The organism is Pseudomonas sp. S3_A03 (genome assembly GCF_054668275.1).
In genome coordinates this window covers 576,714-634,384 of the sequence record NZ_CP162753.1, presented here as the reverse complement: position 1 = coordinate 634,384, position 57,671 = coordinate 576,714, and the positions used below count along the sequence as shown (strand labels likewise).

The 57,671-nt window shown below is 63.8% G+C and carries 42 protein-coding genes and 8 pseudogenes (2 of these 50 cut by a window edge); 12 read left to right on the top strand and 38 right to left on the bottom strand.

The window, feature by feature from the left end:
• From AB4O25_RS02910 to AB4O25_RS02895, 4 genes and pseudogenes are all read right to left on the bottom strand, one after another.
• Positions 1-1,326: pseudogene (locus tag AB4O25_RS02910) on the bottom strand (MATE family efflux transporter); it reaches 30 nt to the left of the window's first position.
• Between the two features lie 193 nt (positions 1,327-1,519).
• Positions 1,520-2,325: pseudogene (gene nadE, locus AB4O25_RS02905) on the bottom strand (ammonia-dependent NAD(+) synthetase).
• Between the two features lies 1 nt (position 2,326).
• Positions 2,327-3,544 (bottom strand): nicotinate phosphoribosyltransferase, encoded by a 1,218-nt coding sequence (gene pncB / locus AB4O25_RS02900; protein WP_017530276.1) that lies wholly within the window; start codon positions 3,542-3,544, stop codon positions 2,327-2,329.
• 11 nt (positions 3,545-3,555) lie between these two features.
• A complete protein-coding gene (locus tag AB4O25_RS02895; protein ID WP_017530275.1) occupies positions 3,556-4,203 on the bottom strand; it encodes a nicotinamidase in 648 nt (215 codons plus the stop codon).
• Positions 4,204-4,349: 146 nt separating this feature from the next.
• Between AB4O25_RS02895 and AB4O25_RS02890 the strand changes: the two genes are divergently transcribed.
• A complete protein-coding gene (locus tag AB4O25_RS02890) occupies positions 4,350-5,042 on the top strand; it encodes an NUDIX hydrolase (protein WP_017530274.1) in 693 nt (230 codons plus the stop codon).
• Between the two features lie 32 nt (positions 5,043-5,074).
• Here the strand turns inward: AB4O25_RS02890 and AB4O25_RS02885 are convergent.
• Positions 5,075-5,847: pseudogene (locus AB4O25_RS02885) on the bottom strand (L-iditol 2-dehydrogenase).
• Between the two features lie 69 nt (positions 5,848-5,916).
• Positions 5,917-7,192 (bottom strand): annotated as a pseudogene (locus tag AB4O25_RS02880) (ABC transporter substrate-binding protein).
• A gap of 208 nt (positions 7,193-7,400) precedes the next feature.
• Between AB4O25_RS02880 and AB4O25_RS02875 the strand changes: the two are divergent.
• The 3 genes from AB4O25_RS02875 (at position 7,401) to AB4O25_RS02865 (ending at position 10,482) form a co-directional block, all read left to right on the top strand.
• Complete coding sequence (locus AB4O25_RS02875; protein ID WP_460150445.1) at positions 7,401-8,339, top strand: helix-turn-helix domain-containing protein; 939 nt, start codon at positions 7,401-7,403, stop codon at positions 8,337-8,339.
• 155 nt (positions 8,340-8,494) lie between these two features.
• A complete protein-coding gene (locus AB4O25_RS02870; protein WP_017530270.1) occupies positions 8,495-9,442 on the top strand; it encodes a nucleoside-specific channel-forming protein Tsx in 948 nt (315 codons plus the stop codon).
• Positions 9,443-9,456: 14 nt separating this feature from the next.
• On the top strand, positions 9,457-10,482 hold the full coding sequence (locus AB4O25_RS02865; RefSeq protein WP_460150443.1) for a purine-nucleoside phosphorylase: 1,026 nt from the start codon (positions 9,457-9,459) through the stop codon (positions 10,480-10,482).
• A gap of 51 nt (positions 10,483-10,533) precedes the next feature.
• On the opposite strand, the gene AB4O25_RS02860 is transcribed toward AB4O25_RS02865, so the two are convergent.
• The 3 genes from AB4O25_RS02860 to AB4O25_RS02850 form a co-directional block, all read right to left on the bottom strand.
• Positions 10,534-11,493, bottom strand: a complete 960-nt coding sequence (locus AB4O25_RS02860; RefSeq protein ID WP_116079728.1) for a quinone oxidoreductase family protein — start codon at positions 11,491-11,493, stop codon at positions 10,534-10,536.
• A 28-nt stretch (positions 11,494-11,521) separates the two neighbouring features.
• Positions 11,522-11,695, bottom strand: a complete 174-nt coding sequence (locus AB4O25_RS02855; protein WP_017530267.1) for a DUF1427 family protein — start codon at positions 11,693-11,695, stop codon at positions 11,522-11,524.
• Between the two features lie 88 nt (positions 11,696-11,783).
• Positions 11,784-12,548 (bottom strand): AraC family transcriptional regulator, encoded by a 765-nt coding sequence (locus AB4O25_RS02850; protein ID WP_026067451.1) that lies wholly within the window; start codon positions 12,546-12,548, stop codon positions 11,784-11,786.
• 116 nt (positions 12,549-12,664) lie between these two features.
• Here AB4O25_RS02850 and AB4O25_RS02845 point away from each other — a divergent pair, with 116 nt between their 5' ends.
• Positions 12,665-12,907: a DUF6555 family protein gene (locus AB4O25_RS02845; RefSeq protein WP_017530265.1), complete on the top strand. Its 243-nt coding sequence runs from the start codon at positions 12,665-12,667 to the stop codon at positions 12,905-12,907.
• Between the two features lie 16 nt (positions 12,908-12,923).
• Positions 12,924-13,196: a hypothetical protein gene (locus tag AB4O25_RS02840; RefSeq protein WP_017530264.1), complete on the top strand. Its 273-nt coding sequence runs from the start codon at positions 12,924-12,926 to the stop codon at positions 13,194-13,196.
• A gap of 52 nt (positions 13,197-13,248) precedes the next feature.
• Here AB4O25_RS02840 and AB4O25_RS02835 read toward each other — a convergent pair whose 3' ends face one another.
• The 3 genes from AB4O25_RS02835 to AB4O25_RS02825 form a co-directional block, all read right to left on the bottom strand.
• A complete protein-coding gene (locus AB4O25_RS02835) occupies positions 13,249-13,419 on the bottom strand; it encodes a metallothionein (protein WP_017530263.1) in 171 nt (56 codons plus the stop codon).
• An 89-nt stretch (positions 13,420-13,508) separates the two neighbouring features.
• Positions 13,509-13,961: a DMT family transporter gene (locus tag AB4O25_RS02830; RefSeq protein WP_017530262.1), complete on the bottom strand. Its 453-nt coding sequence runs from the start codon at positions 13,959-13,961 to the stop codon at positions 13,509-13,511.
• A 4-nt stretch (positions 13,962-13,965) separates the two neighbouring features.
• The gene (locus AB4O25_RS02825; protein WP_116079726.1) at positions 13,966-14,454 is read right to left on the bottom strand and encodes a DMT family transporter; all 489 of its coding nucleotides are present in this window, start codon (positions 14,452-14,454) and stop codon (positions 13,966-13,968) included.
• A 118-nt stretch (positions 14,455-14,572) separates the two neighbouring features.
• On the opposite strand from AB4O25_RS02825, the pseudogene AB4O25_RS02820 reads away from it, so the two are divergent.
• Positions 14,573-15,506, top strand: a pseudogene (locus tag AB4O25_RS02820) (LysR family transcriptional regulator).
• Between the two features lie 115 nt (positions 15,507-15,621).
• Here AB4O25_RS02820 and AB4O25_RS02815 read toward each other — a convergent pair.
• Together AB4O25_RS02815 and AB4O25_RS02810 are read right to left on the bottom strand one after the other, a co-directional pair.
• Positions 15,622-16,938 (bottom strand): Nramp family divalent metal transporter, encoded by a 1,317-nt coding sequence (locus tag AB4O25_RS02815; protein WP_460150441.1) that lies wholly within the window; start codon positions 16,936-16,938, stop codon positions 15,622-15,624.
• 41 nt (positions 16,939-16,979) lie between these two features.
• On the bottom strand, positions 16,980-18,530 hold the full coding sequence (locus AB4O25_RS02810) for a DUF726 domain-containing protein (protein ID WP_460150439.1): 1,551 nt from the start codon (positions 18,528-18,530) through the stop codon (positions 16,980-16,982).
• Positions 18,531-18,759: 229 nt separating this feature from the next.
• On the opposite strand from AB4O25_RS02810, the gene AB4O25_RS02805 reads away from it, so the two are divergent.
• Together AB4O25_RS02805 and AB4O25_RS02800 are read left to right on the top strand one after the other, a co-directional pair.
• Positions 18,760-20,568 carry a monovalent cation:proton antiporter-2 (CPA2) family protein gene (locus AB4O25_RS02805; RefSeq protein WP_460150438.1) on the top strand — a complete coding sequence of 603 codons (1,809 nt, stop codon included), beginning with the start codon at positions 18,760-18,762 and terminating at the stop codon, positions 20,566-20,568.
• A gap of 73 nt (positions 20,569-20,641) precedes the next feature.
• The gene (locus AB4O25_RS02800; protein WP_116079725.1) at positions 20,642-21,196 is read left to right on the top strand and encodes a DcrB/PsbP domain-containing protein; all 555 of its coding nucleotides are present in this window, start codon (positions 20,642-20,644) and stop codon (positions 21,194-21,196) included.
• A gap of 55 nt (positions 21,197-21,251) precedes the next feature.
• On the opposite strand, the gene AB4O25_RS02795 is transcribed toward AB4O25_RS02800, so the two are convergent.
• The 22 genes and pseudogenes from AB4O25_RS02795 to gspG all read right to left on the bottom strand — a co-directional run bounded on the left by AB4O25_RS02795 (position 21,252) and on the right by gspG (position 55,525).
• Positions 21,252-21,971: an alpha/beta hydrolase gene (locus AB4O25_RS02795; RefSeq protein WP_460150436.1), complete on the bottom strand. Its 720-nt coding sequence runs from the start codon at positions 21,969-21,971 to the stop codon at positions 21,252-21,254.
• Positions 21,972-21,982: 11 nt separating this feature from the next.
• Positions 21,983-22,738, bottom strand: a complete 756-nt coding sequence (cobF, locus tag AB4O25_RS02790; protein ID WP_460150434.1) for a precorrin-6A synthase (deacetylating) — start codon at positions 22,736-22,738, stop codon at positions 21,983-21,985.
• Between the two features lie 45 nt (positions 22,739-22,783).
• Positions 22,784-23,338: a histidine phosphatase family protein gene (locus AB4O25_RS02785; protein ID WP_017530253.1), complete on the bottom strand. Its 555-nt coding sequence runs from the start codon at positions 23,336-23,338 to the stop codon at positions 22,784-22,786.
• Between the two features lie 66 nt (positions 23,339-23,404).
• Positions 23,405-24,382 (bottom strand): LysR family transcriptional regulator, encoded by a 978-nt coding sequence (locus AB4O25_RS02780; protein ID WP_017530252.1) that lies wholly within the window; start codon positions 24,380-24,382, stop codon positions 23,405-23,407.
• 50 nt (positions 24,383-24,432) lie between these two features.
• Positions 24,433-25,374 (bottom strand): peptidylprolyl isomerase, encoded by a 942-nt coding sequence (locus AB4O25_RS02775; protein WP_116079724.1) that lies wholly within the window; start codon positions 25,372-25,374, stop codon positions 24,433-24,435.
• Positions 25,371-25,838 carry a YbjN domain-containing protein gene (locus tag AB4O25_RS02770; RefSeq protein WP_017530250.1) on the bottom strand — a complete coding sequence of 156 codons (468 nt, stop codon included), beginning with the start codon at positions 25,836-25,838 and terminating at the stop codon, positions 25,371-25,373. Before AB4O25_RS02770 ends, AB4O25_RS02775 begins: the two co-directional genes overlap by 4 nt.
• Positions 25,839-25,858: 20 nt before the next feature.
• Complete coding sequence (locus tag AB4O25_RS02765; protein ID WP_017530249.1) at positions 25,859-26,485, bottom strand: hypothetical protein; 627 nt, start codon at positions 26,483-26,485, stop codon at positions 25,859-25,861.
• Between the two features lie 18 nt (positions 26,486-26,503).
• Positions 26,504-28,204, bottom strand: coding sequence for a putative porin (locus tag AB4O25_RS02760; RefSeq protein WP_460150432.1), 1,701 nt, complete (start codon positions 28,202-28,204; stop codon positions 26,504-26,506).
• 54 nt (positions 28,205-28,258) lie between these two features.
• A complete protein-coding gene (locus AB4O25_RS02755; RefSeq protein ID WP_460150936.1) occupies positions 28,259-28,834 on the bottom strand; it encodes an energy transducer TonB family protein in 576 nt (191 codons plus the stop codon).
• A gap of 131 nt (positions 28,835-28,965) precedes the next feature.
• Complete coding sequence (locus AB4O25_RS02750) at positions 28,966-29,391, bottom strand: ExbD/TolR family protein (protein WP_010211136.1); 426 nt, start codon at positions 29,389-29,391, stop codon at positions 28,966-28,968.
• A gap of 11 nt (positions 29,392-29,402) precedes the next feature.
• Positions 29,403-31,202: a DUF2341 domain-containing protein gene (locus tag AB4O25_RS02745; protein WP_460150431.1), complete on the bottom strand. Its 1,800-nt coding sequence runs from the start codon at positions 31,200-31,202 to the stop codon at positions 29,403-29,405.
• A 24-nt stretch (positions 31,203-31,226) separates the two neighbouring features.
• Positions 31,227-32,804, bottom strand: coding sequence for a ShlB/FhaC/HecB family hemolysin secretion/activation protein (locus AB4O25_RS02740; RefSeq protein ID WP_065877940.1), 1,578 nt, complete (start codon positions 32,802-32,804; stop codon positions 31,227-31,229).
• Positions 32,805-33,065: 261 nt separating this feature from the next.
• Positions 33,066-33,162 (bottom strand): annotated as a pseudogene (locus AB4O25_RS02735) (transposase); the annotation flags it as partial.
• A 532-nt stretch (positions 33,163-33,694) separates the two neighbouring features.
• Positions 33,695-45,959: pseudogene (locus AB4O25_RS02730) on the bottom strand (filamentous haemagglutinin family protein).
• A 198-nt stretch (positions 45,960-46,157) separates the two neighbouring features.
• Positions 46,158-47,363 carry a substrate-binding domain-containing protein gene (locus AB4O25_RS02725; protein ID WP_017530242.1) on the bottom strand — a complete coding sequence of 402 codons (1,206 nt, stop codon included), beginning with the start codon at positions 47,361-47,363 and terminating at the stop codon, positions 46,158-46,160.
• 335 nt (positions 47,364-47,698) lie between these two features.
• Positions 47,699-48,908: pseudogene (gene gspF / locus AB4O25_RS02720) on the bottom strand (type II secretion system inner membrane protein GspF).
• Positions 48,908-50,326 (bottom strand): type II secretion system ATPase GspE, encoded by a 1,419-nt coding sequence (gene gspE, locus AB4O25_RS02715; protein ID WP_017530240.1) that lies wholly within the window; start codon positions 50,324-50,326, stop codon positions 48,908-48,910. Before gspE ends, gspF begins: the two are co-directional and overlap by 1 nt.
• A complete protein-coding gene (gene gspD, locus AB4O25_RS02710) occupies positions 50,323-52,623 on the bottom strand; it encodes a type II secretion system secretin GspD (RefSeq protein WP_017530239.1) in 2,301 nt (766 codons plus the stop codon). The genes gspE and gspD overlap by 4 nt, the downstream gene beginning before the upstream one ends.
• Positions 52,620-53,129: a type II secretion system protein GspM gene (gene gspM / locus AB4O25_RS02705; RefSeq protein ID WP_017530238.1), complete on the bottom strand. Its 510-nt coding sequence runs from the start codon at positions 53,127-53,129 to the stop codon at positions 52,620-52,622. Before gspM ends, gspD begins: the two co-directional genes overlap by 4 nt.
• Positions 53,122-54,192, bottom strand: coding sequence for a type II secretion system protein GspL (gspL, locus tag AB4O25_RS02700; protein ID WP_017530237.1), 1,071 nt, complete (start codon positions 54,190-54,192; stop codon positions 53,122-53,124). The genes gspM and gspL overlap by 8 nt, the downstream gene beginning before the upstream one ends.
• Positions 54,189-55,067, bottom strand: a complete 879-nt coding sequence (gene gspK, locus AB4O25_RS02695) for a type II secretion system minor pseudopilin GspK (protein ID WP_158555756.1) — start codon at positions 55,065-55,067, stop codon at positions 54,189-54,191. Before gspK ends, gspL begins: the two co-directional genes overlap by 4 nt.
• An 8-nt stretch (positions 55,068-55,075) precedes the next feature.
• Positions 55,076-55,525 carry a type II secretion system major pseudopilin GspG gene (gene gspG, locus AB4O25_RS02690; RefSeq protein WP_460150428.1) on the bottom strand — a complete coding sequence of 150 codons (450 nt, stop codon included), beginning with the start codon at positions 55,523-55,525 and terminating at the stop codon, positions 55,076-55,078.
• A 148-nt stretch (positions 55,526-55,673) separates the two neighbouring features.
• Between gspG and gspI the strand changes: the two genes are divergently transcribed.
• Positions 55,674-56,039, top strand: a complete 366-nt coding sequence (gene gspI, locus AB4O25_RS02685) for a type II secretion system minor pseudopilin GspI (RefSeq protein ID WP_017530234.1) — start codon at positions 55,674-55,676, stop codon at positions 56,037-56,039.
• Here the strand turns inward: gspI and AB4O25_RS02680 are convergent.
• Positions 56,026-56,457, bottom strand: coding sequence for a type II secretion system protein N (locus AB4O25_RS02680; protein ID WP_017530233.1), 432 nt, complete (start codon positions 56,455-56,457; stop codon positions 56,026-56,028). The genes gspI and AB4O25_RS02680 overlap by 14 nt on opposite strands.
• A gap of 93 nt (positions 56,458-56,550) precedes the next feature.
• Here AB4O25_RS02680 and gspH point away from each other — a divergent pair, with 93 nt between their 5' ends.
• On the top strand, positions 56,551-57,003 hold the full coding sequence (gene gspH, locus AB4O25_RS02675) for a type II secretion system minor pseudopilin GspH (RefSeq protein ID WP_017530232.1): 453 nt from the start codon (positions 56,551-56,553) through the stop codon (positions 57,001-57,003).
• Positions 57,000-57,593 carry a PulJ/GspJ family protein gene (locus tag AB4O25_RS02670; protein ID WP_460150426.1) on the top strand — a complete coding sequence of 198 codons (594 nt, stop codon included), beginning with the start codon at positions 57,000-57,002 and terminating at the stop codon, positions 57,591-57,593. Before gspH ends, AB4O25_RS02670 begins: the two co-directional genes overlap by 4 nt.
• A gap of 26 nt (positions 57,594-57,619) precedes the next feature.
• Here AB4O25_RS02670 and AB4O25_RS02665 read toward each other — a convergent pair whose 3' ends face one another.
• Positions 57,620-57,671, bottom strand: partial view of a FecR family protein gene (locus tag AB4O25_RS02665; RefSeq protein WP_017530230.1) — the 3' end only. 875 nt of this gene lie beyond the right edge of the window; 52 of the gene's 927 nt are visible here — the last part of the coding sequence; its start codon lies off the right edge, out of view — the gene reads right to left on this strand; the stop codon is at positions 57,620-57,622.

Here is a 57,671-nt window from a genome sequence, read left to right as displayed (position 1 = left end):
CCACACCAACCGGTAGTACGCGACCTGCAAGGCCAGCATCGCCAGGTAAGTCACCGGAAATGCCATCCAAACCCCTTCAAGGCCAAAGTGCGCATTGAACAGATACGCCACCGGCAATTCCACGCACAGCACGCAGAATATCGAGATGGCCACCGGCATCAACACCACGCCGCTGGCGCGCATGATCCCGCCGATGACCGCCTGAAAGCCGAACACCAGGATGCTCCACAGCATGATGTGCAACAGGTGTTCGGCATTGACTCGCGCCGCGTCGTCGGTGATGAACAGCCCCAGCAACCAATGAGACAGCCCATGACCCCAGCACAATCAGGCCACCGGTGAGACAGGTGTTGATCAACAACCCGGTGCGCAGGATCGGCCCGATGCGCTCCAGGCGCCCGGCACCAATCGCCTGGGCGCCCAGGATCGAGGCGGTGATGGCAATCGACAGCGCCGGGAACTGCACGTAGTTGACGATCTGCGTCACGGCGCCGTAAGCCGCCGTGGCCTGGGAACCGTGGCCATTGACCAGCGCCAGGATGACCAGCTCGGACAACGACAACACCACCATCTGCAAGCCGGTGGGCAGGCCGATACGCAGGACTTTGCCGAGGATCACGCGGTCCAGGCGCAAGGCCGCAAGCAGTTCGCGATCCGGCGCCATCACATGGCGCTTATGGCGCAGGCGCAACACCAAAAACAGCATCGCCAAGGCGTTACCCACCAGCCCGGCATACACCGCGCTCTGGATCCCCATGGGCGGCAGGCCGATCCAGCCGCGAATCAGCGCAGGCGTCAGCAACAGGCCTGCCAGCGTTGAGACCATCAACGCCAGCAAGGGTGAAACGGTGTCGCTCACGCCGCGCAGCAACTGGGTATAAAGGATAAAGACCAGCAGCAGCGGCATGATCAGCATCATCATCTGGGCGTAACCCACCGCGTCGTCAAGCACATCAATCGGTGTGCCCAATGCCTGCAACGCCGGCCGCGCAAACAGGCTGCCCAACACCGCCGCGATCAACCCCACCAGGGCGCCCAGGGCCAGCGTGGCGCCGGTAATCGACTTGACCATCGCCGTTTGCTGGGCGCCCCACGCTTGGCCGATCAGCACCGAAGCGCCCGCCCCCAGGCCGATCACCAGGGCGATAAAGAAAATACGATGGGAAACATCCCCGAAACCGCCGCCAACGCCTGGGTACCCAGCATTTGCCCCACATAGATACCGTTGAGGGTGCCGGAAAAGCTCTGCAGGAAGTTGGACAGCACCATCGGTGCCAGAAAGAGCAGGTAGACCTGCCACAGCGGGCGTTGCAAAGGGCTTTGCATGAAAAACGGGGCCTCGAAGAACAAAAGCGTCCGAGGGTTATACCGTAAGTGGATCCAATGTTCTTGTGCTTTGACAGCCGAGCGTATTGGCGCCGAGCCCGCACAGCGGCCCCCGCATTGGCCCTGGCCGCGATCTGAAGGCGTGGGAACCAGGGCCAATCGGTTCGGCTGGAATTCGCGCAACCATCAAATGCTAGGGTGCGACAGGCAGCGCCCGCTTGTGCGCGGTCTTGCGGTACGCCCCTCGACAATCGCTCGCACCTGCTCGCTCACCGGCTCGCCCATCAAGTACGCATCAATCTCGGCGTACGAGCAGCCGTATGCGGCTTCATCCAACTTACCCGGAGCCAGTTCTTCGAGGTCGGCGGTGGGGTGTTTGTGCACCAGGTTCGCCGGGGCGTCGAGGGCGCTGGCCAGCAGGCGCACCTGGGTTTTGGTCAGGCCGGACAAAGGGGCCAGGTCGCAGGCGCCGTCGCCGAATTTGGTGAAAAAGCCCATCAGCGCCTCGGCGCCATGGTCGGTGCCGACCACCAGCCCGTTATGCAGGTTGGCCACCGCGTACTGCGCGATCATGCGGGTGCGCGCCTTGACGTTACCCTTGATGAAGTCGAGCTGGGCAGCGTTGGCATCGCCAGCAGACAGGCTGGCCATGAGGCCGTCGACGCCGGCGGCTATGTTGAGGGTGTCGATATGGTCCGGGACGATGTAATCGAGGGAGGCCTGGGCGTCACTTTCATCGGCCTGGGTTTTGTAGGGCAGGCGCATGGCGATAAAGCGTGCGGTGTAGCCTTCGTCGCGCAGTTGCTCCACCGCCAATTGGCACAGGCGCCCGGCGGTGAGCGAGTCCACCCCGCCGCTGATGCCAAGTACCAAGGCCTTGCAGCCCGACTCACGCAACGTGGTCTTGATGAAGTCGATACGCCGTTGGATTTCCTTGGCTTCACCGCCCTTCACCAGGGTGCGGTCGATCTTCAGTTCCCGCGCGATACGGTCTTGCATGTCACACCTCCACGTTGCCGACATTGAATACCTTGGCTGCATACTGCAAAAACGAGGCGTCTTCGCAGACGTTCTTGATCGGGTCATCCGAGAATTTCACCACCGGTTCGCCGTGGACCCGCACCAGCTTCATCACGATGCTCAGGGGTTCCACACCCTCCACATCGCAGGCAAGGCTGGTGCCCATGCCGAAGCCGAACTTGGCCTTGCCACGCACATGGCGCAGGATCGGCAGGCATTTTTCGAAGTTCAGGCCATCGGAGAACATAAGGTCTTTGGTCATGGGGTCGATACCGAGTTCCTTGTATTTGGCCAACACCTTGTCAGCCCAGGCGATGGGGTCGCCGGAGTCCTGGCGCAGGCCGTCATAGAGCTTGGCGAAGTACAGGTCGAAGTCCTTGAGGAAAAAATCGGTGCTGATGGTGTCGGTCAACGCAACGCCCAGGCGGCCACGGTATTCACGCACCCAGTTTTCCAGGCCGGCGTTCTGGCTTTCGCGCAGGCGGCCCAATTGCTGGTGCACCATCATCCACTGGTGCGCCATGGTGCCGATCAGCGGCAAATCGAACGCGTAAGCCAGGTGCGCGTTGCTGGTACCGACGAACTGGCCGGGGAAGTCGCGACGCATGATGTCCACGACCTCGCGCTGGGCCTTGAACGACAGGCGACGGCGCGTGGAGAAGTCCGAGACACGCAGGTCGGCGAGCTCCTCGCGACTGAGGTTTTTTTCCAGCCAGTCGAATTTCTGATAGAGCTTGCGGGTGACAGCTTCCAGGGTCACGTCGGGGTATTTATCACGGTTGCGCAATTCGCTCACCAGTGCCAGCACCGGCTGCTCGAACATGATGCAGTGCAGCATCGGCCCGATGACACGGATGTTCAGTTGGCCGTCGACCTCGCTGACGTGGATGTAGCGCAGATTGAAACGGAACAGGCCAAGGAAGCGCTCGTAGTCCGGGGTGAGGTATTCGCGAAAGCGCGGGTTGAACAAAAAGCGCAGTTCGCCTTCACGCATCTGCAGGCCGGCGAGCTTTTCCAGCTCGTCGCGTAACGGCGGGATCAAGTGACCGAGGTTTTCCTTGGAGCGCACGATGAAGTTGTATTCCACATCCACATTGGGGTGCTGGTGCAGCACGGCCTGCATCATGGTGAAGGTGTAGTAATCGGTGTCGAGCAAGCCCTGGATCACCGGGGTTTCGTAGTCGTAGGCACTTTCCATGGTGGTTCTCCTTAACGCGTGGCCATCGCGGCCAGTTCTTCGCGGGTGCTGCTGATCACAGCACCGGCCTTGAGCAACTCATTGACAGCCTGTACGCCGCCCTCCTCGCTGATACCTCGGCAGGCCGGCAGGTGCAGGACGACCTCCAGGCCGGCCTTGAGCAACTGCAAGGCGGTGGTCTTGACGCAATAGTCCAGGGCCAGGCCACCGACAAGCACGCGGACCACGCCTTGGGCCTTGAGGTACTCGATCACGCCGGTGGACAGTTTGTCGTGCAGGTCGTGGTAGCACGCGCCGTACGGGTGAAGGTCGGGTTCGACGCCTTTCCAGACGAAGTAATCGTAGTCATACGGCGTGGGCAGTTCATCGAGCAGGGTAAAGCCGTCGGTACCCGGTACGCAGTGGCTGACCCAGGTGAGGTCGGCATGCACAAGGCCGGTGGGTTTCATCATCTCGCTCGGGTGGGTGACCACCCAGGGCGCATACGGGGTGTGCGCGTCTTTGCTACCAACGCGATGCCCGGCGAGGCCGGCCATGTAATTGAGTTCGGCGCCGATCTGGTCGCCACCGGCCACAGGCAACTCGTTGGGGCACAGCGGCGTGAAGCTCTTTTGGGCATCAACATCGAATGAAGCAAGGGCGGTTTTCGCAAGGGTCATGATGATTCTCCTATGGCCTGGAAACAAAAGTACACGTCATGTACTTTCATTGCAAGAAACATTTATTTACCTGTGCTGGAGCAAGTACATGACATCGCTGTTCGATCCGCTAGACTGTGCCCCACCGCCGTTCGGAAGGACTTCACATGCCACTTAGCGCCTATCTCCACACCGTCGACCTGTGCGTACTGTTTTACTGCCGCACCTCGGGCGAACTCAAACTGCTGCTGAACAAACGCGACGCCGAGCCCTTCGCCGGGCATTGGGCGCTGCCGGGTGTGGTGGTCAATGGCGGCGTGCAAGATCTGAGCCTCAAGGATGCCGTGGAACGGTTGCGCGCCAGTGACAAAGTCGGCCTGGAGCTGGCCTGGAGCGAGCAGGTTGGCACGGTAGGCGACGCGTTTCGCGACCCGCGATGCTGGTCGTCGTCCACTTATTACCTGGCGATTGTGGCGGATGAGGTAACCCTGGCTGAACATCAGGCCTGGTTTTCGCTGAATGCGGTGGCGGACGGCAGTATCAAGCTGCCGTTCGATCACAACCAGATCGTGGCGGCCGTGCAGGAACGCCTGCTGTCCAAGTCGCTGTACAGCAGCTTGCCGCTGATGTTTCTGGGCAAGGAATTCAGTGCGCCGCAAGCGACTGCGATTTTTTCCCTGGTGCTTACACGGCCCGTGTTGAAGACCAGTATTCGCCAGCGGTTGCTGAAGCTGACCGAGGCGGGGTATTTGCGTGAGACGGGGCGCAAAAAGCCGGGTGAAGGCGGCAGGCCCCAGGCGACGCTGGAAAGCCTGAAGCCCGGTGAGGTCTATTTCTTCGATCGCAGCTTTGCTGAATAGTCAGGCTCATGCAGATCAGCTGTGGGAGGGGGCTAGTTCATCCAATTGCCGCCATCGACGTTGTACGTCTGGGCCACTACATAATCAGCCTCTTTCGAAGCAAGGAAGATCGCCATGCCGGTGAGGTCTTCAGCCGTCCCCATCCGCCCAAACGGCACCTCAGCGCCTACCCGTTTCTTCTTCTCCCCCGGCGCCAGCCCTTCATGCCGGGCGAACAACGCATCCACCCCATCCCAATGTTCACCGTCAACCACGCCGGGAGCGATGGCGTTGACGTTGATCCCGTGCTTGATCAGGTTCAACCCCGCCGATTGCGTCAGGCTGATCACCGCCGCCTTGGTTGCGCAATACACCGCCACCAACGACTCGCCACGCCGCCCGGCCTGGCTGGCCATGTTGATGATCTTGCCGCCGTGGCCCTGGTGGAGCATCTGCCGGGCCGCAGCCTGCAATGTGAACAATGTGCCGGCGACGTTGATCGAGAACAGCCGCTCGAAGCTGTCGCGGGTGATGTCGACGATGGGCGCCAGGTCGAACAGCGCCGCGTTGTTGACCAGGATATCCAGCTTGCCGGCATGGGCCACCACGGCACTCATCGCGGCATCGATGGAGAGTTGGTCGGTGACGTCCATCTCCACCGCGTAGGCCTGTGGCCCCAGTTCGGCAGCCGTTTGCCGGGCGCGTTGCAGGTTGATATCGGCGATGGCGACGGTGGCGCCTTCGGCGATATATGCCTGGGCAAACGCGCGGCCGATCCCGCGCGCCGATCCGGTGATCAGCGCACTTTACCTTCAAGTCGTTTCATGAGGATGTCCTGTAACAATCACTTCGGGTATCCGGCGCGTTTCATTTCGCGCTCTGTGGTCGATTGCGCCTACATCAACGCCTGATCAACCGTCATGCCACCGGTCAGCGCCGCCGAGAACAACTTGCCGACCGAGGTGCCGATGGCCTGGAACTCGGGGATGGTCACGTACTGGATGCCCACGTACGGTACCGGCTTGACCGACGGGTGCGCGGGGTCGGCGTGCTTCATCATTTGCAGGGTCACCTGGGCGAACGGCGCGGCGTTCAAGTAGGCATCGCTGTAAGTGGACTGGCGCGTGCCGGGCGGTACGTTGAGTGAGGCCGTCTGTGTCGGCGACCAGTTGAATGTAGGCCTTGGACGTGGCCCAGGTGATAAAGGCCTTGGCGGCGTCCTTGTGCTTGGAGGTGGCCGGGATCGCCAGGGACCACGCGTAGAGCCAGGAGGACCCTTTGTCCGTAACTTCTGTGGGCGCGGCGGCGAAACCGACACGGTCGGCCACCTTGCTCTGGCTGGCATCCGTGGTAAAGGAGCCGGCGACGCTGGCATCCACCCAAATGGCGCATTTGCCGCTGTTGAACAGTGCCAGGGTCTCATTGAAACCATTGCTGGACACGCCCGGCGGGCCATATTGCTTGAGGGTATTGACGTAGAAGTTGGCGGCGGCGGTCCACTCGGGGCTGGTCAGCTCGGGCTTCCACTGTTCATCGAACCAACGCGCACCAAAGGCGTTGGCCATGGTGCTCAACAGCGCGATGTTTTCGCCCCAGCCGGCCTTGCCGCGCAGGCACATGCCGTATTCGCCCTTATCCTTGGCCGTGAGCTGGGCGGCGAACTCGCCGAGTTGGGTCCAGGTGGGGTGCGCGGGCATGCTCAGGCCGGCATTTTTGAACAGATCGGTGCGGTAATAGGTGACGGTGCTTTCACCGTAGAACGGCAGGGCGTAGAGCGTGTTATTGACCGACAGCTCCTGGCGTACCGAGGGGAAAATATCCTCGACGTCGTAATCGGCCGGCAGCTGGCTCAGCGGTTCCAGCCATTGCTTGGTACCCCACAGCGGGGTTTCGTAAGTGCCGATGGTCAGCACGTCGAATTGGCCGCCCTGGGTGGCAATGTCGGTGGTCAGGCGTTGGCGCAGCACGTTTTCTTCGAGCACCACCCAGTTGAGCTTGATCTGCGGGTGCTGCTGCTCGAACACCTTGGACAGGCGCTGCATGCGGATCATGTCGCTGTTGTTGACCGTGGCGATGGTCACGGTCTCGGCGGCATGACTGGGCAGGGCCAAGGCCAGGCCGCAGAGCAGGCACAGTGCTGTGGGGAACGTGGCTTTACACTTCGGGAGCATGGCGGTTTCCACCTGTTGTTTTTGTTGTGAGCGCCGATTACAGCAGCTTGGCCAACCCCTCACAAACGAATGGCGGATGCCCAGGTGATACTTTTTAACCACGCCCCCAGGATCAAAAAAGTACCAGTGCCGGACAACATCGAGGGTAGCGCCTGAAGGCCTGGGGCGCGTATTTTTAGGGCAATCCAATAAAAAAACCGACAGCACCATGCCCGTTAGCCGCGCCCAACTGTTTGAACACCGCCCCGCCGAACTCGAAGTGATCCTGCCGGAGCCGGATCACCGCTTCCGCTGGTTCGAGCATGATTACCCCTACGACCTGGCGCGCTGGAACCACCACCCCGAATTTGAGATCCACCTGATCCGCCAGGGCAGCGGCAAGTTGGTGGCGGGCGACTATATCGGCGCGTTCGGTGCCGGCCATGTCGCGTTGATCGGCCCGGACCTGCCACACGATTGGATCGGCGAACTGGCGCCCGGCGAACATCTGAGCGGACGCGATGTGGTGCTGCAGTTCGACGGCGCCGCCCTCCTCGCCCTGCGCAAGACCCTGCCGGAACTGGGCGATCTGCAAGCGCTGTTCGAGCAGGCGCGGCGCGGCCTGGAGTTCAGCGGCGCCACCGCGCTAGAAGCCGCCCGCTTGATGGAAGACATCGGCCGCGCCCATGGCCTGCAGCGGCTGATCCTGTTCCTGCAACTGCTCGACACACTGAAAAACGCGCCCCCTGCACACACCAAGCCCCTGGCCAGCCCCTGCTATGCGCCCACGCTCGACGCACGCAGCGCCGAACGCATCAACAAGGCCTTCGACTACCTCATGCGCGAACTCACCGGCGACCTGCGCCTGTCGGTGATCGCCCAGCAACTGCAGATGAGCGAACCAGGCTTCTCGCGGTTTTTCAAGCGCAACACCGGCCACGGCTTTATTGACCTGATGCGCAAATTCCGCGTGCAGCGCGCCTGCCGGCTGTTGCTGCAAAGCGATATGTCAGTGGCCGATATCTGTTTTGAAGTGGGCTACGCGAACCTGTCCAACTTCAACCGGCACTTTCGTATCGAGATGAACCAGACACCGAGCGAATATCGCCGTGAAACCGCCATGCACCTGTTCAATCGCAGCGAACAAATGACACCCAGTCATTTCTGATCGAAAGGTCGACTAATCCGGCTTTTTGTCAGCTCATTCAAGCTGTTGAGTAAAGTTGGTACAGCGTGTGCAAACGTTTGCGATAAGAGCTTGCTCGCCAAGTTCGCCACCACTCGCAGAAGCGGGTTCACATCGCGTACGAATAGGGATTTTCAATGCACTTCACCTCAAGGCCTCGTGCTTGCTTTGGTGTTTCCTTGCTACTGGCCGCCGTTACGGGAGTACTCAGCGCACCCATTTTGGCGCAGGAATCCCCCTCCAATGACTCAGCACAGGGCGAAACCCTGGCCCCTGAAGCCACCCCGGCGAAAAAAAACGTCTATCTGTCGGAGTGGTTCAACCAGGACCTGACGCTGATCGGCAGCAAAGACATCAGCTTCGGCCCCAAGCCGCAGGACGATGTCTACCTGGAATACGAGTACTTCGGCCGCAAGGGCCCCTTCGAGCTGTACGGCTACATTGACGTGCCTAAGATCCTCGGCATCGGTAACAGCAATGACAAAGGTGCATGGGACCATGGCTCGCCGGTGTTCATGGAGCATGAACCGCGTATTTCCATCGATTACCTGGCCGGTCGCAGCCTGGCCATCGGCCCGTTCAAAGAATGGTACGTGGCATTCGACTGGATCTACGACCACGGCAGCAATAAGCAAAACCGCGCCAACACCCTGTACAGCGGCCTGGGTACCGATATCGACACCCACTCGCGGGTCAACTTGTCGGCCAACTTCTACGGGCGTTACCAGTGGGAGAACTACGGCGCCAGCAACGAATATTCCTGGGACGGCTACCGCGCGCAGATGAAGTACATCGTGCCCATCGCCTCGTTCGACAACGGCGCCTCGTTGACGTACATCGGCTTCACCAACCACGATTTCGGCTCAAACCTGCACAAGGACAACCCGGCACGCACCGCCAACTCCACCGTGGCGACCAACGTGCTGCTGTATTCCTTCACCCACCTGCGCTTCACGCTGGTCGGCCGTTACTTCCACAACGGCGGCAATTGGGAGGATGGCAGCGAGTTGAATTTCGGCGAAGGCAACTTCCGCGCGCGCTCAGACGGCTGGGGTTATTACGCCGGCGTGGGCTATCAATTCTGATCAAGGAGCTTTAGATGAATACCTTTACCCACCTCTCGATAGCCGCAGGCCTTGCCCTGCTACCCCATGTGGCGCTCGCCCAAAACGCGCCGATCAAACCCAAGGTGATGCTGATCACCATGTTCGCCCCCGAGGCGCAAACCTGGATCGATCGCCTGGAACTCAAACAGGAAGTGCGCGTGCCGGGCCTGTCCGCCGAATACCCGGTGATCCGCTGTAACACCCAAGAGGTGTGCCTGCTGGTGACCGGCATGGGCCAGACCAACGCCGCCGCATCTACCTTGGCGCTGGCCTTGTCGCCCAGGTTCGACCTGCGCCAGAGCTACTTCCTGGTCGCCGGAATCGCCGGCATCAACCCCAAGCACGGCACGATCGGCACCGCCGCCTGGGCGCACTACCTGGTGGAGTTCGGCACTCAGTGGGAGCTGGACTCGCGCGATGCGCCCAAGGAATGGCCGACCGGTTACATCGGCATCAACACCAAAGGCCCCAACGAAAAGCCGCCGCTGGACTACAAGACCGAAGTGTTCGAACTCAACCCCAAACTGCAGGCCAAGGCCTTTGCCCTGTCGCACAAGGTTGAACTCACAGAGAGCAAGGAATCGGCCGCCTGGCGCAAACACTACCCCGCCGCCCCCGCCAACCAACCGCCGCAGGTCACCCGCTGCGACACGCTGGCGGGCAATACCTGGTTCTCCGGCACGCGCCTGAGCGAACGCGCCGAAGTCTGGACCCGATTACTCACGGACAACAAAGGCGAATACTGCACCACCCAGCAGGAAGACAACTCCACCTACGAGGCGCTGCTGCGCGCCAGCCGTGAAGGCTTGGTGGATATCCAGCGCCTGGCCGTGGTGCGCGCGGGTTCCGATTTCGACCGACCTTACCCAGGCTACAGCGAAGTGGATAACCTGCTGAAGTACGCCGACCAGGGCGGGTTTGTACCGGCGCTGGAGAACCTTTACCGCACGGGTAACCCACTGGTACAGGCGATCCTCAAGAACTGGTCGGCCTGGGAAAAAGGCGTGCCCGACGCCTAGTCAAAATCAAGCTGTGGAAGGGGGTTTTGCCCCTCCCACACTTGGCTCGTATCACGGCAGGAAGACGATCTTATCCACACTGCCGCCGTTGACTTCCTGGTAACTGCGCACGCCGTCCACCAGCGCCACTTCACGCAATCCCGTCGGCAACGGCAGCGAACCTTCATCGAAAAAGCGCCCGAACTGCTCCAGCATCACTGCGCATTGCTCGCAGTTATAAAGCAATGAATTGATGCCCACCACCGACCCGCCCTTGCGGTACAGCGCCAGGGCCGGCAACTGCACGTGGCCGTCCACCGGGGCCGCGATGATCGCGATGCGACCGAACGGTGCCAGGCCTGCGACGGCGGCGGGCAGCCAGAAACCCGTGGTGTCGAAGATCACGTCGGCGCCGCCCTGGTATACGGCATTGACCTGCGCGCCCAAACCTTGCGGCTCGCCCAGCACAATCGCCTGCATACCTTGCGCCTGCAACGCCTCGGCCTGATCGGCTTTGCGCACCGCCGCCAGCACCTGGGCACCGCGGATCTTCGCCAAGGCCAGCGCCGCACTGCCCACGGCACCGTTCGCGCCGATCACCAGCAACCGCGTGCCCTTGCCCACACCGCTGCGCTCCAGCGCGTCCCACGCGGTGGTGTACGGCACGCCGAGGCTGGCGGCCTGGGCAAAGCTCAGATGCGTGGGCTTATGCGCCACCCCCTTGGCCGACACCCTGAGGTATTGGGCGTGGGAGCCGTCGGCGAAAAAACCCAGATCGCGGCCGGTACCCCAAACGTCCCGACCCAGCAGCGCCTGCGGGCCTTCAACGACCACACCGGCGAAATCCCGGCCGGGAATACGTGGCAGCGTGGTGTAGGGGAAGCGACCGAGCACGTTCTTGACGTCACTGGGGTTCAGGCCCGCCGCCTTGATCCGGACCAGCACTTCGCCGGCAGCCGGCACCGGGGTTTCAACGTCGACAAGGCTCAGCGCGGCGAGGTCGCCGGTGGCGGAAAATTGCAGGGCTTTCATGGGCAACATCCATCGCAGGAAAAAGGAGTCAAGACAACCAACCGCTGACCAGCTGCCGCCCCATGGGCCACAGTTTTTCGCCTAGCAGCATGCCCGTCAGGCCCACCAGGGCGATGGCGGGCGGTGCGGGTGAGCGGAAATCCAGGGCACCGTAGATCACGCCGACCAACAGGCCGATGGCGAGGGAAATCAGGTAATTCATGGGGGCAACGCCGTGTGGGTGGATGGGCTTAGTCTAAGCAGCCCCACGTATCGCCATCGGCCAACTGCTTCAGCCTTTCGGCCAAACCTCAGCCGGTGTACTGCGAAGGCGCAACACCCAGTTCACGGCGGAACATGTCGCTGAAACTGCTCGGTGAATAGCCCAGGGAGCGGGCAATACCGTTGACCGGCCGGCCCTGGATCAACTCGGCCGCCGCCGTGGCCAGTTGCACCTGGCGGCGCCATTCGGCGAACCCCATGCCCAGGTGGCTCTGAAACAGCCGCGCCAAGGTGCGCACGCTGGCACCGGCCGTTTCGGCGTGCTGTTCGAACGGGATATCCAGGGACGGCGCGGCCATGACCGCCTGGCATGCACTGACCAGACGACGGTCGGTGTCCGGCGGCATGGCGATGCGGATCTGCGAACGCCGCGCCCGTTGCAACGCCAACAGGGCCAGGCCGACCACCGCGTCGTAGTACGTCGCATCGTCGCCGTCCCCCTCCTCCACCAGCGTGACGATCAGCTCGCGCAGCAACCCACCCACCTCGATCACTTGCACCTGGCTGTCCAGCGTCGTCGCCAGGGCCGGGCGCAGGTAGATATTGCGCATCTGCAGGTCCGAGACCACGCGAATCCCATGCTCCACCCCCGGCGGCAGCCATACCGCGCGCTGGGGTGGCACCACCAGGGCTTCGCGAGGTGTCTCGACCCACATCACCCCGCTCATGGCATACAGCAATTGGCCCCAGTCGTGGCTGTGGCGCTCCACATACAAACCACGCGGATAGGTTCGCGCCAAAGGTTGCACGGGGACGGCGTGATCACTCAAATCGGGGGGCGCAGCCAGGGCCATAGGGCGCACATCATTGGAGGGACAGGCCACCATGGTAATGATGACCGCTCGACAATCCGAGTGAATTTTTACAGGCCCCGGGGATCACTTGTTTACACCACAGGATTGATGGACCAATGAATAACGCAAAACTGTTTGTAATCGACTACACCCTTCATGGCGAAGCCAAGTCATTCATTATCCGGCTGGAAAAGCTCGATGCCTTGGAAGCCTGGCATTGGGCGAGCTGCGACGCCGGCGTGGGGCGTATCGGCCGCTTCGCTCGCGAGCAGGTCAAGAAGACCAGCCGGGAGCAGGCCGAAAAGTTCGGCATCACCAACGTGCAATGGCGCCGCTCGGACGCGCGCGCCCAGGCGTGATCAAGGAGAAAACAGCATGAATTTACCCGCACTGTTCAATGGCAAGGCGCGCATTGACTACACCCAGGACACGCTGTTTGGGCCGTTGGCCAAGCACGTCGAATGTCAGGTGAGCGTGCAACGACGACCCGGCTGGCTGGTGGTCAAGGTGTTCCAGCCGTTGCCGGAAGACTTGCACGATGCGCAGACCGTGGTGTTTGCGCTCGAAGGCCGTCGCACCAGCGGGGTCGTCAAGGATCGTCAACGCCTGTCGGACCACAGCCTGAGGCTTGAGCTGGAAACCCAATAGCCGCAGCACACCAACGTGTGGGAGCACATACGCCCCCACACGGTTTTGGCTTTCAGCCATGAGCCGACTTGGCGCACTCGCAGCCCGTGGCCGAAGCACAAGGCTCGCCATGGGCATGGTGTTGCGCACAGCCCTGGCAGCAATAACCCTTACCGTCTTTCATGACCGCGTCGGCGCCCAGCACGCATTTGCAGTGTGGGCAGGCACAGGTTTGATCTGGCATGTTCAGACTCCTCTTTCATGGTCGTCCCGGTGCGGCGAGCGCCGGCACCTTAAGCAATGACTGCGGGCTCATGCCGATCGTTCAAACCATCAGTCGGTGCGCGTGTTGCTGCGGTACATGAACACCAGCGCCAGCGCCAGGCACGCCATCGCCAACAACCGGCTGCCGGACAGTTCGATGGCAGGATTGCCCAGCCAGCCGAAGTTATCGATCAACATGCCCATGGCCAACTGCCCCGTGATCACTGCCACGGTCGCCACCGCCGCACCGACCACCGGCACCGCACCGACCATCACCATCATGTACACCACGCCAAACAGCGCGCCCGTCAGCTGCCATTTCGGTACGTCGAGCAAACTCACTGCCTGTGCCGGTTCAAAGAAGAAAATCAACAGCGCCGTGACCAGCGCGCCGACCGCAAAGGTCACCAGGCTGCTGCGCAGCACGCCGACCGTCTGGCCCAAGCGACCGTTGATGGCCGCTTGCACGCTCAATACCGCGCCGGCGGCCACCACCACGACCAATAACATCATCAGATTCATCCGCTTACCCTCGTGCAATCAAAACCAGTGCCGCCACAATCAACGCCAGCGCAATCCACCGCTCGCCGTTGACGCGCTTGCGCGCCGCGCCGAACCAGCCGAAGTGGTCGATCAACACACTCTTGCCCACCTGCCCCGACAGAATCGCGATCATGGTCATGGCGATACCGATGTGCGGCGTAGCCAGGGTCAGCACCACCACGTAAATCGGCCCCAGCAAGCCGCCGATCAGTTGCCAGCGTGGCAGCTCAGTGAGCGCCGGGCCTTTTTGCGGGCCGCTGAACAGCAGCAGCAAGACCAGAATCGCCGAGCCCACGCCAAAGATGCTCAAGGTTGCCCACAAATGCCCCACTTGCTCACCCAGCGGCCCGAGCAAACCGGCCTCGACCGACAAGCCCATGCCCGCCAGGATCACCAGCGGCAGTAACAACAACCGCAGAAGGTTATTTTTTGGCGCGGCTTGCGCCACACCCTCGACAGAACTGGCTCGCATACATCACCTGCGCTTCAACAAAGAATTGGATGGCGCGCATTATCCGGTGGTGGTCCTGTGCGATAAATGGGAGCATGCCGACAACACCTTTGCGTAAAACGCACAGCCTGGAGCCACGATGCAGGGTTTGAATGAATTGAGTTTCAAGGCGCTGCGCCTATTCGTCGCGGTGTTGGACCACGGCAGTTTTTCCGAAGTGGCGCGCCGCGAGGGCCTGGCGCCCTCCTCGATTTCGCGGCAAATCCAACTCATGGAACACGCCGTCGGCCAGCAATTGCTCTATCGCCATACCCGCGCCGTCAGCCCCACCGAAGCCGGGCGCTTACTGGGGCGGCATGCACGCTTGATGCTCGAACAGCTGGAAGCCGCCAGCCAGGCGTTGCAGGAACAGGACAGCGAACCCAGTGGGCTGGTGCGCATCAACGCGCCGATGGTGTTCGGCCAGCGCCATCTTTCGCCCTGGCTGGGCGAGTTGTGTCGGCGCTACCCGAAGCTGCAACTGGATATCCAGCAAACCGACACCTTCGTCGACCCGTTGCAAGACGGCACCGACCTGCTATTTCGCATCGGCGTGCTCAATGATTCCAGCATGCAGGCGCGTATTTTTGCGCCCCAGCGTTTCCGCATCGCCGCCAGCCCCGCCTACCTGGCAAAACATGGCACGCCCACGCACCCAGACGAACTGGCCAACCATCAATGCCTGGCCTACAAAGGCGTCAACGGCCAGGAGCGCTGGTTCTTGCGCCGCGACCAGGGCAACTGGACGCCTTACAGCGTCACAGGCCCGATCACCGGTAACCATGCCGACACCCTCACCCACGCCGCCGAACAGGGTCTGGGCCTGGTGGTGTTTCCATCCTGGCTGATCGGTGACAGCCTGCGTGCCGGCACCTTGCAAGCGGTACTGACCGACTATCAGGTGGCAACCACGCTGGAGCCGCAGCAGATCGCGGCGTTGTGGCCGGGGGAGCCGGCGCTTGTCGCTGAAGGTCAGGACCGTGATTGACTACTTTGTGGCGTGTTTTGGGACGGTCCCGTATTGGGATCGGTAAGCGAATCTCATCGTCGCCTGGCCAAAACAGGGCGCAAGCCACCTGATGACCGTGCCCTGGGGTGAAGCAAAAACACTCGGTCAAACTACCAAATCCGTGAGGCCCCACTGTTCGATCAGAACAGCCACTGCCCTATCAACCACCCATTCGCCCCACTGATCACCGCAAACAGCAACCACACCAACGCCTTGGTAGGAAGCCGATTGACGAACGCGCCCATCAGCTGTTTGTCGCCGGTCATGCGGATCAGCGGGTACAGGGCAAACGGCAACTGCAGGCTGAGCACCACCTGGCTCAGGATCAGCAACTTGCCGATCGCGTCATCGCCCATCAGCCACACGCCCAGAAATGCCGGGATCAGCGCCAGCCCACGGGTGATCAGGCGGCGTTGCCAGCAGGGAATGCGCAGGTTCAGGTAGCCTTCCATGATCACTTGCCCGGCGATGGTGCCGGTAAACGTCGAGCTTTGCCCGGACGCCAGCAAGGCGATACCGAACAGGATGCTGGCAAATGCCCCTCCTACCAAGGGGTCAAGCAGGTGGTAGGCGTCCTGGATTTCCACCACGTCGGTATGCCCGGTCTTGTGGAAAGCAGCGGCGGCCAGTACCAGGATCGCGGCGTTGACCAACAAGGCCAAGGCCAGGGAGCCGATGGTGTCGATACGCGCCAGTTTGACCGCGTCCTGTTTGCTGGCCAGGTCTTTGCCGATCAGGCGGGTCTGCACCACCGAGCTGTGCAAATAGAGGTTATGGGGCATCACCGTGGCACCCAGGATACCGATGGCCAGGTACAGCGGTGCGGCATCGCTGATGGCTGACAACGACGGCGCGAAGCCGCTGAACACGTCGGGCCAGTAAGGCTTGATCAACGCCAGTTCAATAAAACACACGCCGATGGTTGCCACCAACGCCAGCATGATCGCTTCCAAGCGACGAAAACCGCGGTTTTGCAGGGCCAGCACCAACAACGTATCGAACGCCGTGATCACAATGCCGGTGGTCAGCGAAACCCCCAGCAGCAGGTGAAACGCCAGGGCGCAACCGAGCACTTCGGCCAGGTCGGTGGCAATGATGGAGATCTCCGCCAGCGCCCATTGGGTGCGGGCCGAGCGCTTGCTGTAGCGCTCGCGGCACAGTTGCGCCAAGTCCTTGCCGGTGGCGATGCCCAGCCGCGAGCACAGGCACTGCACCGCCATCCCCGCCAAGCTGGCGAGCAGTACCACAAACAACAGGCTGTAGCCGTAGCGCGAGCCGGCTTCGATAGCGGTGGCCCAGTTGCCGGGGTCCATATAGCCGATGGACACCAGCAGGCCGGGGCCCGCGAACATGAGGATGCGCTTGAAGAACGAAGCCTTGGGGTCGACGGCGACAGAACCGGCCACTTCCGGCGGGCAGAACGGGGCGGTAGCGATTTTCGGCAGGCTGAATTTCACGCGGTATCCCAGGCAAACACACTAAACAGGCGCGCAGCTTATCAGTCGGATGCAACCGTGCGCATCACCGTGTCACGGGGCAAGTCAAACGCCTCCACCACCTGCACCACCAAGTCCATCTCCTGGTTCAGCGCTTCACGCTCCATGCGCTGGCGAATCACCCCGATCACCAGCACCGCCAGGGTAGTGATCGAATAGGCCGGGCCGGAAAACGCCCGTACACCGCTCACCAACAGCATGGCCGCCGCCAACGCCTGGCCCACCACTGGAATAGCCGTGGCCGCGCCCCGGCGCAGGATAAACCCGGTCAACCCGGCCAATGCCGTACCGCTCAACGCGGTAGTGGCCGTACGGCTCACGTCGATGCGATGGAACACGCCCTGCTCTTTTTGCGCGGCGGCCCGGAGCTCGGCGTCGAATACCTGCCGATCGGCGTTGCTGAGCTTGTCCTTGTACTGCTCGATGAGTGTTTCGGCCACCTGAGCTTCAATGTCTGCCAGCACCACACTGTCAAGCGGCTGCTCAAACCTGATGCCCAGGCGTCGCGCCACGGCTTCGGCGATCTGGCGATAACCCACGCCATGGCCACGGGCCAGGTTCATAAAGCTGTCACCGCCCATGCGCTGTAACTCGATGGCCAACTTGAGCGGCTCGCGCACGCTGGCATCAATCGACGCGCTGCGTTTTTGCGCCATCAACTCGGCCAGGAACTTCAGTTCCTCCGGCCGCGCCCGCACCAGGGCCGGGAACAAGTCTGCGTCCTCCTCGGCAAAACGCACCTCGGCGCTGCGCTGGTCGGAGCGGATCAGGCCGCGCCGCTCCTGCAACAGGTCGGTGTACTGCACCACCGTTTGCAACTGCGGCCAGTAGGCGGCGTGGTCGAAGCTGGCCAAATGCACATTGCTGACCTTGGTCTTCAGCGCCGGCGTCAGCGGGATGGCATAACGGCCTATACAGCGCTCGGTATCGGGTTTCAGGGCCAGGGCCCAATCCTTGCTGGAATGGCAGTTGATCACCCGCCCCTTGAGCGGTGCCGCCACTTCATCCCAAGGGCTCGACGTACAAATCGCCCCGCCCATCAGCAGCAGGTTGTCCAACGGCAGCTCCCGTGCGGTTTCGGGGCTGGCCAGCAGGCTCTTGACCAGAATCCGCGCGCCCAGGGAATGGCCGATCAGGTTGATGCGCCGCACCTGCAGCGACTCACCGTGCAGGTAGGCGGCCAGTTCCGGCAGTAAGCTGCCGGCCACCTCGTCCACCCGAGCCTCGACACTTTTGTAGTGATCAAGAAAATACGCGATCGCCTTGCCCACCCCCACGGTGGCTGCGCCCACGCCGCCGCCGAGCATCGCGGCGATCACCTCCTTGAAGGGCGCAAACAGGTTTTCCAGAAAGTGCCCCGCCGGCCAGAACAGCATCAGGTTGGTGGAGCCTTCGATACTCGCCAGTTGCGCCTTGAAATTGCCCAGTTGCTGGCGATTGAAGAACGCCGAATAACCATGGACATAGAGATTGAGCACATCGCCCCGGGGCTCGCCACACAGTACGAACGTGGGTTTGCGGGTGCGGTGCATTTCATCCCACTGGCGTTGCATGGGGCGGTGACTCCTGGTGACGGGGGCAGCGATAGTAACAAAGGGTGAGCGACAGGACGGTGAATCCTGACCGGCGCGGGTCCTGGCGCCTGAAGAGGCTCAATAAGCGCCATCAGCCCATAGAAATGGCGAGGCATCCCCCGACATGCCGCAAAAACACAATTTTCGAAATGTAAAAAGCGCTCTAATACGCACCTGTTGATTGGCTTTAAAGATCCTGGAGTTCGCAATGCCCCATGAAGGCAACCTGTTACAAGCAGCGGTGGTGTTCCTGCTCGCCGCTGTGCTCACCGTGCCGCTGGCCAAGCGCCTGCAACTGGGCGCGGTGCTCGGTTATCTGTTCGCCGGTGTGATCATCGGCCCCTCGGTACTGGGCCTGATCGGCAACCCGCAAAGTGTCGCGCAGTTCTCTGAGCTGGGGGTGGTGTTGCTGCTGTTCATCATCGGCCTGGAGCTGTCGCCCAAGCGTTTATGGGTGATGCGCAAGGCGGTGTTCGGTGTCGGCCTGGCCCAGGTGCTGTTGACCGGGGTGGTGATGGGTGCGGTGGCGCTTTGGGTATTTGGCCAGGCCTGGAACAGTGCCATCGTGCTGGGCCTGGGCCTGGCGCTGTCGTCCACGGCGTTTGGCCTGCAAAGCCTGGCCGAGCGCAAGGAGCTGAACCAGCCCCACGGCCGGCTGGCCTTTGCGATTCTGCTGTTTCAGGACATCGCCGCGATCCCGCTGATCGCCATGGTGCCGCTGCTGGCCGGCAGTGATCACCCCACCACCGAAGCCGAAGGCGTGCAGCACGTGCTACAGATCCTCGGCAGCATCGCCGTGGTGATCATCGGCGGGCGTTACCTGCTGCGCCCGGTGTTTCGCATCGTCGCCAAGACCGGGCTGCGGGAAGTGTCCACGGCCACCGCCTTGCTGGTGGTGATCGGGACGGCCTGGCTGATGGAGCTGGTGGGAGTGTCCATGGCCCTCGGCGCCTTCCTTGCCGGCCTGCTGCTGGCGGATTCGGAGTACCGCCATGAACTGGAATCCCAGATCGAACCGTTCAAGGGCCTGCTGTTGGGGCTGTTCTTTATCAGTGTGGGCATGGGCGCCAACCTCAGCCTGCTGATCAGTTCACCGCTGGTGGTGATCGGCCTGACCCTGCTGCTGATCGGCCTCAAGCTGCCGCTGCTCTATGCCGTGGGCCGGCTGGTGGGCGACCTCAACCGCGAAAGCGCCCTGCGCCTTGGCGTAGTGCTGGCCGCCGGCGGTGAGTTCGCCTTTGTCGTGTTCAAGATCGGCCGTGACCAGGGCCTGTTCGAACCCCACCTCTACGACATCCTCGTGCTGACCATTACCCTGTCCATGGCGGTCACGCCGCTGCTGTTGCTGGTGTGCCCGAAGTTGTTCAAGCCCAAGGTCAAAGCAGTGGAAGTGCCCGAGGAATATCGCGCCATCGAAAGCGACGCGCCGCGCGTGGTGATCGCCGGCATGGGCCGCATGGGCCAGATCGTCGCGCGGATCCTGCGCGCCCAGAACATCTCGTTCATCGCCCTCGATACCTCGGTGGAAACCATCGAGTTGACCCGCAGCTTCGGCGGCATACCGGTGTTTTACGGTGACCCGCAACGCCCCGAGATCCTGCACGCGGCCAAGGTCGACCAGGCCGAGTTCTTTGTGATCGCCATGGACGACCCGGAGATCAACATCAAGACCGCGGAACTGGTGCGCAACCTCTACCCGCACATGAAGATCATCGCCCGCGCCCGTAACCGCCAGCACGTACACCGCCTGGTGGACCTGGACGCCTCGCCGGTTCGCGAAACCTTCTACTCCAGCCTGGAAATGAGCCGCCGCACCCTGGTGGGCCTGGGGTTGAGCCAGGCCCAGGCCGATGCACGCATCAACCGCTTCAAGAACCACGACCTGCAAGTACTCGCCGCCCAGCACGCGGTGTACGACGACGCGGCCAAAGTCATGCAAACCGCCCAGGAAGCCCGTGCGGAACTGGCGCGGCTGTTTGAAATGGACAGACTTGAGGAAGAGTCCGACAAGGTGTGACGCTGCGGATGAACGATATTGCGAATTTTCTGACAGAATGCTCCGCAATCTCGTTCATCCCTTGGAGCGCTTCATGGCCACCTTCACCAAGACCGCTGCCCTGCTGGCCCTTGCGCTAACCGCCGGCAGCGTGTTCGCCGCCGCCAAACCGACCACCCAGACCGTCTCCACCCTGGGCGGCAAGTTCACGTTCACCCTGCCCAAGGCCTACACCGCCGACACCCTGCCGGCCGGCAAGGCCGAGGATGGCACCGCCGACACCCAGGGCACGATGTACGCCAACCAGACCACAAAAAGTGTAGTGATCGTCGCCGAAACCGTGCGTAAAGACGGGGTCAAGATCGGCGACAACGACCCGCAGTTCCTCGATGGCGCGGTGGCCGGTTTCGTCAAGGACCAGAGCGCCGCCCTGCCCGACTTCAAAAAACAGGCCGAGAAAAAACTCACCGTCAAGGGCCTCGGCCTGCGCCAGGTGGACAGCACCGCCACCCAGGGTGGCGGCAAAACCCTGAACTCCACGTTTCTCGGTGGTTCGGGCAACCAACTGGTGGTGATCCAGGCAATCTCGCGGGCCGATGATGCCAAGGGGCATGCGGCGCTGGTGAAACAAATCACCGGCAATAAGTAACCCGATCGCCCCAACAGTGAATAGCCAATGTGGGGGGCCACAGGTTTGACCCCCTTTATTTCAGGCTTTTTTCCAGCCAGGCCTTCAGGTCCTGCACTTCCGCCTCACTGATGGTGTGGTTCATCCCCGGGTAGCCATGAAACTCGGGGTTGAGCCCCAACCCCACCAACAGCTCATTCGCCCGCGTCGCCGAGTCATACGGCAGCGCCTGGTCCAGGGTGCCGTGGCCAATAAAGATCGCCAGTTTGCCCAAGCGCTCGTCCGGCTTGAGCTCGGCCCTGAGCACCGCCAGCACGCTGCCGCTGAGCGCCGCAATACCGCGCACCAACGGTGGGTCACGCAAGGCCACCTCGTAAGACATGATCGCGCCCTGGCTGAAGCCCACCAGGAACACCCGGTCGGGCTGGGTGTGGTACTTGGCGGTGGCCTTGCCGACAAAATCCTTGATCAGCTTGGCGCTGCTCTGCAGATCAGCCGTTACCCCATCGTATTCGCCGTCACCCGGCGTCTTGGTGAACCAGCGAAAGCCGTTCGGTTGCACCGGCGTCGGCGCACGCACCGACAAGTAAGTCCAGGTGGAAGGCAATGCGTCCTTGATGCCGAACAGGTCTTGCTCATCGCTGCCGAACCCGTGCAAAAAAATCACCAGCGGCTCGTTGCGCGCGTCGCTTTGGGTCTGTTCCAGGTACGCGAGCGGCAAATCGGTGTGCAACCTGGCATCAGCGTGGGCAACGCCGGCCATCAGGGCCAGGGCGAGGGCAATGGGTTTGAACATGGGACGCTACCTCAGGGTTTGCGCAATAAATAAGTGTCCATGATCCAGCCATTGGCCAGGCGCGCCGCCTTGCGCACCCGACGAATTTCGTCAGCCACCTCGCCGACCTTGCCGCTGACCAGGATTTCATCCGGCGTGCCCAGGTAGGCGCCCCAGTAAATATCCATGTCCTGGTCGGCCACGGTGCGGTAGGAGTCTTCGGCGTCGAGCATCACCACCAAGGTATCGGCATCACTGGCCTGCCCCGCCGCCAGGCGTCGACCGGTGGTGATCTCGACGGACTTGCCGATGCGGTTCAAGGCCACCTTATGCCGGGCGGCCAGGGCCTGCACGCTGGTGATGCCGGGGATCACCTCGAATTCAAAGGCACAACGACCACTGGCCAGGATCGCCTGCAGGATGCGGATCGTGCTGTCGTACAGCGCCGGGTCGCCCCAGGCCAGGAAGGCGCCCACCTCACCGTCCGCCATGTGCTCGTTGATCATGCGCTCGAAGGTGGCTTGCTTATCGCGGTTGAGGTCCTGCACGGCGGTGGTGTAGTCGATCTCGCCGCGCACGCGCTCGGGGCAATCGGCCTCGACAAAACGGTAGCCGGGCTCGGTGATATAGGTGTCGCAGATCTCGCGGCGCAGGTCGATCAACTTGTCTTTGCTCTGGCCCTTGTCCATCAGGAAAAACACGTCGGTGCGGTTCAGCGCCTTCACGGCCTGCATCGTGATGTAGTCAGGGTTGCCGGCGCCAATGCCGATGATCAGGATGCGTTTCATGGGTTGCTCTCATTGCGGGACGTGAATGTTGCCATGTTTGCCCACTCAGGCGTGAGCTTCCAGGCGCAGGCGCCACACGTCGTTGAAGCGCAGCTCGGTGGCGGACAGCGGTTCGACGTCGATCAGGTAGAACATCGAGATCGGAAACTGCATGACGTACAGCATTGCGGCGCGGATCACCAAGGGGTGGGTCACGGCCACCACATGGCCGGGGTGGTGTTCGAGCGACTTCATCCATCGCCCTACCCGCGCGCAGACCTTGTCGACCGACTCGCCGCCGTGGGGCGCGCTGGCGTTGTCGGTCAGCCACTCCATCAATTCGTGGCGATCTACTGCGTTGACGTCCTGCCCCGCCCAACGCCCCCAGTCGCCATCACGCAGGGCTTTTTCGACCTTCGGGTCGCGACCGAACAGACCTGCGGTCTGCCGGGTGCGCGCTTCCGGCCCACACAGCAAGCGCGGGTTTTTCTTATAACGACCCGCCAGGGATAAGCTCGCATTGCGCCAATCCATCACCACCGACTCGTCAGCGGCAAAACGCCCCTGTTTTTGAAAAGGGGTGACGGCATGGCAGATAAGGGTCAAACGGGTGCCCTGCATCGCAGTTCGCTCCAACACAACGGACGAGGCCACCAAGACTGGCGCAGATAACGCTGTTGCGCAACGCTAATCAAACCACTCCCGCCGCCCCTCGAATGTGCCGACGATCAGTTCCACAATCACCCGCACCGCCTCGGCATCGCGCACCTGCACGTTCACCGCCAGCCACACCTGGCGCTGCATGCTATCGGCCAACAGCCCCGGCAAAGCCACCAGGCCACGGTCGAAGCTGCTCATATAGTGCGGCAGCAACCCGATACAGGCGCCGCAGCGAATCATTTCCAACATCAGCGAATAGGCATGCACCTGCACCACCGCGGCCAGGCGCCGTTGCACCACTTGGTTCCACGGCTGCAAGGCGTCGACCTGTGCGTCGGGCTGCCATTGCACCAGCATGTAGTCATCAAGGTCCTCGACGCTGTCCGGCCGCGTGGTCAGGCGCGAATAGCGCTTGGCGATGTGCGGCAAATACTGCAACCGCGCAAGCGATCGCGGCGGTTCGATGGCGAAGCTTGGGCCAGGCACCGGGCCGTCGGTGTCCGACAACCACAGCACCACGTCCACCTCCACCGCTTGCAGGGACTGTTGGCTGTCGATGGCGATGATCTCCAGGCGCACGCTGGCATTGCGGCGCAGCAAGGCGATCAGGTCGCGACCGAGGATGTCGTGCAGGATCGGTTCGGCCACCGCCAGGCGAATCAACGGTTGCTCTACCACCGGCAGGCGTCGTTGATGGGCCAGGGCGACCAGTTGCGCCTGCAATTGCAAGCCGTCGCGACTGAGCACCAAGCCGTTACCCTGGTAGGTGAACAGCGAGTGCCGCAGGTGTTCCTCCAGTTGCGCCAGGCGTTTGCGCAGCAAGGTCGCCTTGATGTTCAGGCTGCGCGCCGCCTGCATAAAGCAGCCGCAACGCGCGCTCACCAGAAAGTAGCGCGCCACCTCCGGGTCGATCTGATGCGCCAGCGCCAGCCAATGGCCGCGTGGCTCGACCGCTGCGCGATAGGCTGCGGGCCCCTGAGGGCCGGACGGTTCCAGTAATGCCATGGGAGACTCCTTGTCTGATGGGCGTGTGCATCCAATGCGGGGTGCGGCGTCTACTCCAGCACCTTATTCAATTGGGCGCCGTCGATACTCAAGGTCGCGGTGTTGAGCATGCCTTCGAGGTAAGCCTTGGCGATCTGTTCCTGGCGCTGGGCACGCAGCGCCTCGGTGAGGCGCTCGCGCAGTTCGTCGAGGGTCGCGGTGCGTGCCGGTTGCTGGGCGATCAACTTGAGCACGTGAAACCCGGCCGGGCTCTGCACCGCCTCCGAGACTGCGCCGACCTTGAGTCGCGCCACCGCCTCGCGCACTGGCGGCACCAGTTGCTGCAACGGCTGCAAACCGGAATCGCCACCGCGCGCGGCGCTGTCTGGGTCCTGGGAGAATTGCGTGGCCAGCGCGGCAAAATCCCCCGGTGCGGCCTGGGCCTTGCGGCTCAGTTCCTGGGCCTGACGGCGTACCGCGTCGAGGGCTTGCGGGTCACTCACGGCGAGGAAAATCTGGCTCACCCGGTACAACGGCGGCGTCACCCACTGGGCTTTGCCGCTGTCATACGCCTGTTGCAACTCGGCGGCGCTGGGGTAATCGGCCGGGACCTGGCTGACCGACAGCATGTAATCGCGAAACACGATCTGCTCAGTCGCCGCGCGGGTCTGTTGCTCCACCTCCGGGCGCTGGCGCCAGCCCTGGGCATCGGCCTGTTCGAGTACGGCTTTTTGCGCGAGCCGCGAGCGAATCCAGGTTTCCAGCGCGCCACGGTTGCCGCGCAGTTGCTCGCGGGTTTCGGCCGGCAGGCTGGCCAGTACGCTGTTGAGTTCCGGCAGGTCGATCTGCTGGTTGCCCAGGCGTGCCACCGCCGGCCCGCCAGGTACGGGGCTGGTCGAGGGCGCCGGTTGTTGCGCCGCCACCGGGTCGCTGCCCGGGCGCAGGCTCAAGCCCACCGCCACCACCAACAGGGCCAGCGCACCCGCGCCGACCATCAGGGTTGGCTTCTTCACAGTGCCGAGGCCTCTTCAGCGACCGCCGCAGGCTGGGCCTGCAACTGCGCCGCGTGCTGGCTGTACTCACGCAGGTAAACGATAAATTCCTGCAGCAGGCGATCCCACAGTTCCAGTTGGCTGCGCAAGTGCGTGGCGCCGACACCGGCCACCACCACGTCCATTTCCATCAGCAAGAATTCGCCCTGCACCGACAACCGTGCAAAGCGGCGCGAGGCATTCCACACCGGGGCCAGGCCCTCGGGCAACTCGCCCTGTACCCGCAGCGCGCAGCTGTAGGTGAAGTCTACGTACGCGCCCTGCTCCGTCGCCGGGTTACCGAAGCGCACCGCAAAACCGATGCCCTGGCTGGCGCTGAGCAACTGCACGATGCCGTTCTGTTCGCTCTGGTTGACCCGATAACCGGCTTCCTGCAACAGCTCGGTAAGGCTCTGGACGCTGACGCTGGTGATCAATTCGCTCATGCTCTGTGCTTCCTTGTCGATCAATGGGTAACGCCCGCCTGGGGCGCATCAAAACGGCTCTTGTACAGATCGTCGCCAAAGCCCTGGGCCAGTTCTTCGAACTTGACCCGCGTGCTGCTGGCGAAGGGCTGGCGGATACTCATCACCTGTGCCACATCGATTTTTTCGTAGGCCGCGAGCAACTGCTGGGCCACGCCGTACATCTGTTGATTCTTGACTGAACATTGCTGCACTTGTGTGTCACGTTCAGCCAGCCTGGCCTGGAGGCTGGCACGCTCAGCCTCCTTGCCCTTGGCCAGCACCAGCAATTCGTCGTAGGCCTTCTTGAACTTGCCGATCTGCTCGTTGCTCGCATTCACCTGCGCTTGCGCCTGGCTGTGCAGGCTCTGCTGCTGGCCGGCCAGTTGCTCGGCCACGCCACGGGTCTTTTCCAGCTCGGCCGTCAATTGCTTGATCTGCGCCTGGGCCTGCCTGGCCTGGGTTTCGGCGGCCAGGCGCGCGGCACTGGCCTGGGCCTGTTCACTTTGCAGCGCCTGCAACTGCTGGGTGGTGCTGCGCAGTTGGGTGCGCAGGCGCTCTTCCATGCCTTCGGCCGAGGCGCCAGTGGCGACCAGCAGCAACAACAGCCCGCCTATTCTAATGTTCATGTGGCATCTCCCTGCGCGTCAGAAGCGCGTGTTGAGTTCCAGTTGCATCACATCGACTTCGAACGGCTGGCCATACACTTCGGACGCGCTCAACCAACGCGCGCTGGCGTAGATGTTCTTGTCGATGCCGTAGTTGGCGCCGATGAAGTAACCCTTGGCGTTGGTGCCGCCCAAGTGAAACGAGGAATCGTTGAAGCCATCGGGCAAGGCGTCGGGCTGGATGTACTTGTAGCCGGCCAGCACGTTCCAGTCGCCGCGCTTGCGCATTTCCAACGCACTGCCAAGGGTGAACGAGACCATCAAGGCATTGCCGCCACTTTCAAACTGGCCGTTGCCGTTGATGTTGTTGACGATCTCGCCTTCGCTGCGCTTGAGCATTTCGCCCTTGTCGTAGGCCAGGTTGTGGATGAAGTTGCCCTGGGTGCGCAGCTTGAAGTCGCTCGGCAGTTCGCTGTCCCAGACCAGGTTGAGGTCCAGCACATCGAACTTCGACGCCAGGCCGACGAACTGCGGGTCCGGCGTTTTGGCCGGGTCCGTCGGGTTGGTGGTGTTGTTGCGCAGGTTGAATACCGTGTTGCCTTTTTGCATAAAAGCCACACGCGTGCCGTCGGTGTCGCAGCCCGCCGCCCCCTTCCATGTGGAGCACGGGCTGGAGCGCTCGCCTTCGATGTCCTGGAACTGGTAATAAGCGGCGGCGAGCTTGAGGCGGTTGCTGCGGTTGATCTTCCAGTCTGCGCCGATCTGCCCGCCAAACAGCCATTTGGTCTGGCTGTCTTCCTTGTCGATCCCATTGCTGCTGGCGGTGTCGGAGGTGTATTCGACCGGGAACGCGCCCAGGGTCCCGAACAGGCCCCATTCGCTGTTGAGGCTGTGGTTGAAGATCGCCGCCACGCCATCGAAGTTGAGGTCGTTGGAATACATCATGTCGGTGGAATAAAACGGGTTGCCGATGCGCCCGGCGGTCACGGTCATGGCATCGGTGGTTTTCCAGCTCAAGTAACCCTGGTCGAGCCAGATGTCTTTTTTGCCGAAGCCGCCGCCCAGGGTCTGGGTGGTGGACACCGGGTTATTGTCCGAGCCGGTGGCGATGCGGATGCCGGCGGTCCATTCCGGCGAAATCACCGCTTTCATGCCCAGGCGCGCGCGCAGGCGGAACAGGTTTTCGCGGTCCTCGCGGGTGTTGAGCAAGGGCGGGAACCGGGTGTTGGAGTTTTTGTTGACGTCGTACGGGCCGGTGTCGTTGAGCTTGGCGTAGTCGGTGATGGTGTTGTCGTTGCGGCCCGAGAAATAGCGCGACTCGTCGCGCAAACGGATATCGCCATCAAAACCGATGCGCGAGATCCAGTCCGGAAACGTATTGGGCTGGGCCCAGTTTTCCTGCTTGGCGGTCGCCATGACTTCAGCCTTCACCTGGTCACGGATCTGATCGCGTACCGCTTGCGGCACGTACTGCACGCGCACGTCGCCAGGGGCTGCGGCGGGGCCGCTGGCAACCGTCGGCGCCGCATTGGCCTGGCGTGCCTGCCGGGCCTCATTTTCGGCCTGGGCGATCAGCCCGTTGGCGGTGTCCTGGGTCAATACACCCTGCTGCACCAGCAGGCGGATCAGGTTGATGGTGACGTTTTCCGAGGGGGCGACCGGGGCTGCCGCCGCCTGTCCGACCAGGGTCGCGATGACCATGCCAACCGCCAGGGTCAGTCGATTCACGGGGGAAATCATGTGTACGCAACTCCTGTAAAAAACCGTTGAGAAATGCAGTTGAAGAGTGCTCGATCAATCCGGGCGCCGGCCCTTGAGGGACAGGCGTACCGGCAGCGTTACCGAAGCCGGCACCCGTTGCGTGGCATGGGGCGCGCGCAAGGCCGCCAACACCTGGGCATCGGTTTGGGCATCGCCGCTGGACTTGGCCAACTCGGCGCGGATCACCTGGCCTTCAGCGTTGAGCCACAAGTCCGCCTGCACCGTGTAAGCCTTCTTGCGCAATTCCGGGTCTTCACGCAGCAGGCGTTGAAACACCCCGGCCAGGTATTGCTTGTACGTGCCGGCGCCAAGGCCACCGCCGCCGGAACCGGCCATGCCGCCGCCCTTGCCCGCGCCAATGTTGAAACCATCGTTGCCCGACTGCGCATCGCCATCGATCTGCATCGGGTTGGCCAGGTCATCGGCCGGTGACGGCGGCGCTTCCTCGGCCGGCTTGACCTCTTCCGGCGCTGGGGTAGGCACCGGCTCCGGGATTTTTTCTTCCACCTGGGGCTCGGGCTCCTTGGGTTTTTCCGGCGGCGGCGGTGGCGGTGGCGGCAACGGGATAATCGTCGGCACCTTCGGCGCCTCGCGGCGTACGCCACTCATGTCATTGGCCCACTGCCACAACAGCCAGGCCGCCACGGCCCCCAGCAACAGGCCGGCGCCCCACTTCAGCGGGCGCAACGGCGGCGTGTTCTTGACCGGTAACGGCCTGATCGGATCTGTGCGGTCATGACTCAGCCCTGGCTCGGTTTGCCGGTAACCAGCCCGACCTGGGACAGCTCCAGCCGGCGCAACAAGTCGAGCACTTCAATGACCTTCTGGTACTGCACCATGGCATCGCCGCGCACGATCACAGGGAAGTCCGGGTTCAGCGCTTTCTCGATACGCAGGCGCTCTTCCAGCTCGCCGAGGGTCACCGGGTAAGCGTCGAGGAACACCTGGCCGCCGTCATTGACGGAGATGGCCTTGGTCTTGGCCTCTGACAACGACACCGAGGCGCTGGCCTTGGGCAAGTGGATCTGGATACCCGAGACCTGGGCAGTGGCGGTGAGGATAAACATCACCAGCACCACCATCAGCACGTCCACCAGGGGCGTGATGTTGATGCTGTCGACGGCGGCATCATCGTCATCGTCGTGGGAGGCATTTACGCTAGCCATGGCAATTCTCCTCAGGCCGGAACCGACGCGTGATGCTCGCGGCGGTGCGCCGCTTCACTGTGCTGGCTCTCGCCGTGCATCTCCGCCAGGCGAGTGATGAACTCATCGACAAACACGCGCATGTCGGCGCTCACTTCCTTGTTGCGCGTGATCAGGCGGTTGTAGCCAAACAGCGCGGGGATCGCGACGAACAGGCCCATGGCCGTGGCCAGCAACGCGGCGGCCATACCGGGGGCAATGGCGTTGATGTTCACGTCACCGGCCATGGCCGTGCCGAGGAACACCACCATAATCCCCAGCACAGTGCCGAGCAGGCCGATGTACGGGCCACCGGCGATGGCGTTGGACAGGGTCGAGAGTTTGGCGCTGAGCGCCTGGTTTTCGCGGGTGCGCACGCCGTCCATGGAGCAGCGGATGGCTTCGATGGTCGCCGCCGACACCGACGAGGTATCGGCGCCCTGGGCGCGGCGGGTGCGAATCTCCTTGACGGCCACCAGGTACAGGCGCCACAGCGAGGAATGCGTCAGGCGCTCACCCAACTGGGCGTCATCGGCGTACATCTCCAGGCGCGTGCCGATCTGGGCGAAATGCTCGCGGAACACCTCGTTGGCAGCGCTCACGCGGCTGACCTGGCGGTTCTTGCGCAGCATGATGAACCACGACTGCACCATCATTGCCACCAGCACCAGGATGATCACCCAAGCATCCACCGGCACGGCGTTGAGCAAAAAGCCCAGGCTGCCGAAGCCCATGCCCGACTGTTCCTCATCCACCCCATAAGCCACCAGTTTCGACTCGGCGCCCTGAGCATTTGCGTCGGCCAGCAACAACGCGGCCGGGCGGGCCACTTTGGACAAGCGCAACTCATCCATGGCCCCGGCGAATGGCTGGTGTGTGCTGCTCGCTTGGGGCAGGTCGGCGCCCACGGCAAGTTGCGAATTGAACGCCGGCATTGCCACGCCAAGGTTGGCGGTTTCGCGGCCGTTGACATACAACGCGACTTTTTCACCTTCAGCGGTAAACGCCAGGTGCTGCCATTGGCCGGGGTTCAGCGGTTGGGTCGATACGGCGCGCTGGCCGTCGATCTCGATAAACGGCATGCCTTGGTTCAGCCCCAGCAACAGGCTATGGGCGCCATCGCGACGCGCCAGAACGATCTGCTCGCCACTGGCCTGGTCCAGGCGCAGCCAGGCACTGAAGGTGAACGCGCCGCCGGCGGCGTGTTGCAGCGACGGGCTGGCCGGCAACAGCAGCGGCTCACCGGCGAACTGCAAGGCGCGGCCGATTACGCCGTCGATGCTTGTGCCGGTGGCGTTCAGCGCGGTGTTGGCGTAAGCCGTGGTATCGCGTGGCGGCGTCGCATTGGCACCGTCAAAGTGGTACAGCGCGGTGTAATTGGGGTCGAAGGTCAGCTGGCCGTTGGCGGTGGCCGGTGCCTTCTGGTTGCCGTAATACATCCACAGGTCCTGGCGCTGTCCGCCTTCGACCTTGGGCACATCCACCCAGATCAGCGCCATGCCCATCAGCGGGTCGAAGCTCTCGATCTGGTGATTGAACACGGTCTTGTCATCGGCGCTGACAAAACGCAGGTCGGCGCCGTCGTCCTTGATCCCGTCAAAGCTGAAATTGCCGGTGTGCAGGCGCACCAGCAGCGCAGTGCGGCCCAGGGCCTGGCTGATCGCGGCGCCTTGGGCGGTGGTGTCTACCGAAATCTGCTTGCGGTAGTGCCAGTCATCCTGCCACCAGGCATGGGCGGTGGCCGGGAGCGCGAAGCCCAGGCAGATCAACAGGCTCAGAAATAGGCGTTGCATGGGTGAAGTCTCCGGAAGAAAAAGTCAGAAAGTCGCCTGCACACTGAAGTGCAGCCGCGAGTCCTGTTTCTGGGTGTTCGGTCCATCGAGCAGCGGGTAGCCCCAATCCAGGCTGCCGGATAACCATTTGCTCAAACTGGCGCGGGTGCCCAGGCCGACACTGGCCAGGCTGTATTCATCTTCTTGCTCGGGCAGCGGGTCGTGCAGGCGCAGGCGCGCGCCTTCGGCGAACGCATAGAAACGCCACTCCTGCACATAGCTGCCGAGAAGCTTGGCCAGGGACGGCGTGCGCAGCTCCTGGGACAGCAGCACGCCCTCATCGCCGGTGCGTTCCGCCGCCAGGTAGCCGCGCACCGAGGTGGCGCCACCGGCCGAGTACTGCTCGTTGGATACCAGCGGCCCCGAGGCCAGTTGGAAGCCGGCCTTGGACGCCGACTGCCAATCGTTGGCGAAGGTGTAGCTGTAGGTGAGGTCGCCCTTGAGCACGGCGAAACTGGCGCTGGCCTTGTAGCGCTTGTAGTCGAACTCTTCGGCGTCGCTGCCATAGCCAAAGAAGGCGCGGGTGCCGACGATCAGGTTCAGGCCCAGGCCCAATTGGGATTGTTCGGTGTAGCGATAGCCGTTGTAGCCCAGGGTGAACGGCGCGTATTTGAGCGGCACCTGATCGCTGCTGGACCCGAATTTCATCTGCTCGTCGAAGTCTTTGAAGTCGATACCGAACGAGAAGGAATTGGCCCAGTTACCGGCGGCCGGCAGGCTGTAGATCGCCGACACCCCATAGGAATGGCCCTTGCCCAACACGTTGCTGCCGCCGATGGTGGCGATGTTGCTGTCGGACTGGTAACCGGAGAACTGCAAGGTCCAGCGCTCGTCCAGCGGCGCGCTGTAGGAGCCGGACCAGACCTTGGCGTTCGAGGTGTCCTCGGGCGCGGTGAAATAGGTCAGGGAAATGCTGTGGCCCAGTTGCCACAGGTTGTCGTAGCCCAGGGTTGCGACCGAGCGCAGTTCCTTGGTGTCGGCGCTGTAGTCGTTGTTCAGGCCAAGGCTGGCGTGCCAGGGGTTCTGGTCTTCGACCTGCAAATCCACGTCCATGGTGCCGGGGCGCTGGCCTTCGCGCACCAGCGGCGTGACCTGGCGCCCGGCACTGCGGTTGAGCCCGGCCAACTGGGTTTGCACGCTGGCGAAGTCCGGCACGGCGCCCTCCTCCAGGCCCGGCACTTGCTCGCGGATCTCCACCGGCGAGTAATGTTTGGCGCCCACCACGCGCACCCGGCCGACCTTGGTTTCACTGACCTGCAGGTAGACGATTCCGTCATCGACCTTCTGCTCCGGCAGCTCGACAAACACCGACTGGTAGCCGCGCGCCTGGTAGATCTTCTGCAGCGCATCGCGGGCGCCTTCGATATCGTCGAGGGTCTTTTGCGGCCCCAGGAACGGGTACACCGCCTCTTCGATGGTTGCCGCATCGAGCACGGTATTGCCGCGCACGAAGTACTCGTTGACGTCGACCCTGCGTGCCGGCTCCTGCGCCTGCGCCGGCAGGGCCATGGCCCCAAGCGTCAAGCAGCACAGCGCCAGCGCTGATTTGAACAGATGCTCCACACCGCCCCCTGACTTGCTGATTTTTTGCGCCGTCATTGCTACGGCGTTCGGCCGGCTCAATTGCTGGCGATCGAGGTGTTGCCGTGACGTGCCAGCCAGGTGTGCAGCAGGCGAAGTTCAACGAGAACTCCGGCATGTGCAGCAAGGCGCCACAGAACACGTCACCGATGATTTTCTGGATGAGTTGCACCGCACGCGGGTTGCTCAGCAGCGTGGCGATGTCGCGGGTCAGCACGTGAATGCTCCAGACCTTGTGGTTCAGGTCCAGGCCGACGAACCAGCGGAACAACAGGTTGTAATTGAGCTGCTCATGCAGTTGCTGCTCGCTGGGCACCGAGTACAGCAGTTGCAGCAGCAATATCTGCAACACGGTCTGCGGCGCGATCAACATCGAGGGCTCGGCCACCAGCCACTCACGGTGCTGTTCGAGCACCTCGTCGATCCGCGGGCGCAGCAACACCAGGGAATGGCCGGCGGGGATGTAGCTGGAGACTTCCTTCAAGGCACCTTGCCAATCGTCCTGGGACACGATCCACACCCAGGGCGCGCCATAGCGATAGACCGACACCGGCTTCTTGCGCGCCGCTTCGACGATCTTCGACAGGCGCTGGTCGAGCTCCTGCATGCCCACTTTCGAATAACGTTCCATAGTTCCCATTGCCCCACTCCTGGCGTACAGCCGGCGCCTTGAACAACACCGTGCTGGTGTTCTTGAGCGCGTTACACAGGAGAGACGGGAGTGGCCATGGGCTACCGAACTTTTGTCATGAAAGGTTCATTCGGAATTGGGAGGGGGGCATTTTTTGGGCTGGATTGGGTACAACGCCGTGCAAAAAAACGGGGCGATCAGTGATCGCCCCCAAGGTACAACGAGAGGTCTGGGCACCGCCCTACAAGGTAATCTGCTTGCGCTCCTCATCCGTCAAACGCGCCCGCGCCTGTTCGCTCAATGGCCCCGCGCCCAGCACCTGCACCGGGCTGTTGGGGTTGTACGCCGAGGTTTTCTGCTGTTCCTGCGGCTCACGGGGCACCGGTTCGGTGCCAAACCCCAGCACCTCCACGGTCACGATCGAAGCCCGGCCCTGCTTGGCCGCCGCCTGCTGGCTGCGCGCCGCGTCTTCGGCCGCCTGGGACGCCGCCGCCCCCGCCGCGCTGGCCGAACTCATGGCGCCGGCGTTCACCGTCGCTGTCGCCGGCACGCCCGACGACTTGCCCTGGGTCTGGATATTCGCCGCGTTCACCACGCGCAAGGCCGCGATGTTGACGTTCCCGCTCACTCGAATCCCCGCCTCGCCCGCATCGATCGTGCCCAATGGCGCGATCAGGTCGATATCCCCCGCCGGTACTTCCGGGATCGGGTTGAGCGTGGCGATCCCGGCACCGGTGCTCGGCACCGACGGCGATAGGCTCACGTTGCCCCAGTTGTCATAGACGCGCTTGGGCGGTGTGTACACCACGGTGGTCTTGGAGCCGCGCCCGGCGTTGATGTCGCCGGCGCTGGTCCAGCCCATGATCGAGCCGCCGAAGGTGGTCATGATGCGGCTTTGGCCAAGCAGGATGCTGCCCAGGGAGTACAGCTGGATATCCCCCGCGCCCTGCGTGATCACACCCGCCGTCGACGGTGGTGCCGCGCCTTCGATGCCGAAGGTCTGGCGGCCGCCGGGGGTGAGCATCTGGATCGAACCACCGAAGTTGGTGTGCACGCCTGCGCCGCCGAACATCGTGATATCGCCCTTGTAGGTGATCGGGTTGCCGGCCACATCCGTCTCGGGGAACAACCCTGGCAATCGCGCTACGGCCGCGCACGTAGCTGCCCTGGCGCACACTGCCGTCCTGGTTGTACTCACGGCCGGCGGCCTTGAGTTCGGCGAAGTACACGTCGCGGGCGAAGATCCGTTGTTGCTCGCCAGGCAGTGCGGCGTAGTAGGCACGGGCCTGTTCGCTGTCGCCGCCGAAGCCGAAGCGTTCGGTGAGCCAGGCCACCAGCTCACTCTCATAGGTCTTGGCGACTTTGCCGCCCTGCAACGACTCACCCGGTTGCGCCAGGTTGGCGGGGTTCAGGTAGGCCTCGACGAAGCGGCGGTAATCCGGGCCGTTGGGGCCCATGCCGGCTTGCATGACGATGCTTGCGCCAGGGCGGCTGTCGCCGGCCGCCACAGCCCCCAGGCTGTTCACCGCAACTTTGTCTTCCATCTGGATGTTGCGCCCCGCCGTCAGTTCCAACGTGCCGGGGCCGGCGACATTGAAGCTGCTGTAGAGGATGTCGCGGCCGGCGCTGGCGATGGAGATATCGGTGGGGCTGTTGTGCACGAAGAGGTTGCCGGCGTAGGTGTATTCACCCGTGGTGTTATTACCGCCATTGGCACCGCTGAGTGGCGTACCGCTGCTGACGATGTCGCGACCGGCCAGCATCCAGACCGGACCGGCACCCTCGTAGTAAGTCTGCCCAAAACGCGGGTCCTGGAAGGCGGGTCTAGTCAGGGTGATTACACGCCCGCTATTGACACCCAGCAGGTCCCCGCTCAGCGCATAGAAACGTGCAGGCTCCAGGGCGTCGCCCCAGGCCATGCTGGCGGTGTTGGGGCCAAAGGCAAACAGCGGCGACACCCTGAAGGTGGCAATGCTGGCGTCGCTTGCCAGATTACCGCTGCCGTTTACCGCGATCTGATTGGTGAGGAAGCCTAGAAACGCCGGGCGCAAAATCGTCGCCAGGCTTTGCGCGGCTGCGCTGGAGCGGCTGATGGGCAGGTCGCCGCCGTAGATCGAGTCGCCGGCGAGCAGTTCCAGTTGCCCGTTGGCCGACGGCGCCAGCACCATGGCCCCGAGCGGCGGCACGGTGCTTGGGTCACCGTACGATGCGCGACCGTAGTACAGGCTGCCGCTGGCGGCGACGGCGCGCAACGTGGCGGGATAGACGGCTGCCATGTCGGTGTCCAGCGTCTGGGTCAGGGGCGTGAGGTTGCCCCCGGCGGAAAACAGGTCCACCGCCGTACGGTCGGTCCACAGGCTGAACCAGCTGTGTCCAATCCCGTTGACGCCAGCGTTCGCGTAGGCCAACGCGTTGACTTGCGGCGCGCGGCCCGGGTCGGCGACATCCTGCAGCACCAGGTCACCGCGGGTGGCCAGGCTGAAGGTAGCGTCACCCGGCAACAGGCTCAAACCACCCGCTGCCCTGGCGGACGTGGAGCGCAGCGGGTCGTAGGCGCGCACCTCGCTCGGGCTCTGGTAGCCGGGCTGGTCACCATACAGCAGCGTCAGACTACCGAGGGCGCCGCCAGTGAGTTGTACATGCCCTCGCGTGTTCACCAGGACGCCATTGAGGTGGTCTCGGTTGATCTGGCTGACCGGGTTGAGCGCCCCGCCGACCCGCAGGTTCAGATCGCCGCCGCCGGTCAGTTGGACGCTGCCATCGGTGGCAACGCGGCCGGTGCCGCCGACGGCCAGGACCAGGCCTTGGCTGCGGGGGCTGACGTTCTGCGGCTGCGACGACGCGTTGAGAATCCCCGCATCGCCGCCCACATCAACGTTAAGGTTGCCTCCTCCCAGGGTGCCGAAGCCCGTGAACCCAACCATCTGGTCCGCGCTCGGGTAGGCCATGCCGGGCACGTAGGTACCAAAGTTGACCCACCACGCGGTGGCCTGCGCCTGGTTGCCACTGAGGCCGTTGCCCTGACGCCACAGCCAGTTGCCGACGTTGGCTGAATCCTGGCCCAGGTCGCTGGGTACCGGACGACCGACGCCGTTCAGCGCCGGGCTGGTGATATTGCCGGTCAGGTTGCCGCCCACTTTAAGCAGCAAGTTGCCGCCCGTATCCGGGTACCAGGCACGGTACAGGCTGGCGGTGTCTGCGTTGACCAGCTTTTCGTTGCCCCCGGCGTTAGCCAATACCTTGCCATTGCTGCCCAGGGCTCGCTTGAGGTTATACGGATCGTTGGCCGAGGTGCCGGTGGACGAGCTGCCCGCCGTGTATACGCCAAACAGCGACTCCATGCTCAGGTTGCCGGCGGCCAGCAGGTCAAGGTCTGCCGCGCCGGTGCGGACTACGCTGAAGCGAGTGCTGCCGCCCACCAGCAGCGTGTAGGCATCACCACTGATAACGCAGTATTCCGGGAGGTCGTCACATAGCCCTGGGTATTGTATTGCGTCGAAATCAATGGGTTGGCCTACCATGCTGTCATCGCCGAACCACCCCAAGGAGCCCTCCTCGGTCCAGACCTGGGCTCCCTTGCCGAACGCCCCGTAGTGACTGTCCGCCAATCGCAGATTGCCGCTTACCGGATGCGGCTGCAGCAGGCGACTGTCCGCCGCCTCGGTATCGGCCCCCGCGACCAGGCGTATCGACCATGACTGCGAGCCTTCCTCCAACATCGGTGCAATCGCCCAGTTCTTGCCCTGGCGACCGGCGTCGGCCACACGCAACTGCACCGACTCCACGCCACCGGGTAATTTCACGTCAGTGCCCGACGGCAACAGCGCGCCACGGGGCAACACTTTGCTGGCGGCCAGGGTCATGCTGGTGACCAAGGGCACGCCCTTGGGCCAGATCAGGCTGTCAACACTGGCTGAAGTGCTCAACAGGCTGCCAGCCTCCAGGACACTGCCACTGGCGAGGGTCTGGTCCTGAGCCAGCAAGGTGCCCGCCGCGAACAGCACAGTGCCCGAGGCATCCCGAACAGCCGCCGCCAACACCGTGCCCGCCGGGAGTACCAACGATTGGTTGAGCGTGGCCGCCACGGGCAAACGGGTACCCGCCGGCAGAAACAGCGGGTTGGTCAGTACATCGAAATTAAGCGCAGCGCCCGCGGGGAACACGGTGCCCACCTCCAGGGTCACGCCGCTGCCCGGTACCACCACGGTGCCACCGGTGTGGTCGATACCGGCGCGCAGCACCCAGCCATTGTCATCGTCGGTGGCCGGTGGCGCGGCAAAGCCATCGTTGATGCTGCCGTAGATATTCAGGGTCACCGCCGGCGCGCAGGGTCAGGCTGCCGGACTCGGTCTTGGCCGTTGATTTGAGGCTGGCGTAGCGATAGCTGGAGAGGTCCAGATCGCCCTGCACCACCAGGTCGCCGTCCGCGGTTTTGCTGACGATCTCGACGCCGGGGCGCAGGTGGAACACGTCGCCGTAGGTCGCGTTGTTCAAGCCGGCGAGCTTGCGCAGCAAGTTACCGTTAACGCGTGCGGCGTCGATAAATTGCGTATTCGATGGATCGACGACGTCCCTGAGGTAGTCCTGGTCGATCACCTGGTACGGGCGCCCCTCTGGCGTTTCATCGGTTCTGGTCGGGGCATCGTCGTAGGTTCTCATGCCGTTGAGCGCAATCGAACGCGCCCCTTGGATAGTCAACACCCCACCGGCGTCGATGGCGACGTCATTGTTGCCCACGCGCGGCGCGTTGAGTTCCAGCGTGCCACGGCTGCGCCCGTCGTTGCCGGTCGTGGCAGCGGTGCCATGGCGCAGGTCGATGCGCGCGCCATTGGCCAGGGTCAGTTGGCCCTGGCCAGAGCTGAGGACCACGATGGCGCGGTTGGGCGAATCGATGATCTTGCCGTAGCTGTCCACGCGCAGTTGTGCGCCATGGGCGTCCAGCACGGCGCCGCCGTCGAGGCTCAGGCCATTTTTCGCGGCCAGGTTGATGCTGCCGACGCGCTCGCCACTGGCATCCACCAGGCCGGTCACGCGCAGGCTGCCGTTGTCGATCGAGACGTTGACGCTGTTGGCCTTGACGTCACTGCCGATGGTCAGGTCGCCCTGCTTGAGCTGGAAGCTGCGCGCACCATAGACCTGGCCCTGGTTGAGGCGCTGGTTGAGCGCGGCGAACTGGTCGCTGAGGGTGCCATTGCCGCCCAGGCGCTGGGCCTGGATTTCCACCGCGCCGGCGAGGTACGGCACCAGGGTGCCACCGGCATCGTAGCCACCGCTGCTGCCGGCGATGATCTTGCCCGCCAGGTCGACGATCCCCGCTGCGCCGTCCACCGCCACCGCGCGCAACCTGCCCGCCTGGTTGTGCTGCGCCGACAGGTCGATGGTCGAGCCCGCGGCCTGGCTTACATTGCCTGTGCGGCTTTCCAGCAACACCTCGCCGCCTGCGCTGTATTTGGTCAGGTCGTTGAAGGGAATGGCCCGACCGGCCACATCAATCGAGGCGGTATCGGTGAGCACCACATCGCCACGGGCACCCAGGGTCACTTTGCCGCTGGGCATCACCACGGCACTGGCCAGGCGCAGGCTGTCACCCTGCAACGCCAACTCACCGCCGATACCGTTTACCTTGCCCACCGCGCCGGCCGAGGCGCTGACATTTATTGCGCCACCGGCGGTAATACGGTTGACCGAACCGGCCTCCCCGGTCATCAGCGGCGTGAGGATATTCAGATTGCCGCCGCTGTAGGCAAAGCCCTTGATCGGGTCAAACGCGCCCTGGCTCTGGTACACCGAGAGGCTGCCTTTGTGGTTGGCGGTGATGCGCTCGCCGGCATTGAGGTTGACGTTGGCAAAACCCAGGGCGAGGCGATCGAAGGTTTTAGTGGTGCTCGCCTGGGCAAATCCCCCATAGCCGAACTCGATGCGTTCGGCATTGATGTCCAGGCGCCCGCTGCCGCTGCCGGCACCACCGGTCACCGCCGCCGCAGGCGGTGCCTCGGCACCCTGCCAGATCAGGTTGGCGGTGTGGATGGCGGCCACGTCGTTGGCACCGCCAGAACCGTAGATCGCCGGCGTGGAGAGCATCAGGTTGCTCAGCAGCGACTTGCCGGTCACCGCGTCGTAGGTGTCCAGGGTGGTGGTGCCGTAGAAGTTGAAACTGTCGCGCGCCGACAGTTGCAGGGTTTCCAGGGCCGGGGCGCCGAATTGGGTGTCGCCGCGCAGCAAGCGTTCCAACACCTGCTGGTTGAGGGTCATGCCCACCGGCAGCCGGTTACCGGCGGCCGCGGCGGCCAGGGCTTCGGGGCTGCCGACGTTGATGCTGGACACCCCCAGGTTCAGGTGGCGGGTGCCATAGCGCACCTCATCCCCCATCTGCAGGGTGCTGTCGGTCAAGGTAACGATGCTGCCTTCGGAATACAGGGCCGTCTGGCCGCTGCAGGGCGCGCGGGTTGCACACGCCTAACTGAATGCCCCCACTGATGACTCCGCCGGGTGACCGCGCGGCGACGACGTTGAGCAAACCGTTGGACACCGCCAGCATGTTCGCCACGTTGTAGACAAAACCGTCACGCGCGTCATAACTGGCCTTGCCGCGACCAATGGTGTTGATCGAGGCACCCTGCTCAACGACGATGCGCCCGGTGCCGCTCAGCAACAGCACTTCCGGCGCAGCCAGGTTGGCCCCATCGCGCAGCACAATGGAGCTGTTACTGCCGTTGGCGATGTTGATGTAGTTGCCGGCCTGGCCGTAATTGACCAACGTCATCCCACCGATCACCAGGCGTGAAGCGCCCAAGGCATTCAAACTTTGGGCCTGCACGCTGATCCCGTCAAAACCACTGCTGGCGTCTTGGCCCGCCGCCACGATTTCGATGTCCCGGCCCACCCCTGCGCTTGCGTTGGTCAGCGCCACGGTGCCGCCGTAACCGCCGTCAGCGGCCTCGAAGCGACCGGTGCCCTGGAACGAAAACGCCTGCGCACCGGCTCCCGCACGCAACGTCAGTTTCAACGTCTTGGCATCCACCGGCAGCAAGGCACGGGGCACGCCAAGCCTGGCCGCATCGGCCACGGCGAACTGGGCGTAACCGGTTTCGTTGTACTGGGAGTAACGGCGCAAGGTATCGGCGGAGGTCAGGATCACCTGGCTCGCCAGGCTGTTGACGATGCCCGTATTGGCGATGGACAGGCGCCCGGCGGTGGCCCATGAGCCATTGCGCATCTGTTGGGTTGCACCTTCGCCACCAGGCCCGGCCAGGCCATTGATTTCTACCCGAAACGCGCCCGGCATCAAGGCGTAGGTGGACGGCATCAGCGTATAGGTGCCCGCCGCCAGCCCGGGCACGCCGGCACCAATGGTGATTTGCTGGCCCATCAGCGGGTCGACCGCGCCGCCTTCCGGCGCCACCGGTGCATAGCCCGGTTGCACACCCGGCACAATCGCGTAGATCGGGTTGGTGCCAAGGCCCGGCAGCACAAAACCGCCGGTTGCGCCGAACTGCACCAAGGGGGTCAGGCGCGCATCGGTGGAACCGCCACGCCCGGAAATGAACCCGGCCCCGAGCAATTCACCACCGCCGGATAAATCCACCGTAGCGCCCGGCTGGACCGCCACCGATTGCCCACCCAATACCATCCCTATATACAAGCCACCGCCGTTATCCGTTGCGCCCTGGCCAACGAATGTGACTTTCTTGCCGTTATACAGATAGACCTGACCATCTACCGTGCCGCCGTAAGGCAACACCAGGCCCTTGCCGCTCACGGAGGTCAGGCTGCCCGGCAACAGTTCAACCTTGCCCGAATTCAACACGCCGATTTCGATCAGCCCCAGCGGCGCACGCACCACGCCGCCTTGGCGAATATTCGCGCTGCCCAGTTGCAGGCGGCCGAAGGCCGAGTACGGCACAGCCGCTGTGGCGTCACCGATGCGTTCGATGCTCAAGGTGCGCGTCGGGTCAAAGCCCGAGTTGCCGTTCAAATACCCCGCCAGGACCCGCGCCCCGACCTCGGTCGCAGGGTACAGCTGCGCGGCGCGCAGGGTCATGTCGCCGCTGGTCGCCAGTTGCGTGCTGATGCCCTGAGAGATCACGTTCGCATCGGCACCGGCCAGAAAGCGCAGGTCGCCTTGGCTGGTCAGTCGTACGTCGTCGAACCCGCGACGCTCGACCGCGACCAGCGCGTCATTCGTCTGCGGCACGTTGCTCTTGTTGCCGAACACCACATTGCCGCGCACATCAATCACGTTGGCGCTGGCGCTGAACTGTGCCGTCGTTGCCAGCGGCGACGGGTTGGGCAGCAGCGGCACCGCACGCACGTAGGCCTCTTTACCACTTTGCGCAGGCGCGAGGATGCCGGCCAGTTGCAGGTAAGGTGCCGACAGCGTGACCCGCGAGTTGGCCGCAGCCCCTTCACTGAGGTTGTAGCTGGCGCTGTACAACCGCAGGCTCTGGCCCATGTTCAACGACACGTCGCCGTCGAAACTCAGCAAGCCGTTGCTGAGCAGCGCCAGGTTGTCGAAACCGCCGGCGGTAATCTGGTCGACACCGAGACGGCCATGGCCGTATTCCAGGCTGGCGGCGGTCGGTAAGACGCTGGTCTGATGGGTCTGGCTGAGCACCAGCTCGCGCACCTTGAGCACCCGGTCGTTCGCGCCGTTTTTCGCGTAGTAGGGGCTTTCCAGCGCCAGCGACAAGCTGCCGCCCGCCGCACCGGCGCCACCGGCGCGGGCCACAAAACTGCCGTCCAGGTACAGGCCATTGTTGGACGCAAAGCTGATGCTGCCGCCATTGCTGGCCACCGGCACACGGCCCTGGCCGGGAACATCCAGCATCGCCTGGGCCCCGGACGCGTCCAGGCGCGCGCCCTCGCGGACCACCACAAACACATCGCCGGCACTGGCAATGCCGGTGGCGAGGTTGATATCGCCGCCGATGCTGATCTTGCCGCCATTGAGGACCTGGCCGTACACGTTGCCCCGATGACTCACCGCCGTGACCGCTCGCGCGGCGACGTCGATCAGCGCCTGTTCACCCACCCAGATCGAGCGTTCATGGCCGGCGGCAATCGGCTGTTCCCAGGCCGGCGGCGTCACATTCAGGCCGCCCAGGCTGACGCTGCCGCCCCAGGCATTCAGGCTGCCGTTGACGGTCAACTGGCCGACGCTGCGCAGGTTGATGCCCTGGCCGGGGTCGACATTGATCACCGCGCCCCGGCCCACGGTCAGGGCGGTGCTCGCCAGTTGTGCGGCGGCGGAATCCCTGGAGCCGGCCGTCAGCGTCAGGCTGGCACCGCGACGCTGGGTCAGCACGCCTTGGGTCGGGTTTTCCTGGTAGAGCGTCGGTGTCCAGCGCTCCAGTGCCGTGGCAGGCTCGCTGCCACTTGGCGTCAGCGCTGTCTGCCGGCCCAGACGGTAGACCGGCGCATTCACGTCCACCTGGGTGCCGTCGGTGACGAGCAACCCCTCGTTGCCGGTGATGTCGTAGGCCGAGAAGCCCTTGTTGAAGAAGTCGCCGGTCAATTGCAGCGTGTCGGTAGCGGGTGCATCGGCGCTGTTGCCGATCTGCACCTTGCGCGCCTGCAACGCCAGGGTACCGCCACCGTTGACGCCATAACCGCGAATCTCGCCGTCCACGGCCAACGCGCCCCACGCCCCCAGGGTCACATCGCCGCCTTTGCCGCCGCTGAGCTGGCCGTCCACGCCCAGGGTGGCCCCGGAAGACACATCCACCGCACTGCCCGCCGCCAGGTCCACGTTGCCGAAGCTGCGCAGCGAGACCTTGCCACCGTTCACATACGCCACGCCGTCGCGGCGGTTGGGCTCCAGCAGCACATTATTCCAACGCCCGGTCGCGTCCAGCTTCACACCTGCGGCCACATCGACATGCCCGCCGCCCGCCAGGATCACATCGCCGACGGTATTGCCCGAATTGAGGTTGACCTGGTTGAGAATATTGCCCGCATTGATGCTGCCGCCATGGGCCGTGAGGTTGGCGTTGAGGTTGACCTGGGGCCCGAACAGCGTGATATCGCCGCCGTCCGCCACGTTGAGCGCGCCGTTGACACTGATCTGCTGCTTGGCCCCAACCTTGATCGCGCCCAACCGGTAGCCGTTGAGTTGGTCACTGTCGAGCACCATCTTGCCCTGGCGATCCGCTGGCAGCGCGGTGGTGAGGTCCAGGCCGTCGGCGATTTTCTGCGTGTTGCCGGCGATCAGCACCTCGTCGGCAGTGCCGGTCAGCGCATAACGCAGGGTGCCGGTGGCCTTGTTGTAGACCGGCGTGTACCCGCCAATGATCAACTGCGCGCGCTGGGCCATAGCCTTTTGCGACTGTTGGTAACCGTCGAGGTTGATGTTCGGTGCCTGGGTCTGGCGATCGCCCTGGAACACATCGCTGACCACCTGGCCTTCGAGCACCGCGCCCGTCGTGCCGACTACCAGCTTGCCGGCATCGCGGCCCACCGTGTAGCCGCTCTCGTAACGGCGTTGCTTGGCGATCAATGGGTTGTAGTAGTAATCGGTCTGGCCCCAGCGGGTACTGGTGTCTTCATAGCCCTTGTAAAGCCCGGAATACAGAAGGTCGCCCGGCGCGTTGGACAGCTCATACAGGCGCCCGTCCGGGCCCTTGAGCCAGGTCTGTTGGATGTAACCGGCCTGCACGTCTACGGTGCCGCCCGACAGGTTGAGCTGCGCGCCCTTTTGCGTCACCACTTCCTTGCCGGTGAAGGTCAGGGTACCGCCCTGGGCCATCCATTCGCCCACCGAGTGGCCTTGGGTGCCGAGGTAGCCGCCGACTTCCAGCAAGCCGCCGGCGGTGTACCAACGGTCCGTGGCGTAGCCGTTGGTCCCGGCCGGTACAAATACCAGGTCGCGCAGGTCGACCCACACGTCGTTGTTGATCAGTTTGCCGTCGTCGCGGTTGACCGGCGCATCGCGCTGCTCGTTGCCCTGCACGTTGATCTTGATGTTGTTGGCTTCCATCGACACCTTGACGCCCACCGCGCCGGACACGTCGATCAGCGCCCCATCGCGCACGAGGCTGCGCCCTGCGGCACTGACGGCGACCTGCCCGCCGGTGGCCAGGGTGATCGAGCCTTTGTGGAAATCCACGGTGCCGCCGCTGACGATCTCGATGCGCGACTGATCGCTGCGGTCGGCCACGGCGCTGAGGTTGTTGGAACCGCCCGGTGGCCAGGTTGGCGGGCATGCCGTCGAAGTTGACCAGGCCGTTGCTCTTCTGGCTGTTCAGCGCGGTGCTGGCGCTGCTGTCCAGCAGGATCGCGGTGGTGCTGCCCTCGCCCAGGGTCACACTGCCCGTGGTGTCGGTGGAGGAATTGAGCAAGTGGATTGTGCCGCGAGTGTCCACCGAGGTGCTGGCCAGGGCCACGCCGTTTTGCTGCACCTGGTGCCCGGTCAGGGTGATGTCACCGGTGGAGGCCATGATCAGCCCGTTGTTGCTGACCTGGCCGGCACTGCTGCCGGCCTTGAGGCTGGTCGCCACTTCATTGCCGCGCGTGGTGGAGCGGTCGTTGCCGGTGGTGCCGACGCCCTTGCGGATGTAAAAACTGTCACCGGCGGCCAGGGTGGTCTGGCCCTTGGCGGTGATGATGGTACCGGCGTTGTCCACTTCCGACCCCAGCAGCAAGGCATAACCGCCCGCATCCGTCGAAGTGGCCGGGCTGTGGGTCTGGATCAGCGCACCGCGCTGCACCTGGACCTTGCCCGTCGCATCGGTGAAGGTCGGCTGCGTGCCGGTCGCATCCACGTAAACACCGCGTTGGGTGAATTGCTCATCGGTGATATTCGCAGCGGCGGCAACGAGGTTGCGCACGTTGACCTGGCTGGTGCCGCCGAACACCACGCCGTTACGGTTCATGATCATCACCGTGCCGGCGCCGTTGATCTGGCCCTGGATCTCGCTCGGCCGAGCATCGGGGTCGTTGACGCGGTTGAGCACGGCCCAACTGGCCTGCTGCTGGAAATCCACCGTGGTGTTGCGCCCGACGTTAAAGGTTTCCCAGTTGAGGATCGCCTTGTCGGCGGTCTGCTCGATGGTCACCGTGGTCTTGCCGCCGGCCTGGCTTTGGGTCGGGCCCTTGGCGTTGGTCCAGCCCTGCGTGAGGCTGTTATCCACCTGCAGGCCACCTTTGCCGAGGCCATCGGGAATCGTCGAGACCTGGCCGAACGCCGCCTGACGCCCCGCCGCTTGCGCCGCCTGCTGCGCGGCAATCGCCGCGACGCTGGTGTTCAAGGTGCTGATGGAACGCGCCAACTGCTGGTTGGCCCGTGCCTGCTGGTTCAGCGAAGGAACCCCCGGCACCTGCCCGGCACTGATCCGCGCCGCCGTCGCCGCCTGAGTCGCGCCTTTCTCGGCAAACCAACTGGAACTGAACGCCGTGGCCGCGTGGGCATTGCCGGCCACCATCAACAAGGCAATCGCCTGGGCCAGGGGCTTGAGGCGCAGCACGGGTTCTGGGGCTTTCAGGTTAACCGGTGATTGGCAGCGGACCATCGGGGATCTTCCTTCTTTGTTATCACGCAGGGAGCACGACAGGCTCACGTATGAGGGTTAGGCGGTTGGCGAAGGGCGGGACCGAACTTCTGTCATGCAAAGTTCATATGGGGCTGGTAACGGCGCGGCGAAACGCAAAAATCAGCAACGGCGCAGGCCGTTGCTGATCAGGTGTTGCAGGTCGTTGGAAGCGGGGGGTTACAGCGGACGACCGATACCGTTGCAAACGTTGGTGTTGCCGATGCTCAGGGCACTGCTCGCGGTCAGGAAGCTGGCGCGAACGGTGGCTTTCCAAGCGGTTGGCAGCGGAACGAAAGCGTTGGCGGTGATGGCTGCATCGTTGTTGCTGGAGGCGCCGTAGTGCTTGGTGAAGAAATCACGCACTTGGGTGGTCTGGGTGGCATCGGCGTAGCACTGGCTGAAGATCAGGTTGGTGAAGCCCAGGATCGGGTAGCCGGTGGTTGGGTAAGGCTGTACACCGGCGGTGTTGTCCGGACCGAAGACCGGAACCCAGGCGTCCGGGTTGGAACGAACAGCGGCAGCCGGTACCGGTACTGCGCCGATGGCGGCAGATACGTTGGCGGCAGTTGGCGATTTACCCTGCACCGGCTGGCCGTTGACAACATCCTTGCCAACGCGTGCAACTTTGGTCGCGTCGTCCAGGCCGGCCAATGTTGGAGCAGCGAAGTCAGGACTCATGTAGGTAATGCGACCTTCTTCGACAGTGGTGTCGTTCAAGGCAGCCATTACACCTGTGCTGCCATTGGCGGCAACGGCGCCGACCAGTGGGGTCAAGCCAAGGCTGTAGCTGTTGGCGAAGATTGGGGTGACGGCGAAGGTGCCGGGTTCGGTGGTGCACTTGGCATTGAGGAAGCGGGTGAACAGCTCAGTGGTGCCGCTGCTTTCGCTGCGATAAACCACTTTGATCGGACCTGTACGACCGGCGCCGGAAATACCGCTCCAGTCAGTGACACGGCCAGAGAACACACCGCACAACTCTTTAATGCTCAGGTCGACAACATTGGCACCGCTTTTGCGGAAAGGAATGGCAACCGACGTACCCACCGACGGCACCTGGATCAACTTACCCCAGGCCGGTTGCTTGGCAGACTCATAGGTCGACAGTTCGGTGGCGCTCAGCTTGGAGTCGCTGCCGGCCCAGTGCACGTTCTTGTTCGTCACGCCAGCCACGAACTTGGTGTAGTCGTTGTTCAGGAAGGCGGATTTGCCGTTGCCGCTGCCCACGCCGATGTAGGGGGCGAAACCGGCGGTCAGCACGCCGGAAGTCTGGTACAGCGCCTGTGGCAAGGTAGCACCGCCGCCGTTGATGTCAGCCAGTGCAGCCTGGGCCGAGCACAGTGCGGCGAGGGTCATGGATACCGCGAGAACGTTGCGCTTAAACATGAAGAATCTCCTTTCGTCGTGTTTGTACGTTTGGGGTAGATGGCTCTTGCATGACGCCATGGCTTCGGTCCCAGGCCGGTACGCGGGGGGTGGCCTGGGTGAAAACCATGGGAACGAAACTCGCAGTTTCCGATGACAGATATAGGAAAAACCTCGGGAGGAAGCGCTTGATTTTAAAAAGATTCTCGGGTGTTTTGGTCATGCTTTCGAGCGGTTTTGGCCCACGTGACAGCGGCGTTTCAGTACGGCTTCGCAACCCTGGGCTGGAGACCGCACGGAGCGTGTCGAGCGGTTGAAACATGACAGGATGAGGAACCCGAGTTCGCTCCGCTGACCTAGGTGACCAACTGATTGATCTCGATGATCGGCAACAGCACCGCCATCACGATCACCAGCACCACCGCGCCCATCACCACGATCATCAGCGGCTCCAGCAACGCGGTCATGCCCATGGCCCGGCGTTCGATATCCCGCGACAGGGTTTGCGCCGCGCGCTCAAGCATCGGTGGCAGCGAGCCGGTCTTCGCCGCTGGCGATCAGGTGGATCAGCACCGGCGGGAAGACCTTTTCCACCGCCAGCGCCGGGGCCAGGTTGACCCCTTCGCGCACCTTGGCGGTGGCGTCGTTGACGCACTGGCTCAAGCGCTCGTTGGACAAGGTTTGCCGCGCCGCTTCCAGGGCGCGCAGCAGCGGCACCCCGGCACCGCCGAGGATCGCCAGGGTCGAGGCAAACCTGGCGGTGTTAAGGCCCAGCACAAAGCGCCCGATCAGGGGCAGGCGCAGCACGCGGCTATGCCAGTTCAGCCGCGCCACCGGGTTGCGCAGGTACAGGCGCCAGCCCCAAAAACCGCCGACAATGCCGGCAAAACACAGCCAGCCCCAGGCGCGAATAAAGTCACTGGCGTTGAGCATCGCCAGGGTCAGCCCCGGCAGATCCTGGCGCGCCTGGGAAAACGCGCTGACGACCTGGGGCACCACGTAGCTGAGCAAAAAAATCACGATACCGATGGACACCAACCCCACCACGCCGGGGTAGATGAACGCGGTGAGAATCTTGCCGCGCAGGTTGTTGCGCTCCTCGATGTAGTCCGCCAGGCGCTCCATGACCTGGGCCAGGTCGCCGGACTCCTCCCCCGCCGCGATCAAGGCGCGGTAAATCGACGGGAAATCCCGTGGCCGCGCCGCCAACGCATCGGCCAGGCGCATGCCGCCGCGCACATCGGCGCGCACGGCGGCCAGGGTCTGGGCAATGTGCTTTTTCTCTGCCTGCTCCACCGTGGCACTCAGCGCCGCTTCCAACGGCAAACTCGCGCCGAGCAGGCTCGCCAGTTGCCGCGTGGCCCAGGCCAGGTCGTTGTCCGACAGTTTCGCCGTAAACAGACCGCCGCCGGCAGCCGCTTGCCGAGTACCTTCGACCTGCACCCGCAACGCCGTCAGGCCACGGCTGCGCAGCAGCGCAAACGCCCCGCTCTGGCTGTCGGCTTCCAGATGCCCGGCCTCGACCTTGCCGTTGGCATCGGCGGCTTCATAGCGATAGCGATTCATCAGGCGTCCCGTGTCACGCGCAGGATTTCTTCGGGCGCGGTGGCGCCGCTGCGCACCCAGCGCTCGCCGTCTTCACGCAGGCTCAACATTCCGGCGCGGCGCGCGGCCAGGCGCAGGTCCTGCTCATTGGCGCCCTGGTGGATCAGGCTGCGCACGTCATCGTCGACGCAAAACAATTCATGGATACCGGTACGCCCGCTGTAGCCGATCTGATTGCAATGGGCACACCCCACCGGGCGCCACATGCCGGGCGCGGCCGGGTCTTGCTGCTTGCAGTGCGGGCACAGCCGCCGTACCAGCCGTTGCGCCAATACGCCCAACAACGACGAGGCCAGCAGGAACGGTTCGACGCCCATGTCGACCAAGCGATTGACCGCCGACACGGCGTCGTTGGTGTGCAGGGTGGCGAGCACCAAGTGACCGGTGAGCGAGGCTTGCACGGCGATCTGCGCGGTCTCCAGGTCGCGTATTTCGCCGATCATGATGATGTCCGGGTCCTGGCGCAGAATCGCTCGCAGCGCCAGGCCGAAGGTCATGTCGATCTTGGCGTTGACCTGGATCTGGCTGATGCCGGGCAGGTCGTATTCCACCGGGTCTTCCACGGTCAGGATATTGCTGGTGCTCGCATCCAGCCGCGCCAGGGCGGCGTACAGGCTGGTGGTTTTGCCGCTGCCGGTAGGGCCGGTGACCAGCACGATGCCGTGGGGCTGGCGAATCAACGTGTCCAGACGCGCCAGCAATGCCGGGGCCATGCCCAGGGTTTCCAGTTGCAAACGCCCGGCCTGCTTGTCCAGCAAACGCATGACCACGCGCTCGCCATGCCCGGTGGGCACCGTCGACACGCGAATATCAATCGGCCGCCCGGCCACGCGCAGCGCGATGCGCCCGTCCTGGGGCAGGCGTTTTTCGGCAATATCGAGCTGGGCCATGATCTTGATCCGCGACACCAACGCGCCGTGCAGCGCCTTGCGCGGCGACACCACATCGCGCAGCGTGCCGTCGACGCGGTAGCGCACCACGGAATGGGTTTCATAGGGTTCGATGTGGATGTCACTGGCTTCATCCCGTGCCGCCTGGGTGAGCAAGGCGTTGATCATGCGGATCACCGGCGCGCCGTCCTGGGTGTCGAGCAGGTCGGTGATCTCGGGCATGTCTTGCATCAGGCGGTCCAGGTCCACCTCGTTTTCCGCGGCGCCCACGACAGCTGCGGCGCTGCCGGTGTCGGCATAAGCACCGGTGAGCAGGCCGTCGAGTTCGTCGTCGCGCACCTGCTCGACGCGCGCCTGGCCGAATTGGCGCTGAACTTCGCTGATCGACCAGCCAGGGGTTGAAGGGCAGACGGTCAGCAGCATGCCCTCTTCGCCTGGGCGCAGGAGGATGCGTTGGGACTTGGCCCAGGCGTAGGGGAGCAGGCTCATGGTTGCGTACCTACCGGCACCGCCCGGATTACCGCCCTGGGCCCCTGCTGGCCGGGAATCGCCTTCTCCACCGACGGCAGCTGCGGCGCCTGCACGTCCGGCATCGCCCAGCTGTGCTCAGGCTGCAACCCACCCTGGGCCCGGCGCATGAACTCGTAGCGGTTCAACGTGATACTGCGCCCCGCCCCACTGTCGCGAATGATGTAGGGCCGCAGGAACACCATCAGGTTGGTCTTGCTGACACTGCGCTTTTCATTGCGAAACAACGCGCCCAACCCCGGAATATCAGCGAGCCACGGCACCGCGTCGTTGCTCTGGCTGTAACCGTCCTGCAGCAACCCGCCAAGCACCATGATCTGCCCGTCATCCAGCAAAATGCTGGTGTCGATCGCGCGTTTGTTGGTCACCGTGCCCGCGTCCACCGAGGTGCGCGTGTCCACGCTGCTGACCTCCTGGTAGATATCCAGCTTGACCGTGCCGCCCTCGGAAATCTGCGGGCGCACGTTCAACTTGAGCCCCACCTCTTCACGCTGCACGGTCTGGAACGGGTTGTTGCTGGTGCCGCCGCCACCGGTGACGTAACTGCCGGTGACGAACGGGATGGTCTGCCCCACGAAAATACTCGCCGCTTCGTTGTCCAGGGTCAGCAGGTTGGGTGTGGACAGCACGTTGGTGCCGCCTTTGCTCTTCAACGCACGGGCCAGCACTTTGAGGTCGAGCACCTTGCCGATCCCCGGAATATCCACGGTGCCGTTGACCACGCCGACGTTCAGGCCCTTGGGCAGCACGTCGAGGCTGGTCTTGGCGGTGGTCGCAAGGCCACTGCCGCCGAGGTTGACGCCACCAAAGCCGCCCTTGCCCGCCAGGTTGCCGGCCTGCCATTGCACACCGAACTCGGTGGCGTCGTCCTCGCCCACTTCGACGATCAGGCTCTCGATCACCACTTGGGCGCGGCGTTGGTCGAGCATGTCGATCACTTCGCGCAGGTTGCGGTACAGCGGGTCCGGCGCGGAAATCAGCAAGGTGTTGGTGGTGGCGTCCGCCTGGATGGTCACGCCGCCGGCGCTGAAGGCGGTGTCCTGATCCTTGGAGGTGCTGTTGCTGCCGGTGGTCGAGTTGGTTTGCCCATACCCCGGCGACACACCGCTGCCGGTGGGCGTGCCACTGCTGTTCTGGGCCGCGCCGCCTTGCGCGCTGTTCTGGCCGCTGCCGCCCATGCTGCTGAGCTTGCCGCGGGCGTCGTCGCTGACGCCGGACTCGCTTTCCCCGGTGAGCAACCCGCGCAGCGACTGCGCCAACTTGCCCGCCTGGGCATTGCGCAGGTACACCACGTGCATATTGCTCGGGTTGCTTTGCGCGTTGTCGAGTTTGTAGATCAGGTTGCGCGCCAGCTCGGTACGCTCGGGGCTGCCGGAGCGGATGATGATCGAGTTGGAACGCGGGTCGCCGATCACGTTGATTTTCTGGGTCTGGTCGGCGCCCTGGGTTTCCAGAAGCTCGGCAACCATGGCGGCGATGTCCACGGCGATGCCGTTCTGGATCTGCACCACATCGGTATCGATGGCGCTCGGGGTGTCGATGCCACTGATGATCTGCGCGACCCGCGCGAGGTTCTCCGCGTAGTCCGTGATGACGATGCTGTTGTTGCCGGGGTAGGCATTGATCGGGTTGTTGGGCGACACGATGGGGCGCAGCACCGGGATCAGGTTCACCGCGTTTTCGTATTGCAGGCGAAAGGTGCGGGTCTGCATGCCGCTGCTGCCGGCACTGTACATCGGCCCGCCAAGCAGCTTGGCATCGGCCTCTGGCACCACTTGGGCCACGCCGCCCACGTCCACCACGCTGAAGCCCTGCATGCGCAGCGCGGCCAGCAGCATGTCGTAAGCCTGGTGTGCGGGAACCTGGCCTTCGCTGACCAGGGTGAGGTTGCCTTTTACGCGCGGGTCCACCAGGAACTGCTGGCCGGTGGCGCGGGACAGTGCGCGCACCACCGCCTGGATATCGGCCTCGACAAAGTTGAGCTGCACCGGCTGGTCGCCCAGCGGGTTGCGCGCCTTGACGGTCGTCGGCGCCTGGCCTCGGGCGCTGTTGGTCAGCCGGTGGGGTGCGGCGGCTTTGGGCACGGCGTCGCGCTGGCGATCGAGCACGGTATCGCCATGGCGACGAGTGTCGGCCAGCGGCTGACCGAGTTCGCTGTCCACCAGCAATGGCTTGGCGGCCTCCTGGGTACTGCACGCACTGAGGGCCAGCAACAGCAATGGCGCAACGGTGCGAAACGGCGGGACTGACCACTTCATGAAGCTTCCTTAGCGCCAAGCGCCTGATCCATGCGAACGGTCCCGGACACAGTGCCGGCCGAGGTGTCGACGGCATCCACGGCACGTTGCAAGCGCGCCTCGGACACCTCCAGAGAAAACGAACGGGGATTGCCCAGCAACCAGCCCACCACGGCGTCTGCCGGGGCGTTATCGAAGGTCAGCCGCCAACCGGAGCCCAGCGCCTGCACCTGGTAATGGCCTTGCAGGCCGGCACTGTCCAGGGTCTGGCGCAGCGCGGTTTCATCGGCGAGCCGAGGCGCGGCGACGTCCTGCAACAGCACCTGCAAGGCGGCGGCCTGGGCGCGTAACTTGGGCGTTTCGGCTTGCCAGTAGTCGATTTTTTTCAGCGCGGGCTGCACCAGTACTAACCAGCTCAACAGGCTCGCCAGCACCAGGCCGGCACCGGCCAGCATGCGTTTTTCACGCACGGCCAGCCCGTTCCAGAACACGTTGGCCTGGCCGCGCATGCGCTGCCATTTATTCATCGCCAACCTCCGCTTGTTCAGCGGCGGGCGTCGGCGCGATGCTCCAGCCGTGGTCATCGCGCGTGGCGGCAAACCCTGCCTGGCCCAACGCGGCTTGCCACTCGCCCTCGGCGGCGGGGCTGCGGCTGTCGGCGAGCATTTGCAGGTGCAGGCGCCCCTGTTCAAAGGTCAACGTATCGACGCTGCCCACCATAAACGGCAGGTGGCTGCCCGCCAGTTGCAGCAGGCCGGGAAAGCGCTGGCCGGGGTCGGCGGCGGCGCCGGCCTGGCGGGCGGCCAATTGTTGACGCGCCTGTTGCAACGGGTTGAGCACCACCGGCAATTCGGGAAACGCCTGGCGCACTTGGCGGCTCATCAAGGCCTTGAGCCGCTGGCCCTCTTCGACTTGGCGGGCCGCATAGAGGTTGAGGCCCAGGCTCCAGATGGCCGTGGCCAGCGCGACGCACCCCAGCGCCCTGCCCCAGCCGCCGCTGGACGGTTGGCGGAGACGAGCGTGCAAGCCCCACGCGGGAACGGCACCGGCCCAACGCTGCGATGCATCCACCAGCGGCACATCCAGCACCTGCACACCCAATGGATGCACCGCCGCTTGTTGCAGGCTGTCGCGCGTCAACAAATACCCTTCGTCCAGCGTCGCAGCCCCTGCCGGCAAGGCATAGGGCGCCGGGTACAGGCCACGCAACCTGAGCTGCGCCTGCGCCAATACCTGGCTCAGTTGCGCCAGCCCGGCCTTGGGCACCCAACCCACCTGCACGCGCCCATCGCTTTCGCGCGGGCCATGGGCCACGTGCATCGCCTCAAGCGGCCCCAGGATCAACGCCTGCGCCGCGCAGGCCACGGCGGCGGCGGTTTTGGCGGCGGCCAATGGTGGCAGCTCCAGGCTTGTCAGCAGGCTGTCGCGGGGATGCAGAAAGCAGTCCACTGCCGGGTGGTTTTTGCCCAGCCGCGCCAGGCTTTCATGACCGTCGCACACCACCCTGTCGCGCTCCAGCCAGGCAAATGTCACGCGGCTGTCCACGGTCAAATCAGCCAACGGCGGCAAGCCAATGCGCAAGCGTTTCATACGCCCACCCGCGCCCAGATCACCTGGGGCCGCTGGTTTTCCGGGCGATGCAGCAACGCGTCGAGGGTCACCCGGCGTTGGTCCTGGCGCGCCTGGCCTTGCAGGCGAAACCACTCGCTGGTGATGCCCACCTGTACCGCATCCACCGCCACTTGGGGCAAGTGCAGGCGGTTGACGAAGTCCCCCCGGTTGATAAACCAATGCCCGGCATCCCGCTCGGCCACCAACGCCTGGGCCTGGGACAGATTCAACGACGGCACCACGGCGCTGAGCACTTCGGCGCGGGCGGTGTTGCCGTTGACCCAGGTGATATCGGGCAGCACGCTGATATACGCCTGCATGCGCTGCAACAGCGCCGGGTCGAGGCCGTCGATACCGCTCAGGTCATGCAGGCTGCGCAGCATCGGGTAGCCGGCGGGCTGATCGAGCTGGTCATACGATGCGATCACCCGCTGGCTGACGCGCCGGCTTACCGCCGGGTCGACCCCGATCAGCCGACACAGGCGCTCGAAGCTTTGCAACTGCTCGGCATCCACCTGTCGCCGGTTGACCAGGTTACGCAGGTTGAACTTGCCCTGTTCGTCTTCCACCCGGCCGGTGAACGCACCGCCCTGGGCGCGGGCCCAGGGCTGGTCGAGACGGGTCAGCACGTCCTTCTGGCGTGCTTCCCACAGCATGTGTCGAGTGCGCTCGAGGCTGCCTTGCAACAACCATTGACCCTGGATGCGCGATTGCTCGGCTTCCAGGCTGCGGGTGAACACGCTCTGGCGCGTCAACATGGCGCCGGCAAGCACCGCCACCACCGCCGCGATCAGCAACGCGCTGATAATCGCCATGCCGCGCTGCTTCGCCGCTGCGGGCGAATACCGTTTCATGGCGCGCCTTATAGCTGCCAGGAGCCGATATCGGCATTCACGCCATCGCCGTCCGGCTGGCCGTCGGCGCCCAAAGAGAACACATCGACTTCACCGTTGGCGCCCGGGTTGAGGTAATGATACGGGTGGCCCCAGGGGTCGTTGGGCAAGCGGTCGAGGTAGGCCCGCCAGGTGTTGTTCTTGGCATCCGCCGGGCGTTCCACCAGCACTTTCAGGCCTTGGTTCATGCTCGGGTAAGTGCCGTGGTCGAGGCGGTAGAGTTTCAGCGCCTGCATCAAGCCGCCGATATCCTGCCTGGCCGCCGTAGCCCGCGCCTGGTCCGGGCGGTCGAGTACCTTGGGCACCACCATCGCCGCCAGGATCCCAAGGATGACCACCACCACCATGATCTCGATCAGGGTGAAGCCACGCCGGCCGCGAGGGCCTGGCAATGGGCGGGTTAGGCGCGCGATATCCATCTCGACATTCCTTGGGTTGAGTGCATTTCGTGGCGCAGTGTTGCAAGAACACATGTCAGTCGTATTGAAAATCCTCGGGAGTTTCGGTCGCCAATCGGTCAACTCAGGGCGCTAGTCTGCGGGCCTGTTTCCAGGCTTTGAGAGCGCCATGCACGGCCACCGCAACGAGCGAGGATTTACCCTGATCGAGGTGCTGGTGGCGCTGGCGATCATCGCCGTGGCCATGGCCGCCGCCGTGCGCGTGGCCGGGTTGATGACCCAGAGCAACGGCGTGTTGCGCGACAAATCGATAGCGTTGCTGGCGGCGCAGAGTCGCCTGGCGCAGGTGCGTCTGGAGGGCCATCTACGCAGCGGCAAGCACACCTTCGAATGCGACCAAGGGCGCTTGAAACTGCGGTGCGAGCAAACTGTCAGCGCCGATGGCCCGCTGTTTCAGGTTTCGGTGCTGGTGCTGGATGCCAGCCGCGAAGCACCGCCCCTGGCGCGCCTGGCCACTCAGGTCATGGCCGAGTGAGCCGTGGCAAGGCGGGCGCGTCCGGCAGCTTATCGAGGTTGACGCGCAGCTTCTCGCCGCCACGCTCAATCTCGACCGCGTCACCTTCGATGGCGGTCAAGCGCACGCCGGGGCTGAGGCGCTCACCCAACAGAAAACTGCGCGGCGGGCCGTCGTTGAGGCTGAGGATCGCCACCGCGCCGCGCGCCCCGGCCAGCACGCCGGTGACCTTGACCTGCAACGCCGTCGGCGCATTGGCAAACCATTGCAGCGCCGGGTTATCGCTGCGTGCCGCCAATGCCTGCGGGGTGGCCTGGGGCGTATGGGATTGGGCATTGGTGAGTAGCAGCGGCGCCCATACCGCCACGCCGGCCAAGGCCGCGAGCAGCGCGCCGACCTGCACGCCCTGTGCCGCTGAAAATCGCAGGGAAAACGCCATGAGCAGGACCTCCTGTTTGTCCGTGGCATCAGCCTACAGCTCAATTCGCACGTTTTTATTTCACAACCTCACCCGTTCAGCAGGTGCCCCGCGATGAAACAAACTGGCTTTACCTTGATCGAGCTGATGGTAGTGCTGGTGATCATCGGCATCGCCAGTGCCGCCATCAGCCTGAGCATCAAGCCCGACCCACTGCACCTGCTGCGCAAGGACGCCGAGCGCCTCAGCCAACTGCTGCAAGTGGCCCAGGCCGAAGCCCGCGCCGACGGCCGCCCGATCACCTGGCGCGCCGACGCCAAGGGCTTTCGCTTCAACCGCCGCAGCGATGACGGGACAGCGATGGAAGGGTTCCAGGGCGACGCTCAACTGCGCCCGCGCGCATGGGAGAGCACGCCGATGCAAATCAACCTCGAACCCCGGCAAACCCTGGTGCTCGACGCAGAATGGATCAACCCGCCGCTGCGCCTAGTGCTGTCCGACGGCCAACACAGCCTCAGCCTGCAACGGGACGCGGCAGGCTTGATGCGCGTGGTCAGCCAGCCATGAACAACCCCCAGCAAGGCTTCACCCTGATCGAAGTGATGGTGGCGATCATGCTGATGGCCGTGGTCAGCCTGATCGCCTGGCGCGGTCTCGACAGCGTGACCCGTGCCGACCATCACGTGCAGGCAAGCACCGAGCAGACCGAAGCGCTGCTGCGGGTGTTGAACCAGATGCAACGGGACATCAGCCTGCGCGCCGGCGTGGAGCTGACCGGGCCCAAGGACGAGGCCGCCGGGCTCGCGGCCATAACGGTGCGCAGTTCCGACAGCCAAGGCTTTCGCCTGGACGTGATTCGCAGCGCCCCGGTGGCCGGCGATGGCCTGCAACGCGTGCGCTGGTGGCTCAAGGGCGACAGCCTGTACCGCGCGGCGGCGCCTGCACGGGATCGCTTCCCGCTGCCGCCGGCCAAAGACGGCGTGGTGGTGTTGAGCGGGGTCAGTGACGTGCAGGTACGGGTATGGGAAACGGACAAGGGGTGGCGGCAGTTGAGCGGCAACCGGCGCGAAGACCCGCTGGGACTGGAGATCAACCTGTTGCGCCAGACGCCGCAAGGGGTGGAGCGGTATCGGCAGGTAATCGGGCCGTTGCGATAAGGCCTGATGCCTGAGCTGCCGCTGAGCTAGCTCAACAGCACGACGCCACCGGGCAACTCGGTACATTTGGCCCCATAC

Excerpts from the sequence above, each read along its gene's own strand:
- gspH (WP_017530232.1), top strand. The coding sequence starts at position 56,551 with ATGAAACAAACTGGCTTTACCTTGATCGAGCTGATGGTAGTGCTGGTG.
- AB4O25_RS02860 (WP_116079728.1), bottom strand. The coding sequence starts at position 11,493 with ATGAAAGCCCTGCAATTTTCCGCCACCGGCGACCTCGCCGCGCTGAGC.
- AB4O25_RS02750 (WP_010211136.1), bottom strand. The coding sequence starts at position 29,391 with ATGGCTAGCGTAAATGCCTCCCACGACGATGACGATGATGCCGCCGTC.
- AB4O25_RS02855 (WP_017530267.1), bottom strand. The coding sequence starts at position 11,695 with ATGAATTACCTGATTTCCCTCGCCATCGGCCTGTTGGTCGGCGTGATC.
- gspK (WP_158555756.1), bottom strand. The coding sequence starts at position 55,067 with ATGAAACGGTATTCGCCCGCAGCGGCGAAGCAGCGCGGCATGGCGATT.
- gspL (WP_017530237.1), bottom strand. The coding sequence starts at position 54,192 with ATGAAACGCTTGCGCATTGGCTTGCCGCCGTTGGCTGATTTGACCGTG.
- pncB (WP_017530276.1), bottom strand. The coding sequence starts at position 3,544 with ATGGAAAGTGCCTACGACTACGAAACCCCGGTGATCCAGGGCTTGCTC.
- AB4O25_RS02825 (WP_116079726.1), bottom strand. The coding sequence starts at position 14,454 with ATGCGAGCCAGTTCTGTCGAGGGTGTGGCGCAAGCCGCGCCAAAAAAT.
- gspD (WP_017530239.1), bottom strand. The coding sequence starts at position 52,623 with ATGAAGTGGTCAGTCCCGCCGTTTCGCACCGTTGCGCCATTGCTGTTG.
- AB4O25_RS02795 (WP_460150436.1), bottom strand. The coding sequence starts at position 21,971 with ATGTTCAAACCCATTGCCCTCGCCCTGGCCCTGATGGCCGGCGTTGCC.
- AB4O25_RS02670 (WP_460150426.1), top strand. The coding sequence starts at position 57,000 with ATGAACAACCCCCAGCAAGGCTTCACCCTGATCGAAGTGATGGTGGCG.
- gspE (WP_017530240.1), bottom strand. The coding sequence starts at position 50,326 with ATGAGCCTGCTCCCCTACGCCTGGGCCAAGTCCCAACGCATCCTCCTG.
- AB4O25_RS02840 (WP_017530264.1), top strand. The coding sequence starts at position 12,924 with ATGAATTTACCCGCACTGTTCAATGGCAAGGCGCGCATTGACTACACC.
- AB4O25_RS02830 (WP_017530262.1), bottom strand. The coding sequence starts at position 13,961 with ATGAATCTGATGATGTTATTGGTCGTGGTGGTGGCCGCCGGCGCGGTA.
- AB4O25_RS02800 (WP_116079725.1), top strand. The coding sequence starts at position 20,642 with ATGGCCACCTTCACCAAGACCGCTGCCCTGCTGGCCCTTGCGCTAACC.
- AB4O25_RS02895 (WP_017530275.1), bottom strand. The coding sequence starts at position 4,203 with ATGACCCTTGCGAAAACCGCCCTTGCTTCATTCGATGTTGATGCCCAA.
- cobF (WP_460150434.1), bottom strand. The coding sequence starts at position 22,738 with ATGAAACGCATCCTGATCATCGGCATTGGCGCCGGCAACCCTGACTAC.
- gspI (WP_017530234.1), top strand. The coding sequence starts at position 55,674 with ATGCACGGCCACCGCAACGAGCGAGGATTTACCCTGATCGAGGTGCTG.
- AB4O25_RS02845 (WP_017530265.1), top strand. The coding sequence starts at position 12,665 with ATGAATAACGCAAAACTGTTTGTAATCGACTACACCCTTCATGGCGAA.
- AB4O25_RS02755 (WP_460150936.1), bottom strand. The coding sequence starts at position 28,834 with ATGAGTGGCGTACGCCGCGAGGCGCCGAAGGTGCCGACGATTATCCCG.
- AB4O25_RS02835 (WP_017530263.1), bottom strand. The coding sequence starts at position 13,419 with ATGCCAGATCAAACCTGTGCCTGCCCACACTGCAAATGCGTGCTGGGC.
- AB4O25_RS02810 (WP_460150439.1), bottom strand. The coding sequence starts at position 18,530 with ATGCAACGCCAGTGGGATGAAATGCACCGCACCCGCAAACCCACGTTC.
- gspM (WP_017530238.1), bottom strand. The coding sequence starts at position 53,129 with ATGAATAAATGGCAGCGCATGCGCGGCCAGGCCAACGTGTTCTGGAAC.
- AB4O25_RS02785 (WP_017530253.1), bottom strand. The coding sequence starts at position 23,338 with ATGCAGGGCACCCGTTTGACCCTTATCTGCCATGCCGTCACCCCTTTT.
- AB4O25_RS02865 (WP_460150443.1), top strand. The coding sequence starts at position 9,457 with ATGAATACCTTTACCCACCTCTCGATAGCCGCAGGCCTTGCCCTGCTA.
- AB4O25_RS02780 (WP_017530252.1), bottom strand. The coding sequence starts at position 24,382 with ATGGCATTACTGGAACCGTCCGGCCCTCAGGGGCCCGCAGCCTATCGC.
- AB4O25_RS02870 (WP_017530270.1), top strand. The coding sequence starts at position 8,495 with ATGCACTTCACCTCAAGGCCTCGTGCTTGCTTTGGTGTTTCCTTGCTA.
- AB4O25_RS02850 (WP_026067451.1), bottom strand. The coding sequence starts at position 12,548 with ATGGCCCTGGCTGCGCCCCCCGATTTGAGTGATCACGCCGTCCCCGTG.
- AB4O25_RS02805 (WP_460150438.1), top strand. The coding sequence starts at position 18,760 with ATGCCCCATGAAGGCAACCTGTTACAAGCAGCGGTGGTGTTCCTGCTC.
- AB4O25_RS02725 (WP_017530242.1), bottom strand. The coding sequence starts at position 47,363 with ATGTTTAAGCGCAACGTTCTCGCGGTATCCATGACCCTCGCCGCACTG.
- AB4O25_RS02890 (WP_017530274.1), top strand. The coding sequence starts at position 4,350 with ATGCCACTTAGCGCCTATCTCCACACCGTCGACCTGTGCGTACTGTTT.
- AB4O25_RS02680 (WP_017530233.1), bottom strand. The coding sequence starts at position 56,457 with ATGGCGTTTTCCCTGCGATTTTCAGCGGCACAGGGCGTGCAGGTCGGC.
- AB4O25_RS02765 (WP_017530249.1), bottom strand. The coding sequence starts at position 26,485 with ATGAACATTAGAATAGGCGGGCTGTTGTTGCTGCTGGTCGCCACTGGC.
- AB4O25_RS02760 (WP_460150432.1), bottom strand. The coding sequence starts at position 28,204 with ATGATTTCCCCCGTGAATCGACTGACCCTGGCGGTTGGCATGGTCATC.
- gspG (WP_460150428.1), bottom strand. The coding sequence starts at position 55,525 with ATGGATATCGCGCGCCTAACCCGCCCATTGCCAGGCCCTCGCGGCCGG.
- AB4O25_RS02770 (WP_017530250.1), bottom strand. The coding sequence starts at position 25,838 with ATGAGCGAATTGATCACCAGCGTCAGCGTCCAGAGCCTTACCGAGCTG.
- AB4O25_RS02875 (WP_460150445.1), top strand. The coding sequence starts at position 7,401 with ATGCCCGTTAGCCGCGCCCAACTGTTTGAACACCGCCCCGCCGAACTC.
- AB4O25_RS02745 (WP_460150431.1), bottom strand. The coding sequence starts at position 31,202 with ATGCAACGCCTATTTCTGAGCCTGTTGATCTGCCTGGGCTTCGCGCTC.